This is a genomic window from Sinosporangium siamense (genome assembly GCF_016863435.1).
In the GTDB taxonomy this organism is placed as follows: Bacteria; Actinomycetota; Actinomycetes; order Streptosporangiales; family Streptosporangiaceae; genus Sinosporangium; species Sinosporangium siamense.
In genome coordinates this window covers 1-56,647 of the sequence record NZ_BOOW01000052.1, presented here as the reverse complement: position 1 = coordinate 56,647, position 56,647 = coordinate 1, and the positions used below count along the sequence as shown (strand labels likewise).

The 56,647-nt window shown below is 67.2% G+C and carries 54 protein-coding genes and 3 CRISPR repeat arrays (1 of these 57 cut by a window edge); of the genes, 13 read left to right on the top strand and 41 right to left on the bottom strand.

Features of this window, described 5'->3' with window-relative positions; translation table 11 throughout:
* The 4 genes from Ssi02_RS35110 to Ssi02_RS35095 all read right to left on the bottom strand — a co-directional run.
* On the bottom strand, positions 1-1,312 hold the 5' portion of the coding sequence (locus Ssi02_RS35110) for a polymorphic toxin-type HINT domain-containing protein (RefSeq protein ID WP_204032182.1). It extends 5,291 nt beyond the left edge of the window; 1,312 of the gene's 6,603 nt are visible here — the first part of the coding sequence; it begins with the start codon at positions 1,310-1,312; its stop codon lies beyond the left edge, outside the window.
* A gap of 382 nt (positions 1,313-1,694) precedes the next feature.
* Positions 1,695-2,270 (bottom strand): hypothetical protein, encoded by a 576-nt coding sequence (locus Ssi02_RS35105; protein WP_204032180.1) that lies wholly within the window; start codon positions 2,268-2,270, stop codon positions 1,695-1,697.
* Positions 2,270-2,752, bottom strand: coding sequence for an ATP-binding protein (locus Ssi02_RS35100; RefSeq protein WP_275410790.1), 483 nt, complete (start codon positions 2,750-2,752; stop codon positions 2,270-2,272). Before Ssi02_RS35100 ends, Ssi02_RS35105 begins: the two co-directional genes overlap by 1 nt.
* A complete protein-coding gene (locus Ssi02_RS35095; protein WP_204032176.1) occupies positions 2,749-3,018 on the bottom strand; it encodes a hypothetical protein in 270 nt (89 codons plus the stop codon). The genes Ssi02_RS35100 and Ssi02_RS35095 overlap by 4 nt, the downstream gene beginning before the upstream one ends.
* A 382-nt stretch (positions 3,019-3,400) precedes the next feature.
* On the opposite strand from Ssi02_RS35095, the gene Ssi02_RS35090 reads away from it, so the two are divergent.
* On the top strand, positions 3,401-3,994 hold the full coding sequence (locus tag Ssi02_RS35090) for a hypothetical protein (RefSeq protein WP_239130276.1): 594 nt from the start codon (positions 3,401-3,403) through the stop codon (positions 3,992-3,994).
* A 505-nt stretch (positions 3,995-4,499) separates the two neighbouring features.
* Positions 4,500-4,634 (top strand): hypothetical protein, encoded by a 135-nt coding sequence (locus Ssi02_RS39515; RefSeq protein WP_275410789.1) that lies wholly within the window; start codon positions 4,500-4,502, stop codon positions 4,632-4,634.
* Positions 4,635-5,239: 605 nt separating this feature from the next.
* Here Ssi02_RS39515 and Ssi02_RS35085 read toward each other — a convergent pair.
* The 14 genes from Ssi02_RS35085 to Ssi02_RS35020 all read right to left on the bottom strand — a co-directional run bounded on the left by Ssi02_RS35085 (position 5,240) and on the right by Ssi02_RS35020 (position 22,993).
* The gene (locus tag Ssi02_RS35085) at positions 5,240-5,494 is read right to left on the bottom strand and encodes a hypothetical protein (protein ID WP_204032174.1); all 255 of its coding nucleotides are present in this window, start codon (positions 5,492-5,494) and stop codon (positions 5,240-5,242) included.
* An 88-nt stretch (positions 5,495-5,582) separates the two neighbouring features.
* Positions 5,583-6,961: a CRISPR direct-repeat array (repeat unit 28 nt; unit sequence GGACCATCCCCGCGTGCGCGGGGGCGAC).
* 3 nt (positions 6,962-6,964) lie between these two features.
* The gene (locus tag Ssi02_RS35080; RefSeq protein ID WP_239130282.1) at positions 6,965-8,227 is read right to left on the bottom strand and encodes an IS630 family transposase; all 1,263 of its coding nucleotides are present in this window, start codon (positions 8,225-8,227) and stop codon (positions 6,965-6,967) included.
* Between the two features lie 145 nt (positions 8,228-8,372).
* A CRISPR array of direct repeats spans positions 8,373-8,827; the repeat unit is 28 nt; unit sequence GGACCATCCCCGCGTGCGCGGGGGCGAC.
* Between the two features lie 18 nt (positions 8,828-8,845).
* Positions 8,846-9,154 carry a type I-E CRISPR-associated endoribonuclease Cas2e gene (gene cas2e, locus Ssi02_RS35075; RefSeq protein ID WP_204032170.1) on the bottom strand — a complete coding sequence of 103 codons (309 nt, stop codon included), beginning with the start codon at positions 9,152-9,154 and terminating at the stop codon, positions 8,846-8,848.
* Complete coding sequence (gene cas1e, locus Ssi02_RS35070; protein WP_204032168.1) at positions 9,151-10,182, bottom strand: type I-E CRISPR-associated endonuclease Cas1e; 1,032 nt, start codon at positions 10,180-10,182, stop codon at positions 9,151-9,153. The genes cas2e and cas1e overlap by 4 nt, the downstream gene beginning before the upstream one ends.
* 7 nt (positions 10,183-10,189) lie before the next feature.
* Entirely contained in the window at positions 10,190-10,957 is a 768-nt protein-coding gene (gene cas6e / locus Ssi02_RS35065) for a type I-E CRISPR-associated protein Cas6/Cse3/CasE (protein WP_204032167.1), read from the bottom strand.
* Between the two features lie 6 nt (positions 10,958-10,963).
* The gene (gene cas5e, locus Ssi02_RS35060) at positions 10,964-11,764 is read right to left on the bottom strand and encodes a type I-E CRISPR-associated protein Cas5/CasD (protein ID WP_204032165.1); all 801 of its coding nucleotides are present in this window, start codon (positions 11,762-11,764) and stop codon (positions 10,964-10,966) included.
* A complete protein-coding gene (cas7e, locus tag Ssi02_RS35055) occupies positions 11,764-12,885 on the bottom strand; it encodes a type I-E CRISPR-associated protein Cas7/Cse4/CasC (protein WP_204032164.1) in 1,122 nt (373 codons plus the stop codon). The genes cas5e and cas7e overlap by 1 nt, the downstream gene beginning before the upstream one ends.
* 34 nt (positions 12,886-12,919) lie before the next feature.
* Positions 12,920-15,199, bottom strand: coding sequence for a type I-E CRISPR-associated protein Cse1/CasA (gene casA, locus Ssi02_RS35050; RefSeq protein ID WP_204032163.1), 2,280 nt, complete (start codon positions 15,197-15,199; stop codon positions 12,920-12,922).
* Positions 15,200-15,446: 247 nt separating this feature from the next.
* Positions 15,447-15,758: a transposase gene (locus Ssi02_RS40030; protein ID WP_204032162.1), complete on the bottom strand. Its 312-nt coding sequence runs from the start codon at positions 15,756-15,758 to the stop codon at positions 15,447-15,449.
* A 365-nt stretch (positions 15,759-16,123) separates the two neighbouring features.
* Entirely contained in the window at positions 16,124-18,970 is a 2,847-nt protein-coding gene (gene cas3, locus Ssi02_RS35040; protein ID WP_204032161.1) for a CRISPR-associated helicase Cas3', read from the bottom strand.
* A 162-nt stretch (positions 18,971-19,132) separates the two neighbouring features.
* Positions 19,133-19,588: a CRISPR direct-repeat array (repeat unit 29 nt; unit sequence GTCGGCCCCGCGCACGCGGGGATGTTCCG).
* 32 nt (positions 19,589-19,620) lie between these two features.
* Positions 19,621-20,124 carry a hypothetical protein gene (locus Ssi02_RS35035; RefSeq protein ID WP_204032160.1) on the bottom strand — a complete coding sequence of 168 codons (504 nt, stop codon included), beginning with the start codon at positions 20,122-20,124 and terminating at the stop codon, positions 19,621-19,623.
* 275 nt (positions 20,125-20,399) lie between these two features.
* Positions 20,400-21,416 (bottom strand): NAD(P)/FAD-dependent oxidoreductase, encoded by a 1,017-nt coding sequence (locus tag Ssi02_RS35030; protein ID WP_204032159.1) that lies wholly within the window; start codon positions 21,414-21,416, stop codon positions 20,400-20,402.
* Complete coding sequence (locus Ssi02_RS35025; RefSeq protein WP_204032158.1) at positions 21,413-21,937, bottom strand: isoprenylcysteine carboxyl methyltransferase family protein; 525 nt, start codon at positions 21,935-21,937, stop codon at positions 21,413-21,415. The genes Ssi02_RS35030 and Ssi02_RS35025 overlap by 4 nt, the downstream gene beginning before the upstream one ends.
* A gap of 6 nt (positions 21,938-21,943) precedes the next feature.
* Positions 21,944-22,993 (bottom strand): type III polyketide synthase, encoded by a 1,050-nt coding sequence (locus tag Ssi02_RS35020; RefSeq protein ID WP_204032155.1) that lies wholly within the window; start codon positions 22,991-22,993, stop codon positions 21,944-21,946.
* Between the two features lie 61 nt (positions 22,994-23,054).
* Between Ssi02_RS35020 and Ssi02_RS35015 the strand changes: the two genes are divergently transcribed.
* The gene (locus tag Ssi02_RS35015; protein WP_239130275.1) at positions 23,055-23,870 is read left to right on the top strand and encodes a UbiA family prenyltransferase; all 816 of its coding nucleotides are present in this window, start codon (positions 23,055-23,057) and stop codon (positions 23,868-23,870) included.
* A gap of 564 nt (positions 23,871-24,434) precedes the next feature.
* Here Ssi02_RS35015 and Ssi02_RS35010 read toward each other — a convergent pair.
* The 9 genes from Ssi02_RS35010 to Ssi02_RS34970 form a co-directional block, all read right to left on the bottom strand.
* A complete protein-coding gene (locus Ssi02_RS35010; protein ID WP_204032150.1) occupies positions 24,435-25,991 on the bottom strand; it encodes a SpoIIE family protein phosphatase in 1,557 nt (518 codons plus the stop codon).
* Entirely contained in the window at positions 25,988-27,682 is a 1,695-nt protein-coding gene (locus Ssi02_RS35005; protein ID WP_204032147.1) for an ATP-binding response regulator, read from the bottom strand. Before Ssi02_RS35005 ends, Ssi02_RS35010 begins: the two co-directional genes overlap by 4 nt.
* Entirely contained in the window at positions 27,679-28,680 is a 1,002-nt protein-coding gene (locus Ssi02_RS35000; protein WP_239130274.1) for an ATP-binding SpoIIE family protein phosphatase, read from the bottom strand. The genes Ssi02_RS35005 and Ssi02_RS35000 overlap by 4 nt, the downstream gene beginning before the upstream one ends.
* Positions 28,677-29,078 carry an anti-sigma regulatory factor gene (locus tag Ssi02_RS34995; protein WP_204032142.1) on the bottom strand — a complete coding sequence of 134 codons (402 nt, stop codon included), beginning with the start codon at positions 29,076-29,078 and terminating at the stop codon, positions 28,677-28,679. The genes Ssi02_RS35000 and Ssi02_RS34995 overlap by 4 nt, the downstream gene beginning before the upstream one ends.
* Positions 29,075-29,455 carry an STAS domain-containing protein gene (locus Ssi02_RS34990; RefSeq protein ID WP_204032140.1) on the bottom strand — a complete coding sequence of 127 codons (381 nt, stop codon included), beginning with the start codon at positions 29,453-29,455 and terminating at the stop codon, positions 29,075-29,077. Before Ssi02_RS34990 ends, Ssi02_RS34995 begins: the two co-directional genes overlap by 4 nt.
* A complete protein-coding gene (locus Ssi02_RS34985; RefSeq protein ID WP_204032138.1) occupies positions 29,455-30,318 on the bottom strand; it encodes an STAS domain-containing protein in 864 nt (287 codons plus the stop codon). The genes Ssi02_RS34990 and Ssi02_RS34985 overlap by 1 nt, the downstream gene beginning before the upstream one ends.
* Before the next feature lie 432 nt (positions 30,319-30,750).
* Complete coding sequence (locus Ssi02_RS34980; RefSeq protein ID WP_204032136.1) at positions 30,751-31,275, bottom strand: hypothetical protein; 525 nt, start codon at positions 31,273-31,275, stop codon at positions 30,751-30,753.
* Between the two features lie 103 nt (positions 31,276-31,378).
* Positions 31,379-32,056 carry a hypothetical protein gene (locus Ssi02_RS34975; RefSeq protein ID WP_204032133.1) on the bottom strand — a complete coding sequence of 226 codons (678 nt, stop codon included), beginning with the start codon at positions 32,054-32,056 and terminating at the stop codon, positions 31,379-31,381.
* Positions 32,053-32,598 carry an RNA polymerase sigma factor gene (locus Ssi02_RS34970; RefSeq protein WP_204032131.1) on the bottom strand — a complete coding sequence of 182 codons (546 nt, stop codon included), beginning with the start codon at positions 32,596-32,598 and terminating at the stop codon, positions 32,053-32,055. Before Ssi02_RS34970 ends, Ssi02_RS34975 begins: the two co-directional genes overlap by 4 nt.
* A 250-nt stretch (positions 32,599-32,848) precedes the next feature.
* On the opposite strand from Ssi02_RS34970, the gene Ssi02_RS34965 reads away from it, so the two are divergent.
* From Ssi02_RS34965 to Ssi02_RS34945, 5 genes are all read left to right on the top strand, one after another.
* A complete protein-coding gene (locus Ssi02_RS34965; protein WP_204032128.1) occupies positions 32,849-33,241 on the top strand; it encodes a YybH family protein in 393 nt (130 codons plus the stop codon).
* Between the two features lies 1 nt (position 33,242).
* On the top strand, positions 33,243-34,742 hold the full coding sequence (locus Ssi02_RS34960) for an aldehyde dehydrogenase family protein (protein WP_204032126.1): 1,500 nt from the start codon (positions 33,243-33,245) through the stop codon (positions 34,740-34,742).
* Between the two features lie 18 nt (positions 34,743-34,760).
* Complete coding sequence (locus Ssi02_RS34955; protein ID WP_204032124.1) at positions 34,761-35,963, top strand: acyl-CoA dehydrogenase family protein; 1,203 nt, start codon at positions 34,761-34,763, stop codon at positions 35,961-35,963.
* Positions 35,960-36,469, top strand: coding sequence for a flavin reductase family protein (locus tag Ssi02_RS34950; RefSeq protein WP_204032121.1), 510 nt, complete (start codon positions 35,960-35,962; stop codon positions 36,467-36,469). The genes Ssi02_RS34955 and Ssi02_RS34950 overlap by 4 nt, the downstream gene beginning before the upstream one ends.
* A 143-nt stretch (positions 36,470-36,612) precedes the next feature.
* The gene (locus tag Ssi02_RS34945) at positions 36,613-37,638 is read left to right on the top strand and encodes a LuxR C-terminal-related transcriptional regulator (RefSeq protein WP_204032119.1); all 1,026 of its coding nucleotides are present in this window, start codon (positions 36,613-36,615) and stop codon (positions 37,636-37,638) included.
* Positions 37,639-37,650: 12 nt separating this feature from the next.
* Here Ssi02_RS34945 and Ssi02_RS34940 read toward each other — a convergent pair whose 3' ends face one another.
* Positions 37,651-37,995 carry a ferredoxin family protein gene (locus Ssi02_RS34940; protein ID WP_204032116.1) on the bottom strand — a complete coding sequence of 115 codons (345 nt, stop codon included), beginning with the start codon at positions 37,993-37,995 and terminating at the stop codon, positions 37,651-37,653.
* An 11-nt stretch (positions 37,996-38,006) separates the two neighbouring features.
* Positions 38,007-39,176 (bottom strand): NAD(P)/FAD-dependent oxidoreductase, encoded by a 1,170-nt coding sequence (locus Ssi02_RS34935; protein WP_204032114.1) that lies wholly within the window; start codon positions 39,174-39,176, stop codon positions 38,007-38,009.
* A 222-nt stretch (positions 39,177-39,398) separates the two neighbouring features.
* Here Ssi02_RS34935 and Ssi02_RS34930 point away from each other — a divergent pair, with 222 nt between their 5' ends.
* Genes Ssi02_RS34930 through Ssi02_RS34915 form a run of 4 tightly spaced genes read left to right on the top strand, consistent with a single transcriptional unit; the run spans position 39,399 to position 43,293 of the window.
* The gene (locus Ssi02_RS34930; protein ID WP_204032112.1) at positions 39,399-40,598 is read left to right on the top strand and encodes a Rieske 2Fe-2S domain-containing protein; all 1,200 of its coding nucleotides are present in this window, start codon (positions 39,399-39,401) and stop codon (positions 40,596-40,598) included.
* 27 nt (positions 40,599-40,625) lie between these two features.
* On the top strand, positions 40,626-41,573 hold the full coding sequence (locus tag Ssi02_RS34925; RefSeq protein ID WP_204032109.1) for a DODA-type extradiol aromatic ring-opening family dioxygenase: 948 nt from the start codon (positions 40,626-40,628) through the stop codon (positions 41,571-41,573).
* Positions 41,570-42,409, top strand: coding sequence for an alpha/beta fold hydrolase (locus tag Ssi02_RS34920; RefSeq protein ID WP_204032107.1), 840 nt, complete (start codon positions 41,570-41,572; stop codon positions 42,407-42,409). The genes Ssi02_RS34925 and Ssi02_RS34920 overlap by 4 nt, the downstream gene beginning before the upstream one ends.
* 26 nt (positions 42,410-42,435) lie before the next feature.
* Positions 42,436-43,293 (top strand): alpha/beta fold hydrolase, encoded by an 858-nt coding sequence (locus tag Ssi02_RS34915; protein ID WP_204032104.1) that lies wholly within the window; start codon positions 42,436-42,438, stop codon positions 43,291-43,293.
* Between the two features lie 45 nt (positions 43,294-43,338).
* Here the strand turns inward: Ssi02_RS34915 and Ssi02_RS34910 are convergent, their stop codons facing one another.
* The 12 genes from Ssi02_RS34910 to Ssi02_RS34855 all read right to left on the bottom strand — a co-directional run bounded on the left by Ssi02_RS34910 (position 43,339) and on the right by Ssi02_RS34855 (position 55,404).
* A complete protein-coding gene (locus Ssi02_RS34910; RefSeq protein WP_204032102.1) occupies positions 43,339-44,121 on the bottom strand; it encodes an IclR family transcriptional regulator in 783 nt (260 codons plus the stop codon).
* Positions 44,122-44,182: 61 nt separating this feature from the next.
* Positions 44,183-45,634 carry a M20 family metallopeptidase gene (locus Ssi02_RS34905; RefSeq protein WP_204032100.1) on the bottom strand — a complete coding sequence of 484 codons (1,452 nt, stop codon included), beginning with the start codon at positions 45,632-45,634 and terminating at the stop codon, positions 44,183-44,185.
* A gap of 275 nt (positions 45,635-45,909) precedes the next feature.
* Complete coding sequence (locus tag Ssi02_RS34900; RefSeq protein ID WP_204032098.1) at positions 45,910-47,130, bottom strand: cytochrome P450; 1,221 nt, start codon at positions 47,128-47,130, stop codon at positions 45,910-45,912.
* Positions 47,131-47,157: 27 nt separating this feature from the next.
* Positions 47,158-48,555, bottom strand: coding sequence for an NAD(P)/FAD-dependent oxidoreductase (locus Ssi02_RS34895; RefSeq protein ID WP_204032095.1), 1,398 nt, complete (start codon positions 48,553-48,555; stop codon positions 47,158-47,160).
* Complete coding sequence (locus Ssi02_RS34890; RefSeq protein ID WP_204032092.1) at positions 48,552-48,794, bottom strand: ferredoxin; 243 nt, start codon at positions 48,792-48,794, stop codon at positions 48,552-48,554. Before Ssi02_RS34890 ends, Ssi02_RS34895 begins: the two co-directional genes overlap by 4 nt.
* Before the next feature lie 169 nt (positions 48,795-48,963).
* On the bottom strand, positions 48,964-50,037 hold the full coding sequence (locus tag Ssi02_RS34885) for a hypothetical protein (RefSeq protein ID WP_204032090.1): 1,074 nt from the start codon (positions 50,035-50,037) through the stop codon (positions 48,964-48,966).
* A 322-nt stretch (positions 50,038-50,359) separates the two neighbouring features.
* Positions 50,360-50,692 carry a YnfA family protein gene (locus tag Ssi02_RS34880; protein WP_204032087.1) on the bottom strand — a complete coding sequence of 111 codons (333 nt, stop codon included), beginning with the start codon at positions 50,690-50,692 and terminating at the stop codon, positions 50,360-50,362.
* Positions 50,693-50,920: 228 nt separating this feature from the next.
* On the bottom strand, positions 50,921-51,286 hold the full coding sequence (locus tag Ssi02_RS34875; protein WP_204032086.1) for a BlaI/MecI/CopY family transcriptional regulator: 366 nt from the start codon (positions 51,284-51,286) through the stop codon (positions 50,921-50,923).
* A gap of 40 nt (positions 51,287-51,326) precedes the next feature.
* Positions 51,327-51,983: a vitamin K epoxide reductase family protein gene (locus Ssi02_RS34870; RefSeq protein WP_204032085.1), complete on the bottom strand. Its 657-nt coding sequence runs from the start codon at positions 51,981-51,983 to the stop codon at positions 51,327-51,329.
* On the bottom strand, positions 51,964-52,773 hold the full coding sequence (locus Ssi02_RS34865; RefSeq protein ID WP_204032084.1) for a DsbA family protein: 810 nt from the start codon (positions 52,771-52,773) through the stop codon (positions 51,964-51,966). The genes Ssi02_RS34870 and Ssi02_RS34865 overlap by 20 nt, the downstream gene beginning before the upstream one ends.
* Before the next feature lie 335 nt (positions 52,774-53,108).
* The gene (locus Ssi02_RS34860; protein WP_204032083.1) at positions 53,109-53,918 is read right to left on the bottom strand and encodes an ABC transporter permease; all 810 of its coding nucleotides are present in this window, start codon (positions 53,916-53,918) and stop codon (positions 53,109-53,111) included.
* A 478-nt stretch (positions 53,919-54,396) separates the two neighbouring features.
* A complete protein-coding gene (locus Ssi02_RS34855) occupies positions 54,397-55,404 on the bottom strand; it encodes an ATP-binding cassette domain-containing protein (protein ID WP_204032082.1) in 1,008 nt (335 codons plus the stop codon).
* A 670-nt stretch (positions 55,405-56,074) separates the two neighbouring features.
* Here Ssi02_RS34855 and Ssi02_RS34850 point away from each other — a divergent pair.
* The gene (locus Ssi02_RS34850; RefSeq protein ID WP_204032080.1) at positions 56,075-56,614 is read left to right on the top strand and encodes a hypothetical protein; all 540 of its coding nucleotides are present in this window, start codon (positions 56,075-56,077) and stop codon (positions 56,612-56,614) included.
* Positions 56,615-56,647 lie beyond the last annotated feature (33 nt).

Here is a 56,647-nt window from a genome sequence, read left to right as displayed (position 1 = left end):
CCAGGTTCCAGCGCCACACGGCGGTGCAGGTCGGGGGTACGGTCGCGGTGGTGAACTTGTTGTTGCAGGGCTCGCCCGCGTCGTTGCCGACGTACGGCAGGCGCCACTGGGCGTCGGCCGTGGAGCCGAACCGGTAGACCTGGCCGCTCTGGGTCGTCACCCGCCAGTAGGCTTCGCCGTTCGCGCCCCCGGCGACCTCCTCGACCTTCCACCCCAGGTCGGGCACGGTCTTCCAGGTGCCGCCGGTGCGGTCCTTGACGATCTGCGAGGACTGGCCGGCGACGTTCAGCACCAGTTCGGACTGGGTGAGGTCGTTGGTGGAGGAGTCACCGTCGTTCGCGTCGGGAGACTCCCAGCAGACCGCCCCCCGGGAGCCGCCCTCGGTCGCATCCCAGAAGGGGTTGCCTTCCCAGTCGTAGGCGAACTGCAGGCTGCACCGCTGGAAGCGGCGCTCGATGAACCCCGCGTTGAGGTCCCAGCCCGCGCCGACGACCCCGGACTGGTTGTTGGTCCAGGCGCCCTGCCCGTCGAGCGAGGACGCGCTGTACTCCAAGGCCAGGTCGGGACCGTCGCCGCCGGCGGAGGGCGCCTCGGGCAGCGGGTACTGGTAGCTGAAGTCGCCGCTGCTCTTGCCGGCCTGCCAGGTTCCGCTGGGCTTGAGGTCGGTTGCGGTGAAGTTGCCCGAAGGGCCGGACGGGCCAGCCATCAGCGCATAGACGAACCCTCCAGCCGGGGTGGACCCGGACGCGGCCTCGACCTCGGCCACCAGCCGCCCGGCCTTCTGGTCGTTGACCGATTTCACCACGGTGCCCTGCGTCTTGCAGCCCCTGGCCTTCGGGTCGGTCAGCGCACATTCCGGCAGGCGCACGAGTTGGAGGCGCCCGGCGAAGTCGCCTCCGTGTGCGTCCTTGAAGTCCGCATACGAGAAGCCAGCCTTGACTTTGGCCGCCTTCGTTGCGTTATCGGCACGCGACAGGCGTACGGCAAGGCCAGCCGCGCCGAGCTTGCGCACTGCTTCGGCGTTCAGCGTCTCGATCTGCACTTGCCCCGCCGAACCGGCCGCGGCCACCTGCACGGGCAGGTCCCCGGCGGGAGCCAGCTCCTGTGCCAGAGCGACTTGCACCTTGCCGGCTTTCGGCCAGACTGGTTCGCGCCGTTCGGGGCGGGGTGTTGTTTCTTCCGCGCCCTTGCCGTACTTCTTCTTCGGTACGGGTCTGCCGTTGATCGACGGCTCATCGCTCTTGGCGATCGATGCGGCGCTCGCAGCCGCACTCGTCAGTCCGGGGGGAACGCCTACCCCGGAGATCAACACTGCCGCTGCGGTCCCTGTAATTAACGTGACGAACAAAGGTATTCGCGCACGCGTCAAGACATTCCTCCACTCAATGGTGATAACAGAAAGCCCTGCCACAAACCGGACTAAAGGTGATCAACCTAGAGAGTGAATGGATGTAAGGAATCTGTAAAGATCGACTCGGTGGCGGGTTTGAGACGGAGAGTCAGAAGTGGGCCCGGCGGTAGGGAGGTGATTGACTGAGTCCCCTGCTAAAGGCGGGCGAAGGAGGCCGCGCAGCATCCTGGGAGGTTCTGTGTGATGTGCATCACACCTGTCGTCGCTGCTGTGGCGGCAGGTGCGACTGTCAATATTTGGGGCTGGCCTGCCGTGTGTGATTGGGACGGTGTGGCAATGGCGATCAGCATCGGTCGTGCTGAGGAAATGCCGCCCAGAATCCGCACCCGCGTGTCCGACGAGTGGTCGCGGGCAGTGCGTGGATCAGTTCCATCCCCAGGTCGCCCACCTCTCCCGGCGGGAGCCGGTCGATGACCGTGACGTGGCGCTCCCGGTAGGTGGGGATGCCCCTGGGGCCGCAGTCGTACACGCTGAGGCGCAGTCTTTCGGCTAGGGGGCCGAACTGCTTGACCTCCACGACGAACGAGGTGAAGAACGGCCTGTCCGCGCCCCGTGTCACCGCCAGCCGGGCCAGCTCCGACACCGCGATTACGGCGTAGTCGGCCAGGGGGTGCCCCTCGGTCATGTACAGCACGAACGCACGCGTCGGCCGTATGCAGTCCGCGCGGCAGGGGAACAGCCGCCGCCAGACCAGCCCGCCGGGCCTCAGGCGCGCCACAGCCCGTGTCAGCCGTGGGTCGTCCGCACCCGTCGGGGGGACGAAAACCGGCCGCGGTTGTCCCCGGAACACCGGATCGGGCACCTCGGAGATGGGGCCTCCGTGCCGTTGGGGCGCCATCGTCAGCCTGTCGATGTCCATCAGGCACCGCCGTCCTCGTCGGCCCACGCGGGGATGCAGAGCTCGAACCACACGCCGGTGCCGTGCTCGTCCAGGTAGCCGCCCCACCGGTCGGCCAGTCCGTCCACCAGCGCGAGTCCGCGCCCGCCCTCACGGTCGGGGTCCTCGCACACGGGCGCCACCACGACGGCGGGTCCGTTGTCGATGACGTCCAGGCGGATCCGGGCATGCTCGTGGTTGAGGTCCAGCAGTACGGTGACCTCTCCGTCTCCGGAGTGGGAATGCACCACCGCGTTGGTGACCAATTCACTGGTCAGCAGGACAATGACCTCACTGGTCTCGGCTGCTACACATTCCAGGTCAAGGAACTCGTGCACCCACCGCCGAACCCAGGCAACCTGACAAGGAGTACCCGGTATATCCACCCGGCGAGGGAATTCGGCGCCTTGACGAATTCGCGCTGGATGGTCGGTGTCGCCCCACCCGATTCCGACGACCCTCATGCGACCAGCAGCCTTGCTATCCGACGCGCGGAGTCCTCCGCATTCACCGGGATACGCTGATCCCCTCCCCGCCCCCAGGTGAAGAACCATTCCTGATCCTGCGCTGTCGCTTTGACCAGGATTCGGCCGAATGCCGGGTTCCTCGGCCTGAGGAAGGGCGCTTGCTCTGGAACCAGCACGATCGAGACCACACGCCGTAGCTCATGCAACCTCCAGGCCAGGTCGGTCAGGTGGACGTACTGCTCTTGCTGATCACTCGTTTCCATACGTCTGCTCGCTTCTTCACGGCTGCCGGGACGGTGATGCCGTCCGATTGGACGACGCCGGTGTTCGGGTGCCTTTCGAGTAGCTTGTGGAGCTGGAAACGATCGTTGCTCGCAACCGATGACGAACCCACCGCGTTCAAGAGACGTTTGGGACGTTTGAAGTTAAGGTCGAAAACGTCCCGACGCCTGAAGAGCCGAGGTGCTCAGTGGCCAATACGCCTTTACGTCGCGCGATGTTTGCCGCTCAACTCGATGACCGCAGTCTCGCGACTCGATGTGGGGTCGACCCGAAGACGGTGGACGCTGGTTGCAGGACGAGACGCGCATACCGCACCCTCGCCACCAGTGGGCGGCAGCCGAGGCGCTAGGAGTTGATGCAGCCGTGTTGTGGCCAGAGGCAATCCGGAACACCGTCAAGACAGGGCCGGACCGTGAGGTCCTGGCCGTCTACCCCTATAGGTCGGCCTGCCCCAAGTCGGTCTGGCGCTCCCTGATCACCTCAGCGCGGGACGAGATGGTGTTCGCGGGGTACACGAACTACTTCCTGTGGTTGGAGCACCCCAACCTTGCCAAGGTGCTCAAGACCAAGGCCGGGCAGGGGTGCAGGATACGGTTTCTGCTCGGTGACCCGGACAGCGACGTCAGGCGGCGCCGCGAGGAGGTTGAAGCCGTTCCCCTGACCGTCTCCACCCGCATCCACATCTCCCTCAACGAGCTGAAGCCGCTTCGAGACGTGGCGGGCATTGAAGCGAGGTTCGGTGACGAGCACATCGCGATGAGCGTGTTCCGCTTCGACTCCGAGATGCTGGTGACACCGCATCTGGCGAATCTGGTCGGCCACGATTCGCCGATGCTGCATCTACGCCGCTACCAGGACGACGGACTGTTCGACCGATTCGCCTTCCATGCGTCGGAGCTGTGGAAGGCGGGCCGGGACGTCTGGGAAGGCCAGACCTCAGCGGTTGAATCGGCCTAGGCGTCACCTTCGTGTCTCCCGTTTCTGGGTGACCAACTGGGTGACAACGGCCGGACGCACGTGGATCAACGTGGACCGTATGGCCAGGTGAGGGGCGATATCAGCCGTGATCGCACCCTCACCTGCTTTGCCTGATAAGGAAGAGGTCCCAGGTTCAAGTCCTGGTAGCCCCACCCTGTTTTCCCAGCTCAGAGGCCAGATCCCGAACTCTCGGGGCTGGCCTCTTGATCGTTTGTTAGTCATTCGTTAGTGGGACGAGACCTCAGTGGGTGACATAGATCAGTCGTCTGCGGAAGGCGGCGAGCTTCTGAGGCCACGGCGGGAGGCTCTCTCCGGCGGTGACAGGTTCAAGACGGGAACGCTTGGACGTTACCTCTCCTCAAGATCGCGGGTGCCGACGGATCTCCGATTCCCGCCTTGCCCCAGAGACGCCCTCCCGACATCGGTGGCCGGGCTTAGCGCCGGGCCAGCCGACCTGCCGACGGGAGCATCGGAGGACGCTCCTGTGATCGATCTCAGCAGCTATGAGCCGGCCTGGCCCGTCGAGCTGTTCGTTTCCGAGGCCAACCTCATCGTGGCCTCTGCTAGCCGGGACTGGACATCAAAGGCTGAGTTGTTGCTCACCGAGGCATTCCACTGAGCTGGCACCTGTTCGGATTCGAGAGCTTGTCGGCGTGGACCTCCGGATCTGGTCACCCCGGGGCCAGGTGGACGACCTTTGGGAGCGACCCACAGTGCTCACCCAGGAGGAGTCGTTTTGCGAGCTCATCGCTCGAGCCAAAAAGCTCCGTCACTTCACAGAGCCTCGCCCCTATCGGAATCGGCCATCAGCCCCAAGGCATCGACACACCCGGAGTCGGCACGTCACGGATTCACCCTGCTGGTTATGGCATTGCGCAACAGCGGCTATCTTGCTGAGCACTTCGGCCAGGAATGCGTCGACAGTTATGAGGAGCTGCCGGACCCTTCAGCGGGCTTAGAGCTCCGGCTGGGTCTTCCACTCTTGTGGTCGCTCAGCCGCAGGAGTGGGATGAAGACACCTTCTTGGCCTGATCGAGGTCTTCCATAAACCTGGTGTCGCGCCCCGCGACCGTTCCCATCAATCGGTTACTCGCAGAAGCCGGGCTTAAGTACCCGCATCAGCCCTACTGCGTGCGCTCGCCGGGGTTCATGGCAGCGAGTATGTTCGGGATACCTCGCCGGAGGGACGAGGTTCGCAAAGGCGGGTTGACAAATCCTTGCTGGCTAAGGCGGTTCCCTGCCGCCGACCGTAGCGCCGACACCCACGCCCGGGTGCGTCGCGAGTGCATCGACGACTCCGGGGTGGTCGCCCTGCAAATGGCCGGACGCTTGCACCACATCGGTGTCGGGCGAACCCACGCCTAGACCCATGTTCTCCTGCTTGGCGACGATCTCCACGTCCGCGTCGTCGCCACCGCCGCTGACGAACTCCTTCGCGAGCTCGTCATCGACCCCGTCCGTTTTATAAGCCTCAGGCAAAAATACGAACCCCCCGAACCCGTAGGTTCGAAGTTTTCCGATGTCCTGAGACCTCACAGCGACAATGGCGGCTATCAGGCACCTCGCCGAACCATCCCCGTGTGCGCGGGGGCGACCACCGGATGATGCTCTGCCGCATCAGATAGGTGGGACCATTCCCGCGTGCGCGGGGGCGACATCGGCTGGGGCTTGGACAAGGTCCGCACGAGTGGACCATCCCCGCGTGTGCGGGGGCGAGGTGCACACCGGCTCCAAGGCGCTGGGGTTCACAGGACCATCCCCGCGTGCGCGGGGGCGACGATGACCTCCTCTGGCATCCCCTGGTCCAGCAGGGACCATCCCCGCGTGCGCGGGGGCGACCAGCTCGCGGAGCTGCCGACGGGTCATCAGCCCGGACCATCCCCGCGTGCGCGGGGGCGACACCACGATCATGCCCTTGATCAGGCCGCCCCGGGGACCATCCCCGCGTGCGCGGGGGCGACGTCTGGCGCTGCCGTACGAGGTGCCAGATGGCCGGACCATCCCCGCGTGCGCGGGGGCGACGAAGGCGGCGGTGGTGAGGAGGTCGACGATGTCGGACCATCCCCGCGTGCGCGGGGGCGACAGTCCTGGGAAAAGCCCAATCCAGAGACTCGTGGGACCATCCCCGCGTGCGCGGGGGCGACGAAGGGGAGCCATATGAGCGGCTCACCAGTCCGGGACCATCCCCGCGTGCGCGGGGGCGACACTGCTGCACCAACTCCAACATCTCGGCGGCGCGGACCATCCCCGCGTGCGCGGGGGCGACGCGTACCCGGGGGCGAGCCCGACGCGGAAGTTCGGACCATCCCCGCGTGCGCGGGGGCGACGGGCAGGGTGCCGATGTGGCGGTGCAGGTCGCCGGACCATCCCCGCGTGCGCCGGGGCGACCACAGGTGTCCAGCACCGCCGCGGGGAGTGTTGGGACCATCCCCGCGTGCGCGGGGGCGACGAGACGTGGTCCCTCAACGCGGCGGTAATCGCCGGACCATCCCCGCGTGCGCGGGGGCGACTGGGGGATACTGGACACGGTCGTGTCCTCTCTCGGACCATTCCCGCGTGCGCGGGGGCGACAGGCTGCTGAGTGCGGATGCCTGGCCGTGCGGAGGACCATCCCCGCGTGCGCGGGGGCGACTAATCGACGACCCGGTCATGGGCGCTCCCGCAAGGACCATCCCCGCGTGCGCGGGGGCGACGTTCTTAGGTGGCGCAGGTGGCGCAGGTGGCGCGTCGGACAGGGACCATCCCCGCGTGCGCGGGGGCAACGTTCTCGTACGCGCCCCCGCACCCGCGCACACAGGACCATCCCCGCGTGCGCGGGGGCGACAGACCACCGCCCCCGATGCCGAAGGTGAATACAGGACCATCCCCGCGTGCGCGGGGGCGACCGTACGGAGGTACCGAGCCATGTCTGAGTCGTCGGACCATCCCCGCGTGCGCGGGGGCGACAATCTAGTGTCGTCCGCCTGAAATTCGTCGGCAATATTTGGCGAGGGATTCGAGGATTTCCTCAGCGGTCTTTGTCCACACGAACGGCTTGGGATCGGCATTCCACCGATCCATCCAGGCGCGGATATCGCCCTCCAGCGCTTGGACGCTCTTGTGCACTCCTCGGCGGATGAGCTGGTCGGTCAGGTAGCCGAACCAGCGCTCGACCTGGTTGATCCATGAGGAGCCGGTCGGGGTGAAGTGCATGTGGAAGCGGGGATGGCGTGCCGGCCACGCCTTGATCGCCGGCGTCTTGTGAGTACCGTGGTTGTCGCAGATCAAGTGGATGTCGAGCTCGGCCGGAACCGTCTTGTCGATCGTGGTGAGGAACTTCTTGAACTCTGCGGCGCGGTGCTGGCGGTGCAGTTCGCCGATGACGGTCCCGTCGGCGACGTTGAAGGCGGCGAACAGGCTCGTGATGCCGTGGCGGACGTAGTCATGGGTGCGCCGCTCGGGCATGCCCGGCATCATCGGCAGCACAGGCTGCGACCGGTCCAGCGCCTGAATCCGGGACTTCTCGTCCACGCACAGCACCACCGCGCGTTCCGGCGGGTCGTGATAGAGCCCCACCACGTCGACGACCTTCTCCACGAACAGCGGATCGGTCGACAGTTCGAACGTTCCGGTGCGATGCGGCTTGAGATCGAAGGCTCGCCAGATCCGGCCGATCGTCGACTCCGACAAGCCGCTGCGCCGCGCCATCGAAGCGCGTGTCCAGTGCGTGGCGCCGGCCGGGGTTTCCTCCAGCGTGGCCACCACCACCTGCTCGACCTGATCCAGACCGATCGACGGAGGTCGGCCCGGACGCTGCTCATCGATCAGCCCGTCCAGCCGCAGGCGCAGGAACCGATGCCGCCATTTGGACACCGTGTCCGGGTGCACCCGCAACCGCTCGGCGATCCGCTTGCTGTCCCCGCCATCCGCACACGCCAGCACGATCTTCGCGCGCATCGCCAGGACCTGCGCGGACGTGGCCCGCCGCGCCCACCACCGCTGCAACACCACCCGCTCTGCATCGGACACCGTCAACTCCGCCTTGGGCCGACCCGTGCGAGCGTCGTCGGACAGTGCCTTCAGCCCGTCCCGGGCGAACGCCGCACGCCGTTTGCGGACGGTACTCTCGGCCAGGCCCAGATCTCGCGCCACCTGTGCGGTGCTGATCCCCGGCCCTGCACACGCCAATACGATCCTCGCCCGGACCGCCAGCCTCGGCGACTCCGCTGACATGCCGATCAGCCGAGCCTGTTCGCTCTCGGATAAGCGGATTTCCACTGCTGACGGTCCTGGATGCGCCACAGCCAACACCATATGGATTTACCTGGCGAATTTCAGGCGGACGACACTAGCAAGGAAAGGGCGAATGATGGGACTGGGACCATCCCCGCGTGCGCGGGGGCGACCAGTGGTCACCGCATTTGGGCTTGCTGGTGCCGGGACCATCCCCGCGTGCGCGGGGGCGACCCCGTACCCTGCATCGCGGATGCGTCGACGAGGGGACCATCCCCGCGTGCGCGGGGGCGACTCACCGACTGCGTACAGCGGGATGTCGACCGTCGGACCATCCCCGCGTGCGCGGGGGCGACCTGTGGGGAGATCGACCCTGCTACCGGCCGAGCGGACCATCCCCGCGTGCGCGGGGGCGACGAGTGCTGGACATAGTGCCAAATGCCCTTAGTCGGACCATCCCCGCGTGCGCGGGGGCGACGCGCTGTTGTTTTGGATGACCAGAGAGGTACGTGGACCATCCCCGCGTGCGCGGGGGCGACGGTGACGGCGTTCACCGCGAAGTGGCCGGCTGAGGACCATCCCCGCGTGCGCGGGGGCGACACTCGCTGACCTGCTGGTTTACTGAGCAACAGGCCGGTTTTCATTCGGTTGGAAACGGCGGCGGGCGGACAGGATAAGCCCGTCGTAATCAGTGGGATGCCAGCGATCTTTGCCGGCGGTGCGAACGCTCCAGCCCTGCTCATTGCGGGCAGGCTCCACAAGTATGGCCTGTCCGTCACCGATACGGACTGCGAGCAGTTCCCACAAGCGTTCACGGATACGGCGGCTGGGATTACCGACGAACACCCCGGCGTTGACTTCGACCATCCAGCGCGTGAGATGTCCGCGAAGACCTTCAGGTGCGGCGATCAGGACGATAACGGTCATGAGTCCACCCCGGGAACATCGAATTCCGGACCGATGAAGGCAATGTGATCGTCTCCCATCGTCGGCTGAACAAGGTCGAGGCCGAGATTGATGACCAGATCGGATTCGCTGGACCAGTTCGTGCCGCCCGCGACGGCTCCGGACCGGTCGTCCCAGAGCTGGTTCACGTCCTCTTCGGGAAGGTCTGCTCCCTCTGGGGCCAAAAGAGCCTTGATATCAGCGACGATGCGGGTGAGCAGCTTGGTCTGCGCGATGCGGTCACGCAGACCGGTACGGGCGTCACGTTCGTCGGTGAGCCCCCTGGCAGCCAGGTCAAAGGCCAGTGGGATGGTGTAGTCGGCCTTGTAGAGGTCGGCCACGTCCAGGACGAAGGAGATCGCCGAGCCGGTGTGGATGAACCCCAGCCCCGGGCTGGCCCCGATGCCGACGATGACAGCGTGGCAGATGCCGTACAGGGCGGTGTTGGCGGCCGACAGCAGGCGGTTGACATCGTCGCCTGCGGCATAGGCGTCACCGGTGCGGTACTCCCTGCGGCTCCAGGCCACACCGGTGCGCTGGGAGTGTGCTTGATAGAGCTTGCCGATGCGGGCTCCCTCTCGGCCACGAAGCTGCTGCATCGTGGCGGTGGAGACGTCCTCTCCGGGAAAGCGCATGCCATACATGGCGCGAGCGACGTTCAACCGCTCCTTGGGCCGGGTGACCAGCCAAGCCTGGCGATGCAAGAGCCCGGCGCCGCGTGACGGGCCGAGTCCTGCGGCGTACATGCGAACCCCCTGCTCACCGACCCAGCACACGGCGGTGCCGGAGTCGGCGAGCAGGCGGATCGCGCCGTGGGTGACTCGGGTGCCCGGGCCTAGCAGCATGACCGCGACCATCGCGGCGGGGACACGGACGGTTTCGCGTTTGTTGATGACGACCACGGCGTTCTCATCGCGGTCGATGTGGCTGCGTTCCACATAGACGCTGGAGACGCGGTCGCTGATGCGGTGCAGGTCGTGAGGGTGGGCCTTCCACCAGATGTCGGCCATCTCGGCCTCACCTGCCGCTTGGCAGTGAGGCGAGGGTGAGCAGCCCGCATCCGTAGGCCTTGGCCGGGCCGATGCCGTTGACCAGAGCGTCGGCCAGCAGAGTGGTGTCGGTGACGCATAGGCGGCCTTCGAAGGTCGCGGTGTGCAGGACGACCCGCCGGCCTCTGCCGCCTTTGGCGAACACCTGGCGTTCTCGGGCGATGAGCCGTACGTCAGGGGCAGGAGTGCCCTTGTCGGCACCGCTGCCTGCATTGTCGGGGGCTTGGATCTCGGGGTCGGTGCGGGCTGCGGGGATCTGAAAGCCGCAGCGAGCCGCGCGGCCGAGGAGCCAGCCGAGTTGAGCGCTTGCTGTGCGGTGGTTGAGGCGAAAAGACCGGGTGTATCCCTCTGCGACCCGCTTGGCCTGGGCCTCGGTGAGCTTGTCGGGGCGGTTGGTGTTCTGGACGGGGTTGGCCGTCAGCCGGAAGGCGAACTCCCGACCGGGGGCGATCCGGCCTAGGAGGGGCGCGTAGTCGGCGATGGCGAAGTGCTCGCCATCCGCGTCCGGCCAGCCTGCTGCCTCGACGATGTGGGCCCAGTCGGGTTTGGACTGGGTCAGGACGAACAGAACAGGACGGTGTGGGTTGTCGATGTCCAGTCGCCACAGGAGTCGCTCGCTGTCGGGTGCGGCGGGTATTCCCGCGCAGACGTAGGAGTGCATGACTCTGGGGCTGGCGAGCATCGCACGGCTTTGCTCACGCAGCGGGTTGATCCTGATGCGGGACAGGTAGGTCATCGGCGGTCACCAGCCCAGCAGAGCGAAGGGATCCTGTGGGGAGCCGGGCCCCTCAGACGGCCGAGGGTTGGGAAAACCCGTGGGGATCGACCGCCACAGGTGCGTGACCCTGCGGGTGGTGTGGCGGCGGTCATGAGGGTCGAACGACAGCGGTTCATCGTGCAGGATCTGATCGCCGTCGTCCGCCTCGACGGTCACCATCCGGTCGATGCGGGCAAGTCGGCCGTGTCTCTTCTCGAATGCGGTGCGAAGGTGTGTGCCGGCCTGCCACGGCTGGTTGGTCAGTGCCTCCAGGATCGGCTCGGTGGTGATTCCGAGCAGGATGGGTTGGGAGGGAACGCAGGAGCGCCGTCCCAGGGCGAGCGGGAAGGCGGGGTGGGTGACGGCCTCGGCCAGGGTTTCCATGATTGCCGCCGGTCCTGCGAGAGCGGCCACGAAGACCGCGTCCTGCAGGTAGAAGCGCTGCGTGACGTGCGTGTACTTGGGAGGCGAGGTCGGTTTCTGGATGCCTTTGGCGGACACTCCGGCCTGAGGCAGGGGACGCCCCTGGTAGTCGCTGACGGTGTGGTAGTCCCGCAGAAGGCTGCCTTCCTGGTCCACACGGACACCCATGGACAGACCGAGCAGGTCACCGAGCGGCGTCTCCCGGGAGTGGCCGCTGGCGGCGGCGAGCAGCCCGACAACTCCGGACTTGGTCGGTTGCGGCCTGGTGTCTCGCCGGTTGAACATGCTCTGATCGCCCCAGGACTGCATCGGGCCGGCCAGCCTCAGCAGCAGTACGGCTTGCGCCGCGTCCTCCGTGGCCATCAGCGCACTGCCCATGAAGTGGTCAGGGTTTCGTTCAGGCCGGACAGCAGTGTGTTGAAGGGCTGGTTGGCGCCGAACGCCTTGGCGAGCACATCGTCCTCGAAGGCGTGGCAGGCGGCGAAGAACGCAGGCTGGTCGCCCCACTGCTCAGTGGAGCGCGTGTACTCCTCCGCCAGCCGTCTGGCCGAGGCGGCGGCGATCCCGTTGGTTTCCTTGACGGGAGATTCGAAAGCCGTGACGAGGTTGACCGGCTGGTCGTTTCGGACCACGACCGCGACCAGGCTGGGGCGGGTGCGATGGGCGAAGGAGTTGATATGGCCGGTCGGTACCGATAGCGCGAACGCCTGGGCGAACTTCCCGACTGCATCGATCGCGGCATCGACGCTGCCGAGGTTGTCCACCAGCTGGTGGACACCGACCGTGGCGTACCGGTAAAGCGTTGCGGCGTTGAATCCGATGTTGCCGAGCATGCCGGCGCCGGATTCGTCTGCCTCGTTCTCGTCATCCACTGCCGTGTAGTAGTCGGATTCGAGATTGCAGGCGTGGGTGGAGATGGCGTGGGCGACCTGGGTGGCCGCGTCCACGTTCAGGGAGGCGATGTCGGCGACCATACGTCCGAACAGGGCCACGCCGATCGGATGGCCGCTCTTCAGCCGGTCGGCGACGGCCAGCTTCTTGGTCGCCTCCTTGAGCTGGTCGTCGTCCAGCCCGGCCAGGTCCTGGGCCTGGTCGGCGATCAGGTCGACGATCTCGTCCAGCTGCCGGTAGCCGAAGAACAGCAGGTACGCGGTGTTCCCGGCTTTCTTCCCCGCTTTGATGCCCAGTGGCTCCAGCAGTGCCGCGGCGATCCGGGCGGCGGCCTCAGGATCGACTCCGGTCCGCAGTGCGACCCGCTCGGCCAGTTGCCCGGCGATGCGCTTGGTTCGCGTGCTCTGGTCGGCCTCGGGCAGTTTCTCGTCGAAAGCCCTGCGAGCGGCGCGTTTCCATGCCTGGGAGGAGACTCGGGCACGGCGCACGCCACCGAATACGGCGTCTTTCGGATTGCCCTGATCGTCCCTGTTCAGGTTTGCGGGGGGAACAGTCTGAATGATGTGGAAATCGACGTATTGCCTCTTGGGCATGGTTGTCTCCGTTGATGGCTGAAGAAGGGGGCTGTCAGGCTTCGGCCTTGTCTTGTCCCTCTGGCGGCTTGCGCTTCCACGCCTGGTAGTCCACAGCCCATTGGCGACGCGCAGCACGACGGCCGTCCTCGTCACGCCATTGGAGGATGAGCCGCATGAGGTTGTCGTAATCGAGTGGCTGGCCGATGGTGTGCAGCAAGTCGACCAGCCCGCGCAGCCGGATCAGCAGCGATTCTTGCGTGGTGGTCGTAGCCGCCGCCTCCACCCGATCGTCGATCGCGCTCGGACTGAAGCGGTCATGCTCACGGAGCAGGAGCAGGGCCTTGCCCAGTCGGAGGCCGGGCCGATGCATCGAGATCGCCTTGGACTGCTGGTGCAGCCCGTACAGGGCGAGCGCGGCGTGCTCGGCCTTCTGCTCCTCGGACGCCTCGCCGCTTCGCGCGAGATCGTCATCGATCTCGCAGGCGTAGTAAGGCCACATTCGCGGAACTTCACCGAAACCTCGCCCAAGACCGGCGCGCATCGCCGCCAGATCCTCGCCGGGGGGCGGCCCCAGCGGACGCTTCGTCCACTTGTCCTCCCGCCATGTTCCATCGGATTTCACACGGTCCCAGTACAGCCTCGGCATCTCGTCTCTCCGCTTGGTGGATGCGTGGGGGAAGCCGCCGAGCCACGGGTTCTTGTCGGCATAGCGCGGCAAGGCCGCGGCCACGTTGCTCCGCAGCCGCGACTCCGCCTGACCGAGACCGACGTTCTTTCCGGGGTCGTCTTCGCCGCCGCTTTGGCGTGGCCCGAACACAGATTCCGGCAGGGCGGTGAACAACGTGTCGGCGATCTCACGTGCTATGCGGAAGGCGACCTGCTCCCAGGCCAGCAGCACTGCTTCCAAGCGCTCGTCGTCCAGTCCGGCCACGTGGCCGAGGATCCGGCGGACGACCGGGTCCAGCAGATGGAGGAGCTGCTCCCCGGGACGCTGGCCCTTGTCCCATGGGATCGGGTCCAGCCCGGAGGCGCGCCGCAGGTCGGCCGACAGGCGGTTGATCGCCCGGTAGAGCCGCTCCGCCTGGCCGGTCATCTCCACCAGCACGCCGTACATCTCGGTGTCCGGCTGGAGCGCGGCGACCGGCAACGGCATCAGGTCGTGGTAGACGTCGTCGATGACGGCTGACTGGGTGCCGTAGCTGATGCCGAAGGCCTCGACCCGCAAGGGGTAGTCCTGCGGGAGCGCTCCAAGTGCGCGCAGACCCGCCGCCTGTCGAAGGAGGCTGCTGGTCTCGACCGACCCGCTTTCCAGGTCGCTTTGGTGGATGGCCAGCAGCGCTTCCATGCCGCGCCAAACGGCCTTCCCCGGAACATGCCGGCGTGGCTTGCGGTCGGCTGCCTTGGACTTGGCGACCGGTTTGTCATACTTCCAGGCTGTGTGCGGCTCCCACTCTGGGATCTCGCGCAGGCGGTCGCCCGCCGCCACGATCACGCGCCTGACGCGCACGCCCTGGGCCGTTTGCTCGGGTATGAGACGGATTCGGCGGGACTGCCATGTCCACAGCCCGAGCAGCCCGTCGGGGTCACCGGCCGGGTTCCAATCGGCCGGATTCCGGCCTGGAGCAGAGGGGCTAGATCGCCAGTGCGGAGTTCCGAGCATTGTCTGCGGCCCGATGGGCAGGTTCAGCAGCAGCGTCTCATACAGTGTGCGCCCGACGGGGACGAGAACACCTAGCTGCCCCAGCGGACCTGTCGGGTTCCCGGTCGTCTTGCCCGCCTTGGCTCTATCGTCGCCCTTCGCGCCGGTTTTGATCGCCGCGGTGTCCCAGCAGTGCGCGTGCACCACCCAGCGCATCGCTTCGGCAGGGGTCAGGTCGGGCGGTTCGGCCTCGGTCCGTGTCGCGAACAGCGGAACGTTGTTTCCGGTGGATTCCGTCGCCACCAGCAGCCCTGCGCCTTTGGTCGCTCCGTTCGCGGCCTCCAGCGTGCTGACCTGGGCGAACGGCGTATCGCCGAAGGCTTGGAACCGGGCACCATGTTCGGCTAGGTATGCCCGTATCTGGTCGCACTCGTCCTTGGTGAACGTTTCGGCTTCGAAACGCTTTCGCCATTCTGTTTGGTCCCTGGGCAGACGTCCCAGGGCGTCCGCGAGAACCGGCAGCAGCACCTGCCTCAGCAGCGCGGGTACCTGAGTCGGAGATTCGACGACCAGGTCGGTGAACGTGTGCGCCTCGACCAGTGCTTTCTCGATTCCTACCTGGATCACCGCACCACAGTCGCGTTTCCGTAGCCGCAGCCACTTGTCGTGCGCCAGGTCGAACTGCTCTATCACGGCCCGCCTCGAAGGAAGGTGACATACCAAGGGACAAGTCAGGGGTGAGCGTAGAGGCAGGCGCCGACATTTTCCGCCTCACCAATAATCATCGGACCGCATTCCATTTTTCGGATGATAAGTATTGGAATATCGGACGGGTGACTCGCTGGGGTGCCGAGTATGCCGATCGGAGGCTGCCCCAGCGGATCACGCCATCAAGCGCCCTCCCCGAGATCCGGTGTCATGGCCGCGGAACAGAGCTGCGTCAGCAGAGTCGCCGCAACCTCTTTAGAACCCGGCTGGCCTCGTCCAGGTCCTGGATTACACGCTCCAGTTCGACGATGTGCCGCACGCGGGCGTCCACGGATGTCCTCTGCGGGGAGCGCCCGGTCCCGGCATCGCGGACCCAGGTCCGTAGTGAGCTCGGAGCCACGCCGTACTCGCGCGCGACCTGGGAGAACACACCCCAGGGCGCTCCGGTTTCCTCGATGATCTCCTCGTACCTCCGGACAGCCCGACGTTTCAGCTCAGGTGTATAGCGCCTCCGAGATCGACGTAAGTGCGCTGCGTCATCCATGAAACCCCTCCTGACGAATGCGTTTGCTCTAGGAGCGGGATCCTACTGACAGCATGGGTCGTCATGCAGGGAATCGGCACAGGAAATTCGGCTGCCCAGTCTTGATGCGAGGCACCTGTCAAAGCTGGTTGACTGGCTGTGGCACGGCAGCCCTGATAGACCTCGCCGACGCGAGGATGATCCAGCGTTAGCTCTGGCATGGCCCGTCAAAGGGTCGTGGACCCCGCGCACGCGGGGATGAGCAACACGAACTTCACGACTGCCAGCGCGCGTTCCCGGAAGGGCGCACACAGCCGTGTGCCCGGCTGGTCACGATGTTGTCGCGACCAGCCGGGCACGCTGGTGATCTTGAGCAGCTCAGCTCGTTACTCAGTCTTGTCGATGACTAGTCCCAACTCGACGTCGTAGCGGACTGCGAAGTGGTCCAGGCGTGTTCCGAATCCGGCTTGGAGTCTCAGCGCCCGGCTGTGGCGCAGCCATGGGTGCCCCCGCCAACCCGCCAGAGGCTGGAGTTCCTTTTCGGCCGCCGCGGTGAGCTTGGTGGGGAGGCGCACCGTGCCGCCGAGGACTTCGTCCACCAGGTGGGGCGGCACCTCTCCGCCGCCGAGCAGGCGCCCTCCCTTCCAGGAGGTGTATCCGTCGTCGTCCTCGTAGACGATGACGACTTCGACGCTGGGCTCGCCGTCACGAACGATCGCGTGTACGACCTCGTCGGTGCCTTTGGCCTCCGCATAGTGCAGACCCTCCAGCGTTGTGTTCTCGTACTCGGCGAATCGGGTCAGCAGGAACTTCTCGGCGCTCTTGGCACGACCCCGCTGTTCCTCCTCCCATACGGCGAATGCCTCTTCTTCCTCCTCCGCCCATGCCTCCGGCACAACCGCTTCCTTGCCGTAGACAGCGGCGACCAGGGCCGGGACCTGACCTGGGATGTCCCAGTGTGATCCGTCGACGGCGCACACAAGCGCGGCCGTACGCAGCAGCAGGTAGCGGCCATAGATGGCCTCGCTATCCCGCAGAATCCATGGGGCACGTGCTTCCGAGGCGTTGAAGCCCGTGATGACAACACGCGGTGCTCGCAGCCGCTCGGGGCGGGGAACAGCGTCATGGCGATGGAGCCGGCCGATGCGCTGAAGCAGCAGGTCGATCGGCGCAAGGTCGGTGATCAGGATGTCGGCGTCGACGTCGAATGACTGCTCGGCGAGTTGAGTGGCGACCAGGATGGTCCGCTTACGAGGAGAGCCGGACGGCCCGAGGCGAGACAGCGCGGCCTCAGTGCGGTCCGCGCGGTGGGCGGCGTGCAGACGACCGTGCAGGAGGAAGACGTCGCTCTTCCTGAAGTGGGAGCACAGCGCTTCGTATGTGTCCTGAGCGCGATCGACGGTGTTGCGGATCACCAACGCGCATCCGCCGTCCCGCAGTTGGTCGACCAGAAGTGCGACGACTTCTGCGTAGGGCTCCTCTATCGGCTCGGGTGCCTCCTTCGAGGCTTTGGCCCTGGGGAACTCGGGGATCACCTCGACCCGCACGGGGAGGTCCTTGCGCCACGAGGTACAATTGCCGACAAGCACACGCGGTCTCCCGTGCTCCAGCCAGGCCGCGGTGACGTTCGGGTAGCCGCCAGGGGCGGGCAGGTCGAAGGCCGGCGCTTCCTGACGCCAAGAGGCACCGGCGAGATAGGCCTCCGTAAGGGCACGCCGCTGAGCGGGCGGCAAGGTCGCGGAAAGCAGGATGACCGGAACCCGGGCCTGCCCCAGCCAGCGCAACCCCTCCAGCAGGAACTGGGACATGTAAACGTCAGCGGCATGTACCTCGTCCAAAATGACGATCTTTCCTGCGAGGCCTGCCATCCGCAGCATCACGTGCTTAGTGCGGGTCGCGGCGAACAGCAACTGGTCGATCGTCCCCACGACCAGCGGAGTCAGCAGTCCGCGTTTACCGCCAAGAAACCATTCCGCAGGAGCGAGCCGTTCAGGCTCTTCTTCGGCGGTGAATCCGGAAAACTCATACAGAGCGTCTTCTTCGATCGTTCCGTACATGTCGTCGGGCCTATCCCCGGCCTCGGTCAGGAGCGTCTGCCACTCCCGGTTGAAGCGGCGCTTGCCGTGGAGAAGCGCTACTTGGGATTCCAGTCCCGGTGACACCTTGCCTGCCCAGGCGCGCACCTGAGTGAAGATCGGGTCGCTGGTGGCCTGGGTCGGCATGCCGACAAAGACACCGTCAGCGCCGAACCGGGCCGCCAGGATCTCCGCTGCCAATAAGGACGTATTGGTCTTTCCCTCCCCCATCGGCGCTTCGACGATCAGCAGTCCCGGGCCGGTCATGCGCCTGGCGACATCCATCACCATCAGCTGCGAACGGCGTGGCACCTGTCCGAAACGGTCTTGGAATGCCTCTGGCCCTGGAAGCTCAAGCTGCCCCCAGCCGCCACGTAGGCCCAACCGCTTCCATGCCTTGGCAGCCCGGGCGCGGGACGCTTCCAGGCTCGCCTTCTTCAGGTCGTCGATTCCGTCAAAGTGCCGCTCGTCGCTGGCGATCCAGTCGGCCATCACCACCAGACCGCTGAGATGTAGTTGATCGGCGCGGCTGGGCACCTTTGCGGGCTGTACCTGTTCCAGGCTGTCGAATCCGAGTTGGCGGGTGAGGACTTCGACGACTGCCGACTGCGCCCGGCGCCATGCGGGCCCCTTGCCGTGCAGATGCCCCAGAGCGGAGACCGGCTCATTGAGCTTCGCCGCCGGAGGGAACCTTCCGTGGTGCCCGGCGACCAGCGGCCATATCCACGAGACTTGCTCCTCAGGCCATCCGGCTTTGCTGAGCACGTCTCGGATGAGTTTTCCGCCGGCTTGGTCGTGCTGCCAGCGCTGCTGTCGCTTGGGGACCCAGGTGAGGCCCGCTTCTTGGACGGCTCGCGCCCCGGCCTCATCCATTCGCTGGAAAGCCGGTGTTGCCTTCCCGCAGTCATGAATACCACACAGCCAGGCGAAGAATCGCCGCCCCCGCCCAGGCCCGCCGGCCACCTCATCCAGCAGCTTTTGCGTGGACACGGCCAGGTATCCGTCCCAGATCTGCTCAGCTACCGCGGCCGTGTCGAGGAGGTGACATATCAGCAGATTCATGCACCCTGCGGCCTTAGCGGCCGATTTGCCCCACAACGCACCCAGCTGCCGCACCAGACTCGGGTCTCCGAGAAAACCAAGTTCCCGCTCGTCCAAGCCACACCTCATCGAGCCCGACCTCACCGAGTGGGACACTAGATATCCCGACCGACAATCCCCTGAAACGCACAGCGCAGCAAGGTCAGCATGAGATCCATAAGCCGTATCGAACCGAATGAAAAATAGCTTCTGGCGTAGAAGAGGCCCAGGTCAGCGAGTGTCGGCCCCGCGCACGCGGGGATGTTCCCCTCAACCCCACCCAGATGGAAACCCTGGTGCTGTCGGCCCCGCGCACGCGGGGATGTTCCGACGAGACTCGGCTGCATGGGGACCGGAGGATCGTCGGCCCCGCGCACGCGGGGATGTTCCGGCGACGCCTGAGCAGCGCGACGCTATCCGCGAGTCGGCCCCGCGCACGCGGGGATGTTCCGAGGCTCATCACGCCGCCGCAACGCTCGCGCCGGTCGGCCCCGCGCACGCGGGGATGTTCCCCCGAGGGGGACCAGTGAGCGCACGTGAGGGACGTCGGCCCCGCGCACGCGGGGATGTTCCCGACGAGTAGAGCACCTCCATCGTCGCGGCGTCGTCGGCCCCGCGCACGCGGGGATGTTCCCTCATCGGGCTCACCAGGGCAGCCAACGCCGCGGTCGGCCCCGCGCACGCGGGGATGTCCGCAGGCCGCGGTGACCGGTCGGCAGTCATGGCCGCTACGGAACGACCTTGTTGAGGGTGGCCTGGTACTTCCTCGCCTGCGAGGGCAGCAGCTCCTTCGCCAGCCTGAGGACGACGCCTCGGCGGACGTAGGTGTACTCCCCGAGTACCGAGGCGCGTTCGCCGATCTCCTGGATGTAGTCGCGCCGTTTCTGGGCCTGGGACGCCTTGGCGAAGACTTCGACGCTGCCTTCGTGCTTGCCGATCCACAGCACCGCTTTACTTGTGTATCCGTGGGGGCGGCCCATCATGTGGTTCGGGTCGGTGCGCTCGTTGTAGATCCGGCCGAGCCGGATTTTGAGTCCTCGCTTGGCGAGGGCACGGATGACGCCGGCGGCGTCCAGCTTGGGCGCGGCCTGGGCGAGTTTGGCGGGGGCGAGTGCGGGCGTGGCTATCGGGGTTGCTGCAGCGGCGTTGGTCGTGGGGGCCGGCGCGGTTCCGCCGCAGGCGGTGATGAGGGTGGCACATAAGAGCAGCGTGAGGGTGCGCACGGTCTTCATGGGTCTCCGATCCTTTGGTGATTACTGCGCCCCCGACGTGTGGCATCGTGCCATGGCCGGGGGCGGGCAATTGCTATTCCGGCGAATCGTCGCCGGTTGGGGGTTTTGCGCACCCGCCCCGTGTTGGGGAAGGTGGGGCGGGTGCGCGGGCACCGTGGCGAGTCAGGGCGTCTCGGTGCCGTCTGCGGCCTGTTGGTGTGGGTTCAGCCGCAGGGCGGGGGGTTCGAACGACGCTGATCCGGGCCGGCAGATCGGGTTCCCCGATCAGTCCGACGCTAGGTGGCAATGGCTCGGACGATGCGAGTGAACAGCGCCGGTAGGCGGGCCGCGGTGGGCACGATGAGGCGGGCGGTGCGCTGTCTGCGTGCGGCGACCAGGAGCGCTCCGGCGAGTAGCCGGTGTCGGCGGGTCAGCCGTGACCAGGCTCGTTCGTAGTCCTGGGGCCGGTCGGCTGCCAGGCAGCGGACGAGGGCCTGGGCCGTCACCGCGGCCAGGCACAATCCCTCGCCGGTGATCGCGTCGGTGTAGCCGGCCGCGTCGCCGACGAGCAGGACGCGTCCGGCCACTCGCCGCCGCACCCGCTGCCGCAGTGGCCCTGCGCCGCGTACCGGGGTGGCGGTGGGGCCGTCGAGGCGGGCGCGGAGGTCGGGGAAGCAGGCGAGGTGCTCGTCGAAGCCGCCTCGCCGCTGGCTGAGGATCGCCACACCGACCAGGTCGTCGCCCACGGGGGTCACGTACGCCTCCCCGGCCTCCGACCAGTGCACCTCGACATGGTCCGACCAAGGGGTGAGGTGGTAATGGCGGCGCTGGCCGTACCGTGCGGGGGCGCGGCCGGGAAGGCCGAGCCGCAACTGGGAGCGGAGCGGGGAGTGCAGGCCGTCGGCCGCGACGAGCCAGCGCGCCCGCAGCCCCGCGGCCTCCACGCCGTCCGCGTCCTGGCGCGGGTGCTCGACCTTGCCCGAGACCACGGGGATGCCGAGTTCGGCGGTGCGCGCGGCCAGCGCGGCGTGCAGGTCGGTGCGCCGCACGCCGAGGCCGGTGGAGTGTCCGAATGCGGCTCGCGCGCGGGTGCCCGCGGCGACGTAGTCGATGCCCAGCAGTGGATGGCCGCTTAGCCGTACGCCCATCGACCGCAACGCGGCGACGCCGCCGGGCATCAGCCCTTCGCCGCAGGCCTTGTCGATCGGCGCGGTGCGGGGTTCGACGACCACGACCCGCAACCCGGCCAGGGTGCCGTGGATCGCCGTGGCCAGCCCGGCCGGGCCGCCTCCGGCCACGATGACGTCGATCACGGAACCTCACCGAGCATGGCGAGCGCCTGGTTCTCGCAGCGGATGCGCTCCCTCATGAGCGCGGCGTTCAGCACGGTGAAGATCAGCGCGGTTGTCCACGCGCTGTGGACGAGGGGCAGCGCCACCCCCTCGACGGCGACGGCGATGTAGTTGGGGTGGCGCAGCCAGCCGAACCGGTATGGCCCGCTCCGGACGAGCGGCAGCCCCGGAACCACGATCACCTGGGTGTTCCAGCGCGGTCCGAGCGCCGTGACGCACCACCACCGCAACCCCTGGGCGGCCACCACGAGCGCCAGCATCGGCCAGCCCAGAGCCGGGATGAAGGGCCGGTCGGCCACCCATACCTCGGCCAGGCAGCCGGCGAGCAGCCCGGTGTGCAGGGCGACCATAAAGGGATAGTGGCCCTGCCCGCGCACGATCGCGCCGCGTTCCATGCTCCAGCGGGCATTGCGGCGGGCGACAACGAGCTCGGCCAGGCGTTCCAGGCCGACGAGCAGGATGAGTACGGGATACCAGGGCATGGGCACCTACCAGCGCAACAGGACGAGTTCGGAACAGAACCCCGGGCCCATGGCCATCAGCAGCCCGGCACTGCCCGTCGGCGGAGCGGGCCCGCGCATCGTGTCGGCCAGCACGTGCAGCACCGAGGCCGACGACAGGTTGCCGATGGCGGCCAGCGAGCGCCAGGTCACCCCCAGCGACTCGCGGGGCAGGTCAAGAGCTTCCGCGACGGCCTCCAGCACCTTGGGACCGCCCGGGTGGCAGACCCAGGTGTGCACGTCTTTGCTGGTCAGACCGTGTTCGGCGAGCAGGCCGCCGACGTCGTCGGGGAGGTAGGCGCGCACGATTTCGGGCACTCCGGCGTCGAGCACGATGCCGAGGCCGCTGTCGCGCACCTCCCACCCCATGACTCTCTCGCTGCAGGGATACAGGTGGCTGCGGGTCGCCACCACCTGTGGCCCCGCCGTACGGCCTGAGCCGCGGATGACGACGGCAGCGGCGCCGTCGCCGAACAGGGCGCTGGCCACCAGGTTGGCCACCGAGGCGTCGCCCTGCTGCAGGGTCAGCGAGCACAGCTCGACCGACAGCAGCACCGCCACGTGGCCGGGCCAGCCGAGCAGGTAGTCGTGCAGCCGTGCGATGCCCGCCGCCCCGGCGACGCACCCGAGCCCGAAGATCGGAATGCGTTTCACGTCGGGGCGCATCTTCAGCCGCCCGGCCACCCTGGCCTCGATCGAGGGCGCCGCGATGCCGGTGACCGAGGTGAACATGATCACGTCGACGTCGGCAGGGGTGAGCCCGGCCTGCTCCAGAGCGCCGGACACCGCTTCGGCGCCGAGGTCGACCGCTGCGGAGATAAACGCGTCGTTGGCTGCGCCGAACCCATCGAGCTTGCGATATTCCTCCAGAGGAAGGACCAGATGGCGGGATTCGACCTGCGCACTGCCGTGCAGTCGCTTGAGCAGACCTTGGTCGGCGCCTTCCGGCAGGAAGACCTGCGCGGCCAGCTCGGTGATCTCGGCCTGGGTGTAACGATGCGTTGGCACTACGCCGTGAACGGCGGCGATGCTGCTCATAGCCAACGATTGCCCTGATCGGTGGTTACTATGCCCAGGAAACGGCATGGATCGAGGTCGCGTGCGAACGCTCAGAGGGCTCGCGGACGCCTGTCATTCCGGCCCGACGGTCACGGTGACCGTCCTGGTCACCGCGGTGGCCGTGGCGAGTGGCCGTGACCTGGCGGGGGTCGTGCTGGTGGCCGCCGCGGTGCTGTCCGGGCAGGCGTCGATCGGCTGGTGCAACGACGCCGTCGACGCCGAGCGCGACGCCGCCGCCGGACGCACCGGCAAGCCGATCGTGGCCGGCCTGGTGAGCGCGGCGACCGTGCGCCGCGCGGCGCTGGTCGCGCTGGTGTTGTGCGTGCCGCTGTCCTTGGCCTCCGGGTGGATCGCCGGGGCCGCGCACCTGCTGGGCGTCGGCACCGCCTGGGCCTATGACCTCTGGCTGAAGGCGACGGTGTGGTCGTGGGCACCGTACATGATCGGCTTCGGCGTGCTGCCCGCCTTCGTGACGCTCGGGCTGCCCGACAGGCCGTGGCCCGCGTGGTGGGCAGTGGCGGGCGCCGCGCTGCTCGGGCTGGGCGCGCACCTGGCCAACGTCCTGCCCGACATCGCCGGTGACCTGGCCACCAAGGTGCGCGGCTGGCCGCAGCGGCTCGGCACCGCCCGGGTCGCCGCCCTGGTGCCGCTGCCGTTGCTCGCGGCCACCGCGCTGCTGTCCTTCTGTCCGTACGGCGTGGCGCACGCGGCCCCCTGGATCGCCGTCGCGGCGGCCTGCGTGCTGACCGGGATCGCACTGGTCAAGGGCGGCAAAGCACCCTTCGTAGCCGCGATCGCGGTGGCCGCCATCGACGTCGCACTTCTGGTGCTCAACGGCACCAGACTCACCGGCTGAGCGCGGTCCTGACTCAGCGGTCTTGCCGGTCGACCGGGCCGTGACCCCTGCCCGGATCGGCGAACGCCAGGTCAGCCGGTGTGCCGGATTATTCGATCCGCTCCATGTAGTTCTGGATGATGGAGATGTATTCGCTGCGGAGCGGCTCCTTCTCGAGGTAGGGCATGTGGGCGGCGCCGGGTTGGGTGACGTGTTCGGAGTGGGGGATGCGGTCCGCGATGGCCGCTTGAGTTCCGCCCGCTTCTCATCGATGGTCTGCTCGCCCTTGCCGTCGTTATGCCACACGGTGGCCGTGTCGGTGAACACCGCCCGCATACCGGCGAAGTCATACCCTTCCAGACGCCGCCTTATCGCTGATGTTCTGACCCATGCGAAGTTCTTCTTCCGTGGTTTCTTATCGGTGGGTGGCCGCTGAAATTCTCGCTGCCCCCCGCTCAGTGTGCGGGGGTACGGCTAGCGCCTGATTACCCGTAAAATAAATCCCGGCGGACTCAGGCCGAGGCGGCGACACTCCGTTTAGGAAGAAGAAGCTAAGAAATTAAAGCATTGACTTATTTTGGCCCGTCAGGCAGTACGGTCCGGCCCCGGCAAGTGGCGGCGGAACAGCACCAAGGCCACATCGTCCTCTCGTGCGCCGAACCCGTCGATGAGCCGGTCGGTGAACGACTCCAAGTCGTCCTCGATATCCTTGGCCTCCCGCCTGACCCTCTCCAGGCTCTCGCCTAGCTCGACGTCGCGGTCCTCGACAAGTCCGTCGGTGAACAGCAGCATCGCCGTACCCGAAGCCAGATTCACGTGGTCGACCCGGAAGTTCTCCTCGACCACGCCAAGCATGAGATCGCCGAACCGATGGTAATGAGCCTTGCCGTCGTCGTCGATGAACAAGGGCGGAATGTGCCCGGCGTTGGCGATCTGCGCATCCCCGGTGGCGGGGTCGATGAGAATCAGACAGACCGTGGCGGTCGTGCCCGGGTGATATCGGAGGAGTACGTCGTTGAGCAGCCTCAGCGACTGGTCAAGCGCGACCGTGCCGATGAGGGAGGCGCGCAGGGCGTGGCGCAGTTCGGCCATCACGGTGGCGGCCCGCAACGAATGGCCCTGGACGTCGCCGATGCCGACGAGGATCCGCCCGTCCAGCTCAAGCACCTCATAGAAGTCGCCCCCGACCTCGACGCCGTCGGCGGCGGGCAGGTAGCGCCAGCTCATGTCCAGGCCGGGCACGTCGGGTACTCCCGCGGGCAGCAGACTGCGTTGCAAGGTGAGGGCGATGGCATGTTCTTCGGCGTAAGCGCGCAAGCCTTCGAAGGTCAGTGCGATGGCTTGGCCGAGCTGGCGAATAATGCTCCGTTCGTCGTCGTCCAGGTCAGGGTCGGCGTGTACGGCGAGGCAGATGGCGGGCCGGTCGGGCTTGGTGCGCGAGACGACGATCAACCGGCCGGCGGAAACGGGGGAGAAGAAGCCGTATTCGACGGCGGTTCCGGTGCGATCGCCCAGGTAACGCTCGCTCAGTGTCTCCAACGTGCTGCGGGGCAGCGTCATGCTCGTGGAGGTGCCGCTGGTGAACAGGCGGGTGTGGCCGTCGGGCATCAGCGCCACGAGGTGGGCGGGGCGGCCGAAGAGCCGGCGGGTTCCCGCCACCGCGCGCAACAGCAGTTCGTCGAAGGTCGTGGCGGCGTTCATCGCCAGTGTGAGTTCGGTGAGGGCGCTGAGCCTGCCGGCGAGGCGTTCGGCCCGATGCCGGGCCCGGTAGTAGCGCAGCATCGCCTCGACCGTCGCGCCGAACTCCTCCGGTTCGATGGGCTCGGCCAGATACGCGTCCGCACCCCGTTGCAGCCCGTGTGCGCGGTCTGTGGTGGTGATCGCTGTTCCGGAGATCTGGATGACGGGGATCGAGGCGGTGGCCGGACTACCCTTGATTCGCTCGCACACCTCGTAACCGGAAATATCGGGCAGGCGTACGTCGAGTACCACGAGGTCCGGATGGAGTTGCTCGACCTTCTTCAGGGCCTCCAGGCCGCCGCCGGCCTCGGCGACGCGGTAGCCGGCCCGGCGCAGCCAACTGGCGAGGATGTAGAGCTTGGTCGGTGTGTCGTCGACCACCAGGACCAATGCCTGCGTCATACCGGTCCGCCTTTCCCCTCCAGAACCCGTTGCAGCGCCCTGAGCAGCGTGTCCCTGCGCAGCGCCGACTTGCCGAGTACGGCGACGCCGAGATCGGGGTGGTGTTTGACCGGATCGGCCGTGATGAGGATGGCCGGGATGGTATGCAGCCGCTTGTCCTCACCCATCCGCTGGAGCAGCGCCGTGCCGCCGAGGCCCGGCATCATCACGTCGAGCAGCGCCACGTCGGGCGGCGTTGCGCGCATGGCCCTGAGGGCGGCTTCGCCGTCCCGGGCTTCGTCGATGTAAGTGGCCAGCCCGGTCAGCATGCGGCGCAGATGCGCGCGGAAGTCATCGTCGTCGTCGGCGATGAGGACCCGGTTCACCACGGGAACATCCGAGAGGCGGGCCAGGCGTAGCGTCGCCGTGGTGCCCTGGCCTTCCACACTGGTCAGTTCCAGGGTGCCGCCCATCGCCTCGGCGAGGCGCCGGGCGTAGGCCAGGCCGAGCCCGGTGCCTTTGGCACGCAGTTGAGCGGGTCCGGGCACTTGGTAGAACTCCTCGAAGACGTGTGCGAGGTGCTCGGGGGCGATGCCGATGCCGGTGTCGACGACGGTGAAGATTATTTCGCCGGTGGCCACGTCGTGGGTCACCTGGAGGGCGACCTCGCCTTGTTCGGTGAATTTCAGGCTGTTGGCCAGCAGGTTGCGCAAAATCCTGGCCAGCATGGCCTCATCGGCCAGCACTCTCTGCGGTGGTGGCGGAAGGTGCACCGTCAGCCGGATGCGGGTGCTGTCGGCGGTCGGCAGCAGCGACAGGCGCAAGTCTTCGACCAGTCTGTGCAGGTCGATGAGAGTCAGGTGCGGGTCGAGCCGTCCGGATTCGGCCTTGGCCATGTCCAGCAGCTCGTCCACCGTGTCCAGCAAAGTATGCGCGGAGGAGCCGATGAGGTCGATCTGGTGCCGCTCCTCGGTCCCCAGCGGTTGAGCACCGGATCCGGTCAGCAGGCGCACCAGGCCGATGATGGAGTTGAGGGGGGTGCGAAGTTCATGGCTGATCGTGGCCCAGAACCGGTCTTTGGCGTCGCTGGCCCGGCGTAGCCGCAGCGACTTGTCGTCCAGTTCGGCATACAGTGCGACGACCCCGCGGTTGGTTTCCTCGAGTTCGACCGACAACTGGTTGTACAGCGCCATGACCCCCCGGTTGGTCTCCTGCAGTTCGGTGTTGAGCTGGCGTACCTCCTCCAGGGTGGAGGCCAGTTCCAGGTTTTGCCGGCGTAGCTCGTCCAAAGCGCTGACGGGCTTAAACGTGCCGATTTTTGCCCGTATCTGGTCGACTGACGGCGGCCTCCTGCCCGGGAGCCGCTTGCGCATGATCAGCTTGTCCGGATCGCCGAGCTTGACCTCGTCCATGAGCCGGAGGGCCATTTTCACCCCGTCGGCGTTGCAGGAGTGACCTCCCGGAGGCGGGCTCACGGCGACCACCAGATCCTTGTGCTCCAGCAGGAACGCGACCTCCGCCGACTCCTGGGCTCCGCCCCTGGACACAATGTCGCGTCCCACCTCGCTCAGCGCGGTGGCCACCCGGATCTGGTCCTGCTCCGACATGCCGGCCGCCGCGGCGACCTCGCGGCCCATCCCGCGCATGGCGAAGACATCGTGATCGTTCCGTACGGTGACGGTGGCGAGCGTGACCGCTTCCGCCGCGCTCATGGGGTGACCTTCACGGTGAGAACGGCTGCGTCGTCTCTGCGTGTGCCGGCGTCACGCAGCAGCGTGGCGGCCACGACGGACGGGGCGCGTGCTGTGAGCCCGGGGAAGGCGGTGGGCTCCCAGCGCTCGGTCAGCCCGTCGGAGTGCATGACGATCATGCTGTACGGCGGCGCGGTGTAAGAGTATTCCCGCACCTTTCTGCTCTGATGTCCGGCGATGCCGGGCACGGAGATCATGCCCTGCCGCGACTCGGGGGTGACGATCCACCCCGCGACATTGCCCAGCCCGGCGTAGAAGACCGTCCCGCTGCCGCGGTCGAGCGCGGCCACCGCCACGGCGCCACCCCTGGTGCCTGCCAGGGCGCTGTGGACGCGCTCCACGATCGCGGCAGGCGACAGATCGTTGTGCTTCCTGAAGGTGCGCACCGCTTGCCGGGAGGCGTGCGCGGCCAGTTCACCGTGGCCCAGGCCGTCACACAACATCGCGACCGTCCCGCCGGGACTGTCGACATAGGCGAAGGCGTCCCCGCAAACGCTCTCCTCCCCGATGGGACGTGTCAGGCCACTTACCTGAATGTCCGGCGGCGGTGCCGTGTCGGCGGTGAACCACATGGCCATCACGGTGCCCCGTCCGGGCATCGAATAGACCTCATACGCCGAGGCCATCCTCGCGATGCCGCCGAGCCCGACGCCGAGTGTGCCCGCGGTGGAGTAGCCGTCACGCATCACCCGGGCGAAGTCCGCCATTCCCGGTCCCGTGTCCACGGCGATGACTTCGACGGCCCCGCCCGGCTGCGCGAGCGACCGGATCAGAATCTTGCCGGCCACCGCGTGTTTGACCAGGTTGGACGCCGCTTCACTGACCGCCAGCGCCACCCGTCCGCATTCGTGCTCGTCGAAGCCGACGGCCTCGGCGATCACGGTCGCGGCCCGGCGCGCGGCCCCCACGGCGCTGGGGTCCTCCACCCGCAGCCACGTATCTCCGTCGGAGCAGTTCACCTGACCCACTTGACCACCGTCACGCGGGTTCCCCGGCCGGGCGCGGACTCCAGGTCGAACTCGTCCATAAGGCGGCGCGAACCGCTCAGCCCCAGGCCGAGACCGCCGCCCGTGCTCCATCCGTCGGTCAGCGCCTGTTCCACGTCGCCGATGCCCGGCCCCTCGTCGATGAACGAGAGCCGCAGCCCGCGGCGCACGCCATTGCTGATCGCCTCGATCACCAATCTGCCGCCTCCGCCGTATACCAGGGTGTTGCGGGCGAGTTCACTGGCGGCGGTCACCACCTTGGTCTGATCCACCAGGGACAGCTTGGCCTGCAGCGCGTGAGAGCGCACGTGCTGGCGCACCACCACGACGTCGCTGTCGCTGTCGATCGGCACCTCGAAGGTATCTGTCACCGGGTCACCGTGTCGGAGTCGACGCCGTCGCGGCTGTGCAGGAGTGCGACGCCTTTCTCCAGATTGAGCGCGGTGCGCACGCCACCGAGCGACAGGCCGAGCTCGACGAGGGTGATCGCGACCGCCGGCCGCATGCCCACCACGATCGTCTCCGCGTCCAGCACCCGCGAGATCGACGCGATGGTGGACAACATGCGGCCGATGAAAGAGTCGACGATCTCCACGGCGGTGATGTCGATGATCACACCGCGGGCGCGGTGTTCGACGACGGCGTCCGCCAAGTCCTCCTGCAGCGCCAGGACACCTTGGTCCTGCAAGTCGATCTGGATGGAGACGATAAGAATGTCACCTAGCTTAAGGATGGGCACTCGCTCCATTAGGCCCGCTCCACCCCCACTACGACGCGCTTGCCCGACCCTTCAGAGATCTGCACCCCGCTGCGGCGCAGCGCATAGGCCAGCGCCTCGGCCAGCGACGCCTTCGTGACGATGTCCCCGAAGTCGATGCCCAGGGTGACGATGGTCTGGGCGGTCTGCGGGCGAATGCCGGAGACCACACACTCGGCCCCCATCAGCCGCGCCGCCACCACGGTCTTCAGCAAATGCTGCGCCACCTGCGTGTCCACCGCCGGCACCCCGGTGATGTCGATCACCGCGTGCTCCGAGCCGGTCTCCACCAACGCCTGCAGCAGCTTCTCCATGACCACCTGGGTGCGGGCCGAATCCAGCGTGCCCACCAGCGGCACCGCCAGAATGCCGTCCCACAGCTTCACCACCGGCGTCGACAGCTCCAGCAACTGCTCGGCCTGATCGGTGATGATCCGCTCTCGGGCCGCCGCGAAGGTCTCAAATGTGAACAGACCCAAGTCATCGACGAACTTGCAGAACCAGTGGTAGCCCCGCAGCGTCTCCGAATCCTCCTCGGCCTCGATGACCTCGTAGACCGCCTCTTTGATGCCGAGCACCAGCACCACGGTCTCCGACGGGGTGAAGCCCTGCCGAGCCTGCCCACGCGACAACTCCGCCAGCAGACGGCGCAGCTCACCGTTCTCCCCGTCCTTGGCGAGCGCCCGCTGGAGCGCCGGGTAGATTTCCCGCAGCCGCTCGGTCAGCGCGCCCCGCGCGGCGTGCCCGCCCGCATTCGCGACCGCGATGTCGATCCAGCGCCGGGTGATCCTCTCCTCTTGGTCTTGCAGGAGCACATCGATCCGGTGCCGATCGGCCTCACTATGAACAGTCATCACGCGCTCCCAAAGACTAGAGGTCATTTTCGGACAAACATCCATAAGGTTAGCGGTCTCTGCATATTTCTCTCATGTGTCCCCTGACCTGAGGAAAGCCACACCTTTTACGCGCTTCGCCCTAATCGCCGACACCGCCGGCCCGGCCCCACGGTGGAGAGAACTGCGAGGTACGGCGCCGCCAAATCATTCGCGGAGACATGAACGCCACGTGCGGCAGCGGGTACGGCGAGAGCCCGGATCGCGAGAGATGCGCCGTCGTGAAATCACTCGCGATCACGGACACCAAAATGGGGATTGCGCGATGAGTGATCCCATGGTCAAAGAGCCGCGCTGAGATTCCGCGGGTACGGCGAAGCCACGGGAGCCGATGCCCTGCTCACGGCTGAAGCGGCAGGCCGGCGGAACACCGAGACCCTGCTCAGACCCTGCTCACGGCTGGAGCGGCAGGTCGGCGGAGTGCTGCCGGCAGGCCTCGTGGGCCTCCTTCACCTTCTGTTCGGGAGTGCCCGGTGGAATGTTGATCTCGACCTTGCCGTCGGCGGCGGGGTCAGGCATCTCGATGCCCTGCTCCCGCATGCACCGCGCGAGTTTGAGCAGCGTGTCGCGCTGCTTGGGGTCGACGGCCTGCTGCCCCTGCTCCCCGACCGAGGCCTGGAGGAACTGCTTGCACGCCTCCTGCGCCTTCTTCACCTTGTCGCGCTCGCCGGCGCGTTCCTGGATCGTGATCGGGCTGTTGGGCTCGGGGTCGGGCATGTCGACGCCCTGACCGCGCATGCATTCGGCGAACTTGAGTGCCGCTTCGTTCTTGTCGGCAGGCGGTGCCGCCGACGAGGCCATCGGCGCGGGAGCGGCGGTGCCGCTCGCACTGGCCACCTTGACGACGTCGGGTGTCGCGCCACACGCGGTCAGCGCCAGCGCCGAGATCGAGGTGGCTAGCAATAGTCGGATCTTCATTTCTCTCCCCAGAGTGGTTAATCCGGGCATGCCAGAGCTCACTCCGGCCGGATTGTTGATATGCCGGGGCAGCCTCGCGAGCGTGGCGAGCCGCCGTCCCCCGTTAGTCCCGCTGTGCGGGTTGGTCCTCGGTCTGGTAGTCGAGACTGGGACCGTTCCCCTGTCCGGGTCCGCCCCCGTCGGTGGATCCGGTGGACTTGTCGGAGGGGAGGGGCAACGCCGTCGCCTCGCAGGGTGCGACCGGCCCCTTGATGATTTTCATGATGGTCGCGACGGGGGGCTTGACCGCTCCCTCGGGGTCGACCGAGATCGCCAGGACAAGCGTCTCACCCGCCCCGATCTGGCCCTTGGGGATCTCGAACTCGATCCCCTGCCCGTCGCTGTTCGTGCTGATCTTCATCTGCCCGCCCTTGGCTACCTGCTCGCCGCGGGACTGCTGGCAGGTCTGGTTCGCCGGCAGGTAGTCGATCACGGCCTTGACGCCGGCGTCGGCCAGCTCGGCTTCGAGTTCCGCGGAGTCGCGGAACTCGTTGATCTGCACCCGCACCGATCCGTCCGGCTCCGTGGTCACCGCGTAGGCCGATGTGGCGCCGCCGCCGAACAAGGTGACCGTCATCGTGACCGCCGCCGCCCCCGCCGCCACGGCTGACCACCTCGTGAGTCTGCGGTTCACTCGGCTGTGCCGTACCGGTCCCGGGTGCGCGGTGTGTCCCGCGGCGGTCCTTCTGGCGTGCTCTTCCATGACCGCGCTGATCAGACGCTCTTCGAAGTTGGTGTTCATGTCTGCGCTCCCATATACGCGGTCGTGGGCGAAGCAGCGTTCTCAAGGGCGCGTCTGGCGCGGTGCAGCCGGACTCGTGCGGTGACCTTGCGGATCCCCAGAGCCGCGGCGGCCTCCGTGACGGAGAGCTGGTCGATCGCGACGAGTTCCAGCACGGCGCGTTCCCCTTCGGGCAGTCCGGCCAGCGCTTTTTGGGCGTCGCGCATCTGGCGTTCGGCGTCGATGCGCTCTTCCATCCGGACCAGGTCGTCGTCGTCCATCAGGCGCCGCCCCGCGATAAGACTCGTGGTGCGCGCCTCCAGTGCCGACTTGCGATGGTGGCCGGAGACTACGTTGCGGGCGATGCCGTACAACCACGCGACCTCGCTGCCACGGCCGGGAGCGTAGGTGTGCGCGGAGTCCAGGACCGCCAGGAAGACGTCGGCGGTCAGATCCGCGGCGAGGTGAGGATCGCTCACCCGCCGGACCACGAATCGCATGACGGCGTCGACATGACGGCGATAGAAGGCCTCCAATGCCGAGGGGTCTTCGTTGAGGCGCATCCGCGCCGCTCCCTTCGCCGTCCGCCCTTACGCCTCTACTTGGATCGAGGGCCGCGAAGCGTTTCCAGAAATTTCACCGTATAGGGGAAGTGGGGCTCACCATACGCGTGTGACCTGGGTGGATGTCGCCCAGCCGGACATCCCCCGTCCAGGGGATGCGGGGTGAACCCCGTGCCGGTGGGATGTGGCTCTCAGCAGGTCAAACCTACGTTGGGGGGACCTTCAGCCCTTCCACTGTGAGGAGCAACCCATGGGTTCGCGCAACAGTGTCACCGAGCTCAACGAGTTGTTCGTCGAGGCGATGAACGCCGGCGACCTCGACCTGGCGATGTCCTGCTGGGATGAGAACACCGTCTTCCAGACCGCGCCGGGCACCGAGCCCGTGCGCGGGATTCCCGCGCTGCGGGAGGCGATCCAGCAGTTCATCGACACCAAACCCCACCTGACGATCGAGGAGCTGCACCGGGTCGAGGCGGGTGACGTCGTGCTGGTCGCGCTCAAGTGGCACCTGGCCGGGACGGGCCCGGACGGGCAGCCGATCGAGATGGGGGCCGTCGACAGCAACGTCTTCTGCCGCCAGGCCGACGGCACCTGGCGCATCCGCATCGACAACCCCTTCCACTCCCAGCACATCGGCTTCTGACATGACGGCGACACAAGCCGCGCCCGAGCGGCTCACGTTAAGCGCGCCGCAACCGCTGCTGATCGGCGGCCGGGAGGTTGAGGCCGACCGCACCTTCCCCGCGGTCGACCCCAGCACCGGACGGGTCTGGGCACAGGTCGCGGAGGGCACGACCGGAGATGTGGACCGCGCGGTCGCGGCGGCCCAGGCCGCGTTCGAGACCTGGCGGCAGACCTCGCTCGACACCAGGCAGGCCCTGCTGTGGGCCGTGGCCGACCGGCTGACGCAGGACGCGGGCCGGTGGCCCGCTCTCCTCGCCACCGAGAACGGCAGAGCCATCCGCGAGGGCGGACTGATCGATGTGCCGACGGCCGCGGAGATCTTCCGCTTCTTCTCCGGTATCGTCCGGGACCTGCACGGCAGGACCGTGCCCTGCGGCCCCGGTGCCCACGTCTTCACCACCCCGCGTCCGGTCGGCGTCGTCGCCGCGATCGTCCCGTGGAACTCGCCGCTGATCTCGGTCGCGCACAAGCTGGCGCCCGCGCTGGCGGCGGGCAACACCGTCGTGGTGAAGCCTTCCGAGCTGGCCTCGGTCAGCACGGTCGAGTTCATCCGTCTGGTGCAGGGCCTTTTCCCGCCCGGCGTCGTCAACGTCGTCACCGGATTCGGCCACGACGTCGGGCGCGCGCTGGTGACGCACCCCGGGGTGGCCAAGGTGAGCTTTACCGGGGGCACCGAGACCGGGCGCCGCATCCTCGGCGACGTCTCGGACCGGCTGGTCCCGAGCCTCATGGAGCTCGGTGGCAAGGGTGCCATGGTGGTGTGCCCGGACGCCGACCTCGACACCGTGACCGAGGACGTGCTCACCGGCATCTTCGCGGCCAACGGCGAGGTGTGCTTCGCCTCCTCACGCCTCATGGTGCACCGTGACCTCTACGACGAGCTGCTGGAGCGGGTCACCGTACGCGCGGATGCGATCACTGTGGGGGACGCCCTCGATCCGGCGACGCAGCTCGGCCCGCTGGTGACGGCACGGCACCGGGACACGGTCGCCGCACGCGTCGAGACCGCGCTGTCCGAGGGCGCCGAGCTGCGGGCCGGCGGCCGGGTGCCCCTGATGCCGGACGAGCTGGCCGGTGGGAACTACTACCGTCCCACCGTCCTGGCCTCCCCCGAGGGCACGACCAGCGCCTCATGCGAGGAGTTCTTCGGCCCGGTGCTCACCGTCGAGGCGTGGAGCTCTGAGGACGAGGTGGCCGAGCGGGTCAACCGGGTCGCGTTCGGCCTGGCCAACGGGGTGTGGAGCGCTGATCTCGGCCGGGCCTACCGCCTCGCGGACCGGCTCGACTCCGGGATGGTCTGGATCAACACCTGGTTCGCGACCCCCCTCGGACAACCGCAGGGCGGCGTCAAGGCGAGCGGCTTCGGCCGCGAGGGCGCCACCGAGACCCTCCTCGAGTACACCTCGACCAAGGTCGTCCACACCAGCCTCGACTCCACGCGTCCCCCAATGTGGACCTGACCAGGAAGAACGTGCACCATGCGCTTCGAACTCGATGAACACAGTCGGCAACTGGCCGACCTCGGGGCTCGGCTCGCCGCCGAGTTCGCCCCGCACGCCGCAGGCCACGACCGGGACCGCACCATCGCCACCGAGAACTTCGCGAAGCTGCGCGAGGCCGGGCTGTACGGCGTAGCCCTCCCGCGTGACCTCGGCGGTCTCGGCGCCCGGACCACGCAGTGGCTCGCCACGGTGGAGGCGCTCTCCAAGGGCGACGCCTCGACCGCGCTGGGCTTCAACATGCATTACGTGGCGACCAGGATCATCGCCACACTCGACGCCGTGCCGGCCGACGCCAAGAAGCGGGTCGCCGATCTGGTGGTGCGGGACGGCGCGCTGATCTGCGCGCCGCTCTCCGAGCCGTCCGCGTCGAGCCTGCTCCCGGCGACCTACATGCCGAGCCTCTCGGCGCGCCGGGTGCCCGGCGGGCTTGAGGTCAGCGGCATGAAGATGTTCGCGTCCCTGTGGGAGGCCAGCGACTACGCCTTCATGTTCGCCCACCCGGACTGGGCGGAGGACCCCACCCACGTCGTCGGCTTCCTGATGCCGACCGACCAGGAGGGCGCGATCAAGGTCACCGACAACTGGGACACGCTGGGCATGCGGTCGACCCGCAGCAACCAGGTCCAGATCAGCGGCGCCTTCGTCCCTGAAGAGCTCATCCTGTGTGAGTTCGACGACTTCCTCGGCAACTGGATCGTGGCTCAGGCGCACATCGCCTGGGGCGGATATACCGGCTGCTACCTGGGCGTCGCCGAGGCGATGGCCGAGTGGCTGCAGGGAGCCCTGGGCACACGTGTCGCGAAGGGGCACACCCAGCCGATGGGCTACCACCCGACGATCAGCACCGCCATGGGGCACATCGCGGCCCAGGTCGAAGCGGCCCGGCTGATGATGTACCACGCGGCGTGGGAGGCCGACGAGAACAGCGGTCCCAGCCTCGCTACCTGTGCGGCGTTCCTGCGGGCGAAGCTGATGGTCGGCACGGTGATCCACACGATCACCACGCTGGGCACGACGGCGGGCGGGCTCTCGTCGCTGATGCGCGAGCGGGGTTACGAGCTGATGCTGCGCGACGCCATGACCGGCCCGATCATGCCGCCCAACGCCCTGGCGTGTGCGGAGATGGCCGGTCTGATCTCGATGGGGCTCGATCCGGGCCAGGCGCCGGCACTGCGATGACCAGGACCACCACGCGCGTGTCGTCTCTGGAGCCGACGCCGATGCCCGATCCCGACGCCTTCCGGCAGGCGTGCGCGCAGTTCCCCACCGGGGTCGTGGTCGTCACCACGGTCCTCGACGGGGCACCGTACGGCATCACCGTCAACGCCTTCACCTCGCTCACCCTGGAGCCGCCCCAGGTGCTGGTCTGCCTGGCGGCCACGTCGCGCACGTGGACGGCGATCGAACAATCCGGGGTGTTCGCCGTGAACGTGCTCGCCGCCGATCAGGCGTCCACGGCCCGGCTGTTCGCCACGAAGGATCCGGATAAATTCGGATGCGTGGACCACGTGCCCGGTGCGGTCGGAGCTCCACTGCTGACCGGAACCGCGGCCCGGTTCGAATGCCAGCTCGCCGGGACATTGCGCAACAACTCCCACTGGATGCTCATCGGGCGGGTGGTGTCGCTGGAGTCCGACCCGACCCGCGAGCCGCTGCTCTTCCTCCGCGGTCGTCTGGCGGGATGAGCTTGATCAAGCGCCGGGTCCGCTGAGCGGACCCGGCGCTTGGCGTTCTGCGCCTTCTTCCTGGATGGTGAAGGCGGAGCTAGTCTGGGCAGACGCCTCGGTACGGCACAGCCCGGTCGAGCGCATCCAGAGTGGAGCACGTCATGGGGAACCCCCTCATCGATCCGGTCCGGTCGCTGCCGCCCACGCTCGTCGCCGAACTGGTCACCTCATCCTCCGTCGAACGCCTGCTGAACCGCTTCCTCGACGAAGCGCCGAGCCGGCTCGAGTCCTTCGCCGCCGGTGTCTATGTGCACGACCATACGACCGGCCGCCCCGCCGCCGCTGAGGTGCGCGGCCTGGGCAACTACTACATGCGCAGCTACGAGCGGTACGGCAGGGACCGCGATCCCGTCGTCCAGCACGCCCTGCGCGACCGCAGGGTCTGCGACAGCGACTCGCTGATGTCGCGGGAGGAGTGGCTGAAGCTCCCGGTCGTCCACGACCTGTTCGCCCCGCATGCCATGGCCCGGGTGTTGTGCGCCCCCATCGTCGTCGGCGCCGAGGTGGTCGGCACGTTGAACCTGGCCAGGCGAGATGGGCAGCCCGAGTTCACCGAGGAGGACCGCGCCGCGGCCCATATGGCGGCCACGGTGCTGGGCATCGCCGTACCCGCCGTGCGTGAACGCGCCGCGGTCGAGCGTGAGCGCAGCCGGCTGGCCGAGGCGCTGGACCGGTGCGGCACGCCGGTGGTGCTGACCGATCTGGGGCAGGCGCGGCGTCACCTCAACGCGCCCGCCGCAGCCCTGTTCGACCGGCTCGGGGAGGCCCGGCGGGAGGTCGAGCGGCTGCTGGACTGCGACGAGGGCGGGGTGGTCGCCACCTGGACCGGCGCCGCGGGAGCCCAGCTCACGGTCACCTCACAACGGCTGCCGAGCCAGACGGACGTGATCGTGTCGGTGATCGTCGTGCGTGACGACGCGGCACGCACGATCGCCCCGGCCCGCCTGGCGCTGCTCACCCCCCGCGAGATCGAGATCGCCACCCGCGCGCTCACCGGTCGCCGCGACGGCGAGATCGCCGCCGAGCTGTTCATCAGTCAGCACACGGTCAAACACCATTTCAAGTCGATCTACGCCAAACTCGGCGTACACACCCGCGCTGAACTCCTCGACCGGCTGCTGTTCTGAAAGACCCCGTGGTCAGAGGGCCGGATGGCCGGCGACCAGAGGGGTATCGGCTCCCACCTCGCCGATCTTGCGTGCGCCGCCCGGGTCGCCGAGGGGCTCGTCGCGGCCCGGCAGTGACTCACGGAAGAAGGCGTCGGAGTCCGCGAGGAAGGCGCTCCACATGGTGTCCTTGCGGGCGACGCGATCCACGGCGATCGCGGAGACGGGGCATTCGACCTCACATGCGCCGCAGTCGATGCACTCGTTGGCGTTGATGTAGCTTTTCCGCTCGCCCACATAGATGCAGTCGACGGGGCACACCTCGACACAGGCGCGGTCGAGGACGTCGATGCAGTCGGCGCCGATCACATAAGTCATGGAAGGTCCCTTCAGGGGCTGTCGGTGGAATGGCCGGGGAAGAGGGGAAGATCGGGGTCGAGATCGACCGCCACGTGGTTCACGGCGGTCGCGACCTCGCCGAAGCCGACCGACATCAACCTCACCTTGCCGTCGTAGTCGGCGAGGTCGCCCGCGGCGTACACACGGGGCAGATTTGTGCGCATCGACCGATCGACGGCGACGGACCTGCCCCGGAGTTCGAGGCCCCAGTCCCGCAGCGGGCCGAGTTCGCTGATGAAGCCGAGCGCGGCGATCACCTGGTCGGCCGCGACGACCGTCTCCTCGCCTGATTTCGAGCGGAGGGTCACCTTCTGGAGGCGGCCGGCGTCCCCTTCAAGGGCGATTACCTGGGTGTCGGTGCAAATCCTGGTCCGCCCGGCTCGCACACGCTGGAGCGTCGCCGCGTGCCCGCGGAAGGCGGACCTGCGGTGCACCAGGGTGATCGACCGCGCGATCGGTTCGAGTGTGTCCGCCCAGTCCAGGGCGCTGTCGCCGCCGCCCACCACGACCACGTCCCGGCCGGTGTGCACCGCGGGATCCATCACGAAATACGACAGACCCCTGCCCAGCCACTCCTCGCCGCACTCCAGAGGGCGCGGCGTCGGCGTGCCGATGCCGGAGGTGAGTACGGCGGCGCGGGCGTGGACGATCGTTCCGTCGTCGAGCGTCACGACGGGTTCGCCGTCGCGGTGCTCAAGTGCGACCGCCTGCCTGCCGAGGAGATATGTCGGTGCGTAGACCGACGCCTGGCGCATGAGGTCGGCGATGAAGTCGCGGCCCCTGATCGCGGGGATGGCGGCGACGTCACGGATCTCCTTTTCCGGATACAGCGCCGTCACCTGGCCGCCGGCCTGGGGCAGGGCGTCGACGACGACGGTGGTGAGGCCGCGGAATCCGGCGTAGTAGGCGCCGTACAGGCCTGCCGGCCCGGCGCCGACGATCAAGACATCGGCCTGGACGGTCTTGGACCCGGCCACGGACCTGCTCTTGGACCCGGTCCCGGGTGCGGTCTCGGGCACGGCCTGGGATTCGGTCACGGTCTCGGACCTGGTCTCGGTCACGGTCTCGGGCATGGCCTGGGATGCGGCCTCGGTCTCGGACCTGGTCTCGGATGCGGTCTCGGGCACGGCCTGGGATGCGGCCTCGGTCACGGTCACCACGGGCGGGCCTCCTCAGGCGATGGGGGTTCGCCGTCGAATGTAGGAACGGCGGTGCCGTGCGGTCTTCCGCTGAGGACCGCTCACCGGAACCAAGGCCGGAAATCTGTGCATTCCGCTAGGCGAACCGCACTCCTTGCCCGGCCTTCCCGCCGGGTGGTCTGCTCTCGGCACCGGCATAAGGCGAGCTCTTCGCAGCCGGAGCCGAGGACCTGTGGAGCAGACATGACCGAGACCGTGAACTCCCGGCCCGCCCGGGCCAAACCGGCGTTGCCGGGCCGCCAGGACTGGTCGAGCTGGCCGCACTACCAGGCCGCCGCCGCCGGCTTCCGGGGCTATTGGTATCCCGTCTGCTTCTCCTCGCAGGTCGGGGAGAAGCCCCGCGCCGTGACCCTGCTCGGCGAGCGCCTGTTCGTCATCCGCGACCGCGGCAAGGTCTTCGGCATGAAGGACCGGTGCCCCCATCGGGGGGTGCCGCTTAGCTACGGCGACAAGCAGTTCCCCGGGACGATCTCATGCGTCTACCACGGCTGGACCTTCGATTTGGAGACCGGCGACCTCAAGGCCGCGATCACCGACGGGCCGCGGTCCCCGATCTGCGGCAAGGTCACACAGCCGACCTACGACGTCGAGGAACGCTTCGGCATGGTCTGGGTCTACATCGGGGACGGGGAGAGGCCGCACCCGATCGACGAGCAGCTGCCCGAGGAACTGGTCGGCAACCCCGCCGTCGTGGGACAGCGCATCCAGCCGCGCACGGGCAACTGGCGGTTCGCCTGCGAGAACGGCTACGACGAGGGGCACGCCAAATATCTGCACCGGACGTCGTTGTGGCGGCTGTTCAAGCCGATGCCGGTCTGGAACTCCACCAAAATCGTGAAACGCGGTCGCTGGATTTACCGGGTGCAGCAGGAGCAGTACTGGGAGGCGGACTTCCCGGGGCTCGGCCGCTGGTCGGGGACCGCGTGGTACAAGGCGCGTCCGCCGAAGCGGGTCGGCAACATCGGCAACACCTCTTCCCACCGCAAGGTCAACCCGACGATCGCGGCCCAGGAGTTCCCCGGCTTCGCCTCCGTCAGCATGCCGGGTGTCCTGCGGATCGTCTATCCCACCTTCATCCACTACGAGTTCTACGTGCCGACCGACGCGGACAACCACCTGTATGTCGGCCTGCTGGCTGACTTCCGAAAAGGCATGAAGGCGCTGCCGTTCTACCTGAAATACCTCGGCGCGGTGCGGTGGCTCTTCCACGGCCAGTTCTCCGGCCAGGACAAATGGATGGTCGAGGTCACCGACGCGCCGCCGGAGAAGCTCTACCGCCCCGACGACTCGCTCCTGCAATGGCGCAAGCTCGCCGAGGACACCACCGAGGAGCGGCTGGAGCGGCTGCGTGCCCAAGGCGTCGAGCCCACCGGCACCCGCTGAGCCCCGCAAGGAAACGGAGCCGATCCGATGTCCGACATCGTGCTCGGGGTGGGGGCGTCCCACTCAACCCTGATGAACACCCACTGGGACCAGGTCGTGCACACCGACCGCGCCGAGGCCTTCCGCGCCGCACTCGGCACCGCCCGGCAGCGCATCGCCGACGCCCGCCCCGACATCGTGGTGATCGTCGGGTCCAACCACTTCCGCGGCTTCTGGCTCGACCTGATCCCCGCCTTCACCGTGGGCGTCGGCGAGGTCGACGCCGCAGGTGAGGCGGGCACACCTAAGGGGCCGCAGCGGACCGACCCGGCGTTCGCGCAGGCCCTGGCGGCGGACCTGGTCGAGGCCGGCACCGAGGTGGCGATCTCGGCCCGGCTGCAGATCGATCACGGGCAGTCACACGCGATCCAATATCTGCTCGACGGCCTGGACCTGCCGGTGGTGCCCCTGGTCGTCAACGTCTTCGCCCGGCCGCTGCCCACCCCGGCACGCTGCGTGGAACTAGGCGAGAACCTCGCCGCCGCCGTCAAACGGACCGCGGGGGACCGGCGTGTGGTCGTGATCGCCTCGGGCGGGTTGTCCCACCAGCTCCCGTGGCCCAGCGACTGGACGGATCCCCACGGCGACGACGAGGCCTTTCTAGTCGACGCCTGGATCAACGGGCGGGGCGAGTGGGAGCGCTTCGACAAGCGGCGCAGGGAGATCATCGTGGCCGCTCAGGCGACGATCTTCCCGGAGTTCGATCGCATGTTCCTCGACGACCTCGAACACGGCAATCTGCGGCGCTACGCGGCGATGACGGCAGACGAGCTGGAGGCCGCGGCAGGCAACGGCGGTCAGGAACTGCGCACCTGGCTTGTGATGGCGGCAGCCCTCGGCTTCGTCCCGGGCACAACCCTCGCTTATGCCCCCATGCCCGAGTGGCTCACCGGAATGGGTGTGGCCGTGCTCGATCCTTCAGGAGATGGCCGATGACCAGCTGGTTCGCCCATGTCGACGATGTCGTCTACCACTACCACGATCTGGGCGAGGGCCCCGACACGATCTTTCTGCACGGTGGTGGCCCCGGTTGCACCGCGTGGAGTGACTTCGGCCCGGCTGTGCCGTACTTCTCCGCCGATCGGCGCTGTCTCCTCGTGGACATCCTGCAATATGGCAAGTCAAGCAAATGCCGCATCAGCGGGCCGATGTGGGACTTCCACGCCGCCAAGACGGTCGCGCTCATGGACAACCTCGGCGTGGAACGCGCCGACTTCATCTGCAACTCCTGGGGCGGCACCATCGCGTTGTGCCTCGCGGCCCGATATCCGGAGCGGGTGCGTTCCCTCGTGGTGACCGGCAGCATGCCGGTCTTTTACGGGCCGCTGGCGCCCCTGCCCGAGCGCGGGCACCGGGGCCGTGCCGCCCGCGACGTCTACTACGGCGGCGAAGGGCCCACCCGGGAGAAGATGCGGGAGCTGATCACCCGGCTGGAGTGGTATGACCCCGACCGCCTCCCCGAGGAGACCGTCGACCTGCGCTGGCGGCAGAGCCTCGACCCGGGGGAGCGGGAGCTCGCCGCGATGTCGGACTCGCCGCGCGGCGACTGGCAGGACCTCACTGACGAGCTTGGGCTGATTGAAGCGCCGGTGCTCTTCATGTGGGGGCGGGAGGACGCCTTTCTCACCCCCGACTATCCGCTCATGCTGTCGCGGATGGTCAAGCGCGGAAACCTGCACGTCATGGACCACGTCTCGCACCACCTGCAGGAGGAGCGGCCCGCCGCCTATCACGCGGTCGTCGACGGGTTTTTGCGCTCCATCGACCACTGACGTTCTCTCGACCCACTGGAGTAACCATGACTCACACCATCTGGACGGACCTGTCCGGCACCGACTTCCAGGTCACCACCGTCGACGCCGGCGGGGTCCCGACCCGCTCCCTCCAGGCGGGGAACGGCGAAGCGGTGATCTTCCTCCACGGCACCAGCGGCCATTTGGAGGCGTTCACCCGCAACATTGGCGATCACGCTAGGCACTACGCCTGTCACGCCATCGACATGCTCGGGCACGGGTACACCGCCAAGCCGGATTTTCCGTACGAAATTCCCCGATATCGTGATCACCTGCTGGCCTACATGGACGCCGTCGGCATCGAATCCGCCCACATCGTCGGGGAATCGCTCGGCGGATGGGTCGGCGCCCGCACGGCGATCGACGCGCCGGAGCGGATCGCCTCCCTCCAGCTGCTCTGCGCCGGCGGCACCGTGGCCAACCCGACGGTCATGGAGCGCATCCGCACCTCCACCCGGCGGGCCGTCGCCACGGACGACATCGAGCTCACCAGGGCGCGGATGCGGCTGCTGATGGCCGACGACGAGGACGCCACCGAGGAACTGATCGCCATCAGGCACGCCATCTACCATCAGCCTGACTTCGTCGCCAATATCGACAACCTGCTGTGCCTGCAGAACATGGAGGTTCGGCTGCGTAACATCCTCCGCCCGGAACAACTCGCCCAGATCACCGCACCCACCTTGATCGTGTGGGGCCGGGACAATCCGTTCGGCGAGGTGCCCGAGGCCACCGCGATGCATGAGGCGATCGCGGGCTCGGAGCTGGTGCTGTTCGACGAGTGCGGGCACTGGCCGCAGCATGAGCAGGCTGTGCAGTACAACGAGGTGAGCCTGGCATTCCTCGCGAAACACTCCGGGTGAGGGAGTCCCGCGCGCTCAGCCCGTCGCCTCTCAGACGGTCGCCTCTCAGCCCGTCGCCTGGAGCGCGCGGGATATGCCGAGGGCGGCGGTGCGCAGCGCGACCGTGAACCTGCCGTGGTTCATCCGGAAGGTGGGCGCCGTGATCGACAACGCGCCGACCAGCGCGCCGCTGTCCCCGAAGACCGGTACGGCGAAGCTCGTGTAACCGAGCCTCGTCTCCTCGACCTCGACCGCGAGCCGCTCGCTGCGGATCTTGTCTATCTGGGCCCGGAGCCGCCCCGGCTGGGTGACCGTCTTGTGGGTCAAGGGCGTGAGGCCACGCTGGAGGACCTCGTGGAAGAGCACCGGGGGTGAGAAGGCGAGGATCACCTTCCCGGTGGCGGTGCAGTGCAGCGGGAGCCGCCCGGCGACCCGGGACTGCTTTCGCAGTCCCCGGTGCACCATGAGCTTCTCGACATACAGCACATCGAGCCCGTCGTGGATGGCGAAGTGCACGGTCTCCTGCGTGGCGAGCAGCAGATCCTCCATGTACGGCAGAGCCGCCTCACGAAGGATCCGCTGCCGCGGCACACGCTGGCCGATCTCGAAGAGCCGCAGGCCGAGGCGGTAGTGGCTCCCCGCTCGTTCGAGCAGTCCCCAGCCGAGCAGCTCCTGGGCGAGCCGGTGCACGCTGGCCTTCGCCACACCGCTGCGCCGGACAATCTCCGCGAGCGAGAGCGAGTCATCCTCCGCCGTGAACGCCTCGATGATCAGACGGGCTTTGCCGAGGACGGAGTTCATCGTCTCGGCGGTTGCGGTGATCGCTGATGGGGACGGGAGCACGTTCATACCAGGGACCTCCTGTGCCGAGTTTGGTACGTTCCAGTCCGGTCCTCAAGTGGGGAGATAGTCATAGCCCCACCTCCGCCCTGGACCGGGTGACGGTGGCGACAGCCGTACGAATCAGGTGGCGGGTGAGTTTCTCCATCTCCCGGACATCCGCGGTGTTCATCCCCATGGCGAAGTCGATCTCGAACGGCGCATCCGCGACCTTGGGCATGCCGACCCGCACCGTCGGGATGCCCCGGCCGCGCAGGATGTTGGCGTCGGTCGCGCCGCTGTTGCCGCGAATCACCTCATGCGGACGCCCCTCCATGGCCTCCCACGCGGCCATGGCGCTGCGCGCCACCCAGCTCCGCGGATCGGAGGCGGTGCCGGGGATGGCGAGCACCATCTCAAACGTTACATTCGACCCGGGCAGCTCAGCGGAGATCTTGGCGAGGGCGGCGGCGAACTCCCGTTTGGCCACCATGGGAGTGGTGCGCGGACTCAGGCGCAGATCCACAAGCAGCTTGCACACGGCGGGGGTGACCGCCGCCATATGCGGCCACCCTCCCTCCACCGCGGCCACGATGCCCTGAGGCGCGACCGTGTCCTCGGTGTGCCGGTCGGCGTATTCGGCGAACCACTTCTCCAGGCGCACGGCGACCTCACCCGCCCGGGCGATCGCATTTTCGTACGGTAAACGGTGCCTTGAGCCGACATAGGTGTGCACGCCATGCACGGTTACCTCGAACCATGCCAGGCCCACTTCTTCCCAGGACACCGTCCAGCCTGGTTTGGCGATCACCGCGAAGTCCGCCCAGACTCCTTGCTCAAGGAGGAACGAGCAGCCGGCCCCTTGCCCGATATTGCGGCGCTCCATGGTGGTCGGCATGCTGTTCGGCGCGTTCGCTGGCCCGGCGTTCGGTCCGGCGTTCGGTCTGACGTTTGGCCCGCTGTTCGGTCCGATGTTCGGTCCGGTGTGCGGTCCGGCGTTTGGCACGGTTTTTGGCGCGTTGGTCGGCATCCCCCCGGCCCCAAACGCGACCAGCAGATCCCCGGTCAGCGGCACCCCGGCACGGTGGATCGCCTCGGCGGCCATGAGCACACAGGCCACATGTCCCTTGGGGTTGCCGGCCCCCAGCCCGACCACCAGATCACCCTCGTTGTGGGCGACCGGCCGCATGTCGGGCCGCAGTGAGGGCCCGACCCACGGGACGTCCTCACCCTCGGAGCCGGTGGTCAAGGTGTCGATCGGGGCATACAACATGAGATCGGGCCCGCTCCCGTCACCCCGTAGCCGCCCCCAGGCATTGGCCTGCCTGCCATCGAGCGGCTGCGTGGCGGCCGGGATGCCGGAGGCCGCGAGGGTGCTCGCGATGTGCTCGGCGAGCCGGCGTTCACCACCGGTCGGGCTGGGGATGTCGACCAGACCACAGAGCAACTCCCGCAACCGGCCCGCACTGACATTTCCCCACGCCGCCGCCACCTGCTCCCGTCGCTGCGGGTCAAGCCCGGCCAGCCCATCGGGGCGGCTCACTGGTTGATCCGGTGGACCTGGGTGTTACTCCTCTTGGCAAACCATCGCCAAAGCACCGGCACCACGGCCGCAAGGCCGCAGCAGACCAACAGGATCAGCAGAACACTAGGCATGGACTCTCCTCCGCCACCCTCACGGGCACTCACATCGGCCATAGGGCGATGGTCGACCGATCTGGGGGCACTTGCCCATGGAAACGTCCCGCTCAGCAGAACGGCGTGCGAGTCTCTCTCATCCTCCGCTCAATCTCGGCTCGTCCCCGGCACAGCCCCTGCTCATCCCCGGCCGACGGCGAGATGCCGGGGGCCGCGGAGCACCGCGCTCTGGCGGTAGGGGGGTGGGTCGGCCAGCAATCTGGCGTCTGGAATGCGGTGGAAGAACGCGTTCAAGGCGATCTGCGCCTCCAGCCGGGCGAGTGGAGCGCCAAAGCACAGATGTACCCCGCTGCCGAAGCCGAAGTGCTGGTTGTCGGGTCGGTCGGGGTCGAACCGGTCGGGGTCGCGGAACCTCGCGGGGTCGCGGTTCCCGGCGGCGAGCACCAGGGTGACCTGTGATCCCGCCGGGATGGTGACTCCCGCCACGGTGGCGTCGCCGTACGCCGCTCGCCACGGGATGAGTTGCACCGGCGGTTCGTAGCGCAGGAGCTCCTCGACCGTGCGCACGATCATCGCCGGGTCGCGGCGCAGGCGCGCGAGGACGTCGGGGTGGCGCAGCAGCGTCAGCACCCCGTTGGTGATCAGGTTGACGGTCGTCTCGTGGCCCGCGATGAGCAGTAGGTTCGCGGTGCTGACGACCTGTTCGTGGGTCATGCGGCCGTCGGGGCCGTCCTCGTTCACCAGTTTGGAGAGCAGATCATCGCCCGCCTGACGATCTCTGCGTTTCTCCGCAAGCCCGGACAGATACTCCCTGATCTCCTCGCGGGCGCGCAGTCCTTCCTGCAAGCGTTCCGGGGGGCCGGTCTCGGGGTTGAAGTCGAGCAGCGCGACGATCGCCTCGACCCACGTGTGGAACTGCGGTTCGTCCTCCCGCGGCACCCCCAGAAGGTGACAGATCACCGTGACCGGAAAGGGATATGCGAAATCCTCCACGACGTCGATCTGCTCCCGGTCCCCGATACGATCCAGCAGGCCCGTGACGATGTCGGTGAGTTTCGGCTGTAGGCCGGTCACCAGGCTGGGGTTGTGCGGCGGCCCGAAGTGTCGCATGGCGATGCGCCGCAGCCGGTCGTGTTGTGGCGGGTCGAGATTGATGAACGCCGGGTGTTTGATGCGTTCGGCGGCGACAGGTCCTGGATGTGCAAGGTTGACCGGATCAGAGCTGATGTGCGGGTTGTGGAGCAGGGCGTAGATCTCCCGATAGGTGCTGACCGCATAGGTGCCGTCCTCCTGCCGGTCCACCGGAGTTTTCCGAAGTTCGGCATAGAGGGGGTACGGATCAGCCCGGCTGGCGTAGTCGAAGATCCGTTGAAGTGTGCTCGGTGCCTGGCTGACTGACATGTCCGCTTCTCCTCTGCCGGTTCAGGGCTACGGCCGGCCCCCGTACGGGGACACGGCTGCCACCCGCCGCTCGCTCGGCTCGTGACCGGTCACCAAGACCGTGGCGCCGTGGGTGATGATCACCGGGTCTGGGAAATGCGCCGGGATCGGTGCCATATCGGCGGCCTGGTCGGGAAAGGGCTCCGGCGGGAACGGCGCAGCCGTCTCGATCATGTACTTGTAGTGGTCAAGCCACTTGGCGTTGTCGAAGCTGACCGCCGCGGTCACCCGGCCGCGATAGCCGTACGCCGCGACAAATCGCATGTCGTCCACCGTCCCCTGGGTGACGGCGATCTGGTCGGCCAGGATCGGCACCCCGACGGACTTGATGTTGACGCCGAACTGCGACGACCAGAACATCGGTATCGCCAGGTGCGGCCAGCGGTGGGTCGGCGGGCTGACCATGTTGTGCGCCGCGACATGGGCCTGTTCGACGGCGTTGGCCCAGTGTTCGAGGGACAGGAATCGGTATTCGTAGACCGGATGCGGGCATCGCGCCACGTCGCCCGCGACGAAGATGTCGTCGGTGACCAGCCCGTTGATGTCGAACGCGCGGCAACCGGTGTCGCAGGCCACCCCCCAGACGCCCGCCGCGATTCCCGAGTCCAGCAGCCACTCGGTGTTGCGTATGCCGCCGAGTGCGACCACCACCACGTCGGCGTCCACGGTGCCGCCGTCGGACAGGTAGGCACGCCGCACTCGCCCCTGTTCGTCCCCGTCCAGCCGGGTCACCTTGACGCCACAGCGGAGATCGACACCGTGGGCACGCTGGAGTCTCGCGGCGACCGAGCCGATCATGTCCCCCAGCGCCCCCGTCAGCGGGGCCTCGGCGGCCTCGGCCACGGTGACCGGGATGTCCAGCTCACAGCAGACAGAGGCGACCTCGGATCCGGCGAAACCTGCACCGATGACGAGCACCCGCTTCGGGCCGGCCGCCAGCCGTTCCTGGAGGCCCGCGGAATCCTCATTTGTCCGGACGACGAACACGCCCTCCAAGGCGGCTTCGGCCTCATTGGCCCACGGCCTGGCACGTACACCGGTGGCGATCAGCAGCCGGTCGTAGGGCACATCCCGCCCATCCGCCAGCAGGACCCGCTTACCCGCCAGATCCAGCCCCGAGGCGGGCACACCGAGCATCCAGGTGGCGTCGATCTCGCGCCGTCTCGGCAACACGGTGTCGTGCGCGGGCACCCAGCCGGTCAGCACCTGCTTGGTCAGCGGGGGCCGATCGTAGGGTTCGCGCGACTCGTCACCGATGAGGGTCAATGATCCGGTGAAGCCTTCGTCGCGTAGTGTCTCCGCCGCCCGCATCCCGGCCAGGGAGGCGCCGACGATCACAATGCGTCCCTGGCGCCGGAACCTGTCCAGATTCTCCGCACTGGTCATGTGGGCTCCGGGTCTTCCAGGGTGGCCTCACTCAAGGTGGCCTCAATCGGGGTGTCCTCGACGAGGATGGCCTGGACGGGGCAGGCGGCAGCCGCGCGCAAGACCTGTTCGCGTTGGGATTCCTCGGGGTTCGGGTGGTATGCCAGGGCCTCGTCACCGCGCATACGGAACGTGTCGGGGGCCATGAAGGCGCATTGCGCATATCCCTGGCATCGCGCCAAGTCGACGACAACCCTCACGAGGACCATCCCCTTCAAGCCGGACCACGGCTCAGCGAGGTCGACGGACGCGGCCCCCGGCTCTGTTAAGGCACTGACCTGCACAAATGAGCGTATCCAGGAGGCTGGGCGGCTACACCGTGCTTTCACCAGGTGAGGGCCAAGGATTCCGTACGAGAGTCTTGAGGTCTTAAGCCTCCCTTGGGCGGGCACGTCGATCTTCCTCACGCAATTGCTGCACCAGCCCCAGAAACTCGTGCCGCGTGTCCTCCGGATCCTCGCCCTCGAACAACTCCAGGGCCAGCTCCTCCACAGGCCATGTCACGAGTGATCCGTACCTGGAGAAGTACATCGCGACGTTCCGGATCCGGTAGGCATCCTCAGAGTCCAACCAGGCGCAACACAGCAGGCGCCAGATCCACCGGCGGGAACGGGTTGAGTTGTTGGTCTTGCTGACCGAGTTGACGTCGACCAGCGTCGTTCCGTCTTGCCCACCGATGAGGAGATCGTGGTCGGCCCAGTAGGAGTTGAACACCGGCCGTGCGATGCCCCAGGGCCGTCCTAAGGGGGGATTGCCCGCCAGGGTTCGCATCTCGTTCAGGCTGCCGGAGGAGTGGAGGAGCCGCACCAACTCCACCAGTTCGTTGACGGATGCCTCGTCGGCCGCGGCGTAGAGCTGCTCTACGGTGGGCTTCCCGTCACTGAACATGCGATAAACCGGGTCGTTGGTGACCTCGTTCCGGAAGATGTACTCGAGCTTCGCCAGCAGCCAGCACAGGCGTACGAGCCCCTTCTCCGCGCCGACCTGTCCGAGGGGGGCGTGCATTCCAAAATATGCACGAATGCGATTGAACAGGTCAGAAAGCATGGGTTCTACGGAAACGTCGGTGAAACTGCCATATAGCGGCGAGCCATCGGAGCGCAGATACCTTTGCACGCTGTGTTCGCTCTCCAGATCCAGCCAGCCGGACACGGTGGGGCGGAGGTCGAGCGCGTGTGAGCGGTCGGTTTCCTTCAGGTGAATGTGTGTGGGGTAAAGCCCGGCCTGGCGATGTGCCCAATCCCTGCTTACCAGCCCCACCCGCACCAGACCGTACAACGCCGAGTACGGCGGGGCGGGCTGCACGAGTGACGACATCCGAATGCTGAAGGCGCGGTCCGTCTGCGACCAGTGGCGCCTGGTCACCCGGCCTGCGGGCCGCACCTTCTCGGTCCCCCTCGTCGCCTCGGCGACCCGCTGGGCCATCGCAAGGGAGCCGGTCATGCGGTCCTCGCACCATTCCCCGAGTTGGCCAAAGTACAAATGCGAGACAAGTGACACAATCCGACTTTAGCAATATCGGGGAATCTGTCACGGTATGTTCCGTGGACGTTATGAGGGGTTCTAGGGCTCCAATATGGATTTGACGGTTTTGGGCTGCTGTGCGAGATGCCTCGATAATTAGAACATGGGTGTGAAAAATCAGTTGTGAGGTCGTGGCGTGTTCGGAAGAAGGCTCTTGCCGTATGCCGGAACGGCACATTTGGCGCGGTGGGGACGAAGGACGGTTAAGTCCGCATTGGCCACGCAGGCTTGCTGCCGACCGTCAGGTACGGGGGGCGTACATGATGACCACGACGCCGAGCAGGCAGATGGCGGTGCCGATCAAGTCCCAGCGGTCCGGGCGGAAACCGTCGAACACCACGCCCCACAACAACGAACCGGCGACGAACACCCCGCCGTAGGCGGCGAGGATGCGGCCGAAGTGAGGATCCGGCTGAAACGCGGCGACAAAGCCATAAGCGCCGAGTGCAAGCATGCCGGCGGCCACCCATAGCAGGCCCTTCTGCTCACGCACTCCCTGCCAGACAAGCCAGGCACCGCCGATCTCGGCGACGGCAGCCACAACGAAGAGAAGAAGGGAACGGACGATCGTCATGAACGCGACTTTAGTTAGCCGGCGCTGTAGCCGGCCGATGCCGTAGCCGGGCGGTGCCGTAGCTAACCGGTGCTGTAGCCGGTCGGTGCTGTGGTCGGCCGGTGCCGTAGCCGGCCGGTGCTGTAGCCGGGCGGTGCCGTAGCAAGTCGGTGCTGGTCAGCCGGTGCCGTAGTCAGCCAGTGCTGTAGCCAGTCGGTCCTGTGGTCAGCCGGTCCTGTGGTCAGCAGGTCAGGAGAGCCTGGGGCGGGGACCGTCGCGACCTTCGAGAGCATCACGCAAGGCGGCGGCGACCTCGGGGGAGACCGTGCCGACAAATCGCTGCACAGCCGTTTCGAGGTCGCCCGCTTCGTCGAGGGCGGCGCGCATAACCTCGGCGACAAAGGAGTCCTTGTCGCCCGCCGCCCGGTAAAGGTGGGCCCGGCCTTGCCGTTCGCGGTGCACGAGGCCCTTGCCGGTGAGACGCACAAGCACCGTCAGAACCGTCGTGACCGCCGGACGTGACGGCAGCACCTCCGCCACGTCCTGGGCGAGCATGCCCTCGGGACGATCCCAGAGAGCTTCCATGATCGAGCGCTCCAGATTGCCGAGGCGCATGTGTGTCTCGCCTCCTTAGGCGGTGAATGGTCTGGCAGCCCTAGACCAAGGTGCTCCAGTATGACCAGAACCGGATCCCGATCAGCGTGATGACAACCAGGAACCAGACGGTGAGCGCCACCGAGTGGTAGCTCGTGAGCACCTCCACGGCCCGCCGCGCACCACCACGACGGGTGTATCGGGCAAGGTTGTGCAGGGTGACATACCAGAAAATAGGCGCCATCACCGCCCACACCACCATGCAGTAGGGGCAGAGCGCGCCGATGTTGTAGAGGCTCTGATAGATCAGCCAGTGAACAAAGACGACACCAGCGGTGACCCCAAGCTGCAGCCCCACCCAGAACCACCGGCGGAACACAGCCCCGGCCAGAATCGCGGCGCCGACGGCGGTGACGATCGCGAACCCGGCGATGCCCAGAAGAGGATTGGGAAAGCCGAATAGCTCGGCCTGCGGAGTGGTCATGACCGAACCACAGGACAACACCGGGTTGATGCTGCAACTCGGCACATATTCCGGGTTCTTGAGCAGCGCGATCCGCTCAATGGTGAGGACGAAGGCGGCCAGCAACCCGACCGCCCCACCAATCAGCAATAAGTACGGCAGAAGCCTCGGATAGGGCCCCGCCGCGTCCGCCTCAGACGCGGCGGGGTCGTCGGCCGCCTCCGGCTCGACGAGGTCAGCGGGCGAGCGCCGCATCGATGGCCGCCTTGATGTCGTCGGTCGACTCGGGTTCGAGCTTCTCGCCGTTCAGGAAGAACGTGGGTGTGCCCTGCACACCTAGCGTCTCGCCGTCGGCGGCGTCCTTCTTGACGCGGGCCAGCGTGGCGGGGTCGTTGTAGGCCTTCTCCCACGCCGTCATGTCCAGCCCGAGCTCCTTGGCGAAGCCGCGGAAGACATCGTCGGCCGGCACCTGCTTCTCGCCCCACTGGGCCTGGCTCTCGTACATCCGCTTGTACATCGGCTCGAGCTTGCCCTGCTGAGCGGCGGCCTCGACCGCACGGGCCGAGCGCTCGGCGTTGTAGTGGCCCTGGATCGGGAAGTAACGCAGGACGAACGTGACCTTGCCCGCGTATTGCTTGCGGAGATCCTCCACGACGGGATAGACGGCCCGGCAAGCCTCACACTCGAAGTCGAGGAACTCGACCAAGGTCACCTTGCCGTCCGCGGCGGTCTGCAGCCGGTGGCTGTCGGGACGCACAACCGCCTCCCTGGCCGCGGCGGCGTTGCTCTCGCTGTTCGAACTGAAGGCGTTGATCGCCAGGGCGGCGCCCGCCACCACCGCGAACATGGCGATCACCACAAGGGTGACCACGAGATTGCGGCTGCGGGCGGCCTTCCGGCGCTCGTCGGCACGCATGGCCTCGACCTTGGCACGGGCACTGCTCGCCTTGGCTGCGGCCTTGTCACTGCCCGGCTGGGCCATGTCGTGCTTGGGCAAGCCCTGCTGGTCGCCGTCACCTTGGGCGCTGTTCCGTTTCCGGGACACCTACCCCCCTCCCCAGCGGGATCCACGACGTCCGCCGTGGTCCCGACTTCCTTGTCGTCAGGCATCTATCAGCCCGCGACCGCTCGTGTGTGCGGTCATCCGAGCGTTGTGCTCTCGGTGCGCCCCGGATCGGACCGGCAACTTTCTAGCCCACACGTCGTCAGACCGGCGTTAGCTCAAGACCACTTACTCGGACTGGCTGAGCGCGGCGGGCATCGCTGACGCCGGGTGCGCCTAGATCGACCTGCACGTTCTACGTCCTGTAGAAGATAGGGAGAATTCCGGGAGATCCGCAAATTTCATGCCGTGACCACGCTTATGGGGCCAAAGATGCCTCAGATGCGGCTCCGGAACACCGTGACGGCGAGCGGGGCGAAGACCAGGGCGAAGCCGGCGGCCCACAGCAACGAGACGAGCACAGGGCTCGCGACATCGCCACCGATCATGAGCCCGCGGATGGCGTCGGCCAGGTGGGTGACAGGGTTCACGTCGGACCACGCCTTGAGCCAGCCCGGGAAGGTCTGGGACGGCACGAGCGCGCTGCTGGTGAAGGTGAGCGGCATCATCGTGGAGAAGGCAATCATCTGCACCTTCTCCGGGCTGGAGGCCTTGAGCCCAATCAGCACCGACATCCAGCTCATGGCCAAGGAAACCACGACGAGAAGCGCCAGCGCCCCAAGCAGGCCCGCGAAACTCGTCGTGATCCGGAAGCCAAGGATCATGCCGAACCCGACAAGCAGCGCGAACGCCCACACCTGCTTGAAGGTGTCCGCGAGGATACGACCCGCCAGCGGGGCGAGCCGGGAGATCGGAAGGCTGCGGAGCCGATCGAACACACCCTTGGTGATGTCGGTGTTGAGACCGATCGCCGTCGACAGGGTGTAGAAGAGGGCGTTCTGCACCAGCAAGCCCGGAAGGGCGAACTGGAGATAATCGCCGGTGGAGCCGGAGATCGCCGTGCCGAACACGTAAGTGAACAGCAGCAGGAACATGATCGGCTGAATGCTGAGGTCGAGTAGCTCCCAGGGGTTGTGCTTGATCTGCACAAGGCTGCGCCAGGCCAGCGTCAACGTCTGCTGGAGCGTGGCGATCGGCCCCACACGCTTGGCCGGGGGGACGGGAGAATCTACGGTCAGGGCGGTCATTACGGGTTCCTCGCTACGTGCATTGGAGACGGCCACTGGGGACGCGCCTCAGGTGGGAGATATACGACGGAATTGGCGGGGCCAGATCCACAGGCACATGACCCATGGGCGGCAGACCAGGCCGATGGTTGGCGTGGTGACAGCAGCAGACCCGCCGGGCTTAGGTCACTGGACGTGTCACCACAAGCCCGGAGCCCCGGAGTCCCGGAGTCCCGGAAGCCCGTAAGCCTGTAAGTCCGGAGTCCCGGAAGCCGAGAAGCCCGGAACGGTTTGGATCGGCCATGTCCACAAGCGCCACATCGCCCCGTTGGAGCGAAGTGCATGACGAATGCCAGGACACGACCGGCTTCACGGATCAGTCAGATGGCCACAAGTCATCAGGGAGAGCGGGATCGCCCAGAACTCCAGCCCCGGCACCTCGCTAAACGATCAAAAGCGACGCCCCAGGCCAGAAACCTGATCCCACGTGGTCAGCCGCTCACACGCCCGCCCCCGTCTTCACGTCGGCACGATCGGAACCCTCCGCCCCCGAATCCCCCGGCTGACCGCCGTCATCCTCGGCCCGGTGGCCGGTGAGCGCGAGGAAGACCTCGTCAAGGCTCGACTTGCGCAGTGACAACTCGGAGGCCACGATGCCGAGGTCGTCGAGTCGCCGCACGATCGCCGGCACCACCGCCGGGTCGTGCACGGCGGCGGTCACCCTGCCGCCCTCGATCTCGGGCGCGGTCTCGACCAGGTCGGCGACCACCTTGCCGACCACGTCGAGGCGGCTCGCGTCGAGCGGCCTGACCTCCAGGACCTGCGCCCCGGTGGTGGCCTTGAGCTGGTCGGGAGTGCCGGACGCGATCACCTTGCCGTGGTCGAACACCAGGATGTCGTCGGCGAGCTGGTCGGCCTCCTCCAGATATTGCGTGGTCAGCAGCACCGTCACCCCGTCGGCCATGAGGCCGCGCACGACATCCCACAACCCGGTGCGGCTGCGCGGGTCGAGACCGGTGGTCGGCTCGTCCAGGAACAGCACCTGGGGTCTGCCGATGAGGCTGGCCGCCAGGTCGAGACGCCGGCGCATGCCGCCCGAGAACGTCTTGGTGGCGCGCCCGCCCGCCTCGGTCAGGGAGAAGCGGCCGAGCAACTCGTGTGCCCGCCGTTTGGACTCCGCCCGCGACAGACCGAGCAGCCGGCCGATCATCACGAGGTTTTCCGTGCCGGTCAGCATCTCGTCGACCGCCGCGTATTGCCCGGTCAGCCCGATGAGCGAGCGCACCTGATGGGCCTCGCGCAGCACGTCGAACCCGGCCACGGTCGCCTTGCCACGGTCAGGGCGCAGGAGTGTCGCGAGGACTCGGACGGAGGTTGTTTTGCCCGCGCCGTTGGGCCCGAGCACACCGAGCAACCGTCCCTGCGGCACCTCGAGGTCGACTCCGTCGAGGGCCTTCGTCTCCCCGTAGTGCTTCACCAGGCCCTCTGCCTGAATCGCGTATCGCATGTGCTTGTCCTCTCCTTCTCTCCCCCCATCATGGCGGTTGCGACCGACAATTTTGAGGTTTGACTAACGCCCCAAATGGGGACACTGGATGAACCTTCGGTTACCCCCTTCGCCAAGTCGTGTTCTCGATCTCGCAGGCGAGCGAAAAAGATCACCGACATTCACCGACATTCGCCGACGATCATCGACATGGACGTCCAGGGGCCACTACCCACGGTGTGCGACTGCCATTCCCGATCCGCCCAGTCATGGAGCCGAGGCATCATCCCAAGATCGCGCTCCCGATGTGGAAGTGGGATGGAAGTGCAGATGGGGGCCTAAGTGAAGGCTGTGGAGAGCATCGCAGTAAGACGACCCTGCCCCACAGGCCACCCCTCTTTTCCGGGATAGAACGATCCCAGGTGTTTCTCCGATAATTATCAAGACCAACAGTGAGCAACGATCAGCAGATCGGAATCGGCGGAAGACATCGGGCAACCAAACCCCCGGAAAGTGCTCCAGCATATGGAGCACCCCTGGTGCTACAAGAAGTACGGCGAAGTCTTTCCCTCAGAAAGAGGACCAGCCGCGGGGAAGGCTCGCTCATGGTGGTTATGTAGGGAGCAAGGGGTTGTACAACAGGAATGACGGTGGCCCCGCGCATCGGAATGACGGCGGATACCGATGGTGGGTGGGCACGATCATCGCATTGGTCGGCGTGGTGCTCACCTACCTGGCCTGGCAATGGCCGGGGAAAGGGGAGCACGGCCCGGCACCCGAGCCGACGACAATAGCGACGACACCGGTGGACGGGGAAACCGACGACAAGAGCCCCGAGTCACCACCGGAACCGTCGACTCCGGACAACGCATCACAGGAGGAGAACGCATCACAGGAGGACAACGGGAAGAGCACCGACGTCCCCAACGCGCTCCTCGGCACCTGGCTGGGCAGAGCCACAAACGACGGCTACCACTTCACCGTGCAACTCGCCCTGCAGCAGGGAGGAATCGGAGACTATGTGGGGTCGCTGCAGATCCCCGAGGGCGGATGCCGGAGCGACTTGACCCTGGAGTCCGTCGAGGCCGTGTCCATCAGCGTGGACATCAAGGTGCTGGCCGGCACCTGTTTCGGAGGTTCGGGAAGGTTCGCCCTCACTCCTGCGGGCCTGGACTACCGCGCCCTCGGCACCCAAGGATCAGTGGTCTTCGGCACGTTGTTCAAGCAGTGAGCCCCTATTGAAGCATTGAGCAGGCGATCCAAG

Coding starts and splice junctions, on each gene's coding strand:
- Ssi02_RS34945 (WP_204032119.1), top strand. CDS start 36,613: ATGGGGAACCCCCTCATCGATCCGGTCCGGTCGCTGCCGCCCACGCTC.
- cas5e (WP_204032165.1), bottom strand. CDS start 11,764: ATGGCCACGGAGGACGCGGCGCAAGCCGTACTGCTGCTGAGGCTGGCC.
- Ssi02_RS34875 (WP_204032086.1), bottom strand. CDS start 51,286: ATGCGCCTCGGCAATCTGGAGCGCTCGATCATGGAAGCTCTCTGGGAT.
- Ssi02_RS34925 (WP_204032109.1), top strand. CDS start 40,626: ATGTCCGACATCGTGCTCGGGGTGGGGGCGTCCCACTCAACCCTGATG.
- Ssi02_RS34895 (WP_204032095.1), bottom strand. CDS start 48,555: ATGACCAGTGCGGAGAATCTGGACAGGTTCCGGCGCCAGGGACGCATT.
- Ssi02_RS34985 (WP_204032138.1), bottom strand. CDS start 30,318: ATGACTGTTCATAGTGAGGCCGATCGGCACCGGATCGATGTGCTCCTG.
- Ssi02_RS35105 (WP_204032180.1), bottom strand. CDS start 2,270: ATGGACATCGACAGGCTGACGATGGCGCCCCAACGGCACGGAGGCCCC.
- cas1e (WP_204032168.1), bottom strand. CDS start 10,182: ATGGCCGACATCTGGTGGAAGGCCCACCCTCACGACCTGCACCGCATC.
- Ssi02_RS34970 (WP_204032131.1), bottom strand. CDS start 32,598: ATGCGCCTCAACGAAGACCCCTCGGCATTGGAGGCCTTCTATCGCCGT.
- Ssi02_RS35080 (WP_239130282.1), bottom strand. CDS start 8,227: ATGTCAGCGGAGTCGCCGAGGCTGGCGGTCCGGGCGAGGATCGTATTG.
- Ssi02_RS34960 (WP_204032126.1), top strand. CDS start 33,243: ATGACGGCGACACAAGCCGCGCCCGAGCGGCTCACGTTAAGCGCGCCG.
- Ssi02_RS34920 (WP_204032107.1), top strand. CDS start 41,570: ATGACCAGCTGGTTCGCCCATGTCGACGATGTCGTCTACCACTACCAC.
- cas7e (WP_204032164.1), bottom strand. CDS start 12,885: ATGCCCAAGAGGCAATACGTCGATTTCCACATCATTCAGACTGTTCCC.
- Ssi02_RS35025 (WP_204032158.1), bottom strand. CDS start 21,937: ATGCCCTGGTATCCCGTACTCATCCTGCTCGTCGGCCTGGAACGCCTG.
- Ssi02_RS35010 (WP_204032150.1), bottom strand. CDS start 25,991: ATGACGCAGGCATTGGTCCTGGTGGTCGACGACACACCGACCAAGCTC.
- Ssi02_RS34880 (WP_204032087.1), bottom strand. CDS start 50,692: ATGACGATCGTCCGTTCCCTTCTTCTCTTCGTTGTGGCTGCCGTCGCC.
- Ssi02_RS35020 (WP_204032155.1), bottom strand. CDS start 22,993: ATGAGCAGCATCGCCGCCGTTCACGGCGTAGTGCCAACGCATCGTTAC.
- Ssi02_RS34955 (WP_204032124.1), top strand. CDS start 34,761: ATGCGCTTCGAACTCGATGAACACAGTCGGCAACTGGCCGACCTCGGG.
- Ssi02_RS35095 (WP_204032176.1), bottom strand. CDS start 3,018: ATGGAAACGAGTGATCAGCAAGAGCAGTACGTCCACCTGACCGACCTG.
- Ssi02_RS34980 (WP_204032136.1), bottom strand. CDS start 31,275: ATGAAGATCCGACTATTGCTAGCCACCTCGATCTCGGCGCTGGCGCTG.
- Ssi02_RS40030 (WP_204032162.1), bottom strand. CDS start 15,758: ATGGATGACGCAGCGCACTTACGTCGATCTCGGAGGCGCTATACACCT.
- Ssi02_RS34930 (WP_204032112.1), top strand. CDS start 39,399: ATGACCGAGACCGTGAACTCCCGGCCCGCCCGGGCCAAACCGGCGTTG.
- cas2e (WP_204032170.1), bottom strand. CDS start 9,154: ATGACCGTTATCGTCCTGATCGCCGCACCTGAAGGTCTTCGCGGACAT.
- Ssi02_RS34900 (WP_204032098.1), bottom strand. CDS start 47,130: ATGTCAGTCAGCCAGGCACCGAGCACACTTCAACGGATCTTCGACTAC.
- Ssi02_RS34950 (WP_204032121.1), top strand. CDS start 35,960: ATGACCAGGACCACCACGCGCGTGTCGTCTCTGGAGCCGACGCCGATG.
- Ssi02_RS34975 (WP_204032133.1), bottom strand. CDS start 32,056: ATGAACACCAACTTCGAAGAGCGTCTGATCAGCGCGGTCATGGAAGAG.
- Ssi02_RS34910 (WP_204032102.1), bottom strand. CDS start 44,121: ATGAACGTGCTCCCGTCCCCATCAGCGATCACCGCAACCGCCGAGACG.
- Ssi02_RS34990 (WP_204032140.1), bottom strand. CDS start 29,455: ATGGAGCGAGTGCCCATCCTTAAGCTAGGTGACATTCTTATCGTCTCC.
- Ssi02_RS35035 (WP_204032160.1), bottom strand. CDS start 20,124: ATGAAGACCGTGCGCACCCTCACGCTGCTCTTATGTGCCACCCTCATC.
- Ssi02_RS34855 (WP_204032082.1), bottom strand. CDS start 55,404: ATGCGATACGCGATTCAGGCAGAGGGCCTGGTGAAGCACTACGGGGAG.
- Ssi02_RS35005 (WP_204032147.1), bottom strand. CDS start 27,682: ATGAGCGCGGCGGAAGCGGTCACGCTCGCCACCGTCACCGTACGGAAC.
- Ssi02_RS34940 (WP_204032116.1), bottom strand. CDS start 37,995: ATGACTTATGTGATCGGCGCCGACTGCATCGACGTCCTCGACCGCGCC.
- Ssi02_RS34885 (WP_204032090.1), bottom strand. CDS start 50,037: ATGACCGGCTCCCTTGCGATGGCCCAGCGGGTCGCCGAGGCGACGAGG.
- Ssi02_RS34870 (WP_204032085.1), bottom strand. CDS start 51,983: ATGCGGCGCTCGCCCGCTGACCTCGTCGAGCCGGAGGCGGCCGACGAC.
- Ssi02_RS35100 (WP_275410790.1), bottom strand. CDS start 2,752: ATGAGGGTCGTCGGAATCGGGTGGGGCGACACCGACCATCCAGCGCGA.
- cas6e (WP_204032167.1), bottom strand. CDS start 10,957: ATGACCTACCTGTCCCGCATCAGGATCAACCCGCTGCGTGAGCAAAGC.
- Ssi02_RS34915 (WP_204032104.1), top strand. CDS start 42,436: ATGACTCACACCATCTGGACGGACCTGTCCGGCACCGACTTCCAGGTC.
- Ssi02_RS34965 (WP_204032128.1), top strand. CDS start 32,849: ATGGGTTCGCGCAACAGTGTCACCGAGCTCAACGAGTTGTTCGTCGAG.
- Ssi02_RS34860 (WP_204032083.1), bottom strand. CDS start 53,918: ATGACCGCCCTGACCGTAGATTCTCCCGTCCCCCCGGCCAAGCGTGTG.